Source organism: Marinobacter sediminicola, from assembly GCF_031157525.1.
GTDB lineage: Bacteria > Pseudomonadota > Gammaproteobacteria > Pseudomonadales > Oleiphilaceae > Marinobacter > Marinobacter sediminicola.
The window spans coordinates 1-57,671 of sequence record NZ_JAVIXR010000012.1; the positions used below are offsets into that span (position 1 = coordinate 1).

51 protein-coding genes and 1 tRNA gene (1 of these 52 running past the window's edge) are annotated in these 57,671 nt (G+C 53.9%); 28 read left to right on the forward strand and 24 right to left on the reverse strand.

Annotated features, from left to right (window positions below; translation table 11 throughout):
* Window positions 1-209: hypothetical protein (locus RG807_RS14670; protein WP_309045559.1), on the forward strand; the 209-nt coding region annotated here is incomplete at its 5' end.
* A 201-nt stretch (window positions 210-410) separates the two neighbouring features.
* Here the strand turns inward: RG807_RS14670 and purT are convergent.
* Genes purT through RG807_RS14690 form a run of 4 tightly spaced genes read right to left on the reverse strand, consistent with a single transcriptional unit; the run spans window position 411 to window position 2,979 of the window.
* On the reverse strand, window positions 411-1,607 hold the full coding sequence (purT, locus tag RG807_RS14675; protein WP_309045560.1) for a formate-dependent phosphoribosylglycinamide formyltransferase: 1,197 nt from the start codon (window positions 1,605-1,607) through the stop codon (window positions 411-413).
* Window positions 1,608-1,661: 54 nt separating this feature from the next.
* Window positions 1,662-1,844: a DUF1289 domain-containing protein gene (locus tag RG807_RS14680; protein WP_200204070.1), complete on the reverse strand. Its 183-nt coding sequence runs from the start codon at window positions 1,842-1,844 to the stop codon at window positions 1,662-1,664.
* 12 nt (window positions 1,845-1,856) lie between these two features.
* Window positions 1,857-2,384, reverse strand: a complete 528-nt coding sequence (locus RG807_RS14685) for a gamma carbonic anhydrase family protein (protein WP_309045561.1) — start codon at window positions 2,382-2,384, stop codon at window positions 1,857-1,859.
* Window positions 2,385-2,397: 13 nt separating this feature from the next.
* Window positions 2,398-2,979: an NUDIX hydrolase gene (locus RG807_RS14690; protein WP_309045562.1), complete on the reverse strand. Its 582-nt coding sequence runs from the start codon at window positions 2,977-2,979 to the stop codon at window positions 2,398-2,400.
* Window positions 2,980-3,075: 96 nt separating this feature from the next.
* Here RG807_RS14690 and RG807_RS14695 point away from each other — a divergent pair, with 96 nt between their 5' ends.
* Window positions 3,076-3,639 carry an NUDIX hydrolase gene (locus RG807_RS14695; RefSeq protein WP_309045563.1) on the forward strand — a complete coding sequence of 188 codons (564 nt, stop codon included), beginning with the start codon at window positions 3,076-3,078 and terminating at the stop codon, window positions 3,637-3,639.
* On the opposite strand, the gene RG807_RS14700 is transcribed toward RG807_RS14695, so the two are convergent.
* Both RG807_RS14700 and purL read right to left on the reverse strand, forming a co-directional pair.
* The gene (locus RG807_RS14700; RefSeq protein WP_309045564.1) at window positions 3,634-3,945 is read right to left on the reverse strand and encodes a YqfO family protein; all 312 of its coding nucleotides are present in this window, start codon (window positions 3,943-3,945) and stop codon (window positions 3,634-3,636) included. The genes RG807_RS14695 and RG807_RS14700 overlap by 6 nt on opposite strands.
* Before the next feature lie 422 nt (window positions 3,946-4,367).
* Entirely contained in the window at window positions 4,368-8,273 is a 3,906-nt protein-coding gene (purL, locus tag RG807_RS14705) for a phosphoribosylformylglycinamidine synthase (RefSeq protein WP_309045565.1), read from the reverse strand.
* Window positions 8,274-8,562: 289 nt separating this feature from the next.
* Between purL and mltF the strand changes: the two genes are divergently transcribed.
* Window positions 8,563-10,074, forward strand: a complete 1,512-nt coding sequence (gene mltF, locus RG807_RS14710; protein ID WP_435404682.1) for a membrane-bound lytic murein transglycosylase MltF — start codon at window positions 8,563-8,565, stop codon at window positions 10,072-10,074.
* Window positions 10,075-10,077: 3 nt separating this feature from the next.
* Here mltF and RG807_RS14715 read toward each other — a convergent pair whose 3' ends face one another.
* Window positions 10,078-10,563: a regulatory protein RecX gene (locus RG807_RS14715; RefSeq protein ID WP_309045567.1), complete on the reverse strand. Its 486-nt coding sequence runs from the start codon at window positions 10,561-10,563 to the stop codon at window positions 10,078-10,080.
* 197 nt (window positions 10,564-10,760) lie between these two features.
* On the opposite strand from RG807_RS14715, the gene RG807_RS14720 reads away from it, so the two are divergent.
* Window positions 10,761-13,220 (forward strand): DUF349 domain-containing protein, encoded by a 2,460-nt coding sequence (locus RG807_RS14720; RefSeq protein ID WP_309045568.1) that lies wholly within the window; start codon window positions 10,761-10,763, stop codon window positions 13,218-13,220.
* Window positions 13,221-13,232: 12 nt separating this feature from the next.
* Here the strand turns inward: RG807_RS14720 and RG807_RS14725 are convergent, their stop codons facing one another.
* On the reverse strand, window positions 13,233-13,496 hold the full coding sequence (locus RG807_RS14725; RefSeq protein ID WP_309045569.1) for a late competence development ComFB family protein: 264 nt from the start codon (window positions 13,494-13,496) through the stop codon (window positions 13,233-13,235).
* A 210-nt stretch (window positions 13,497-13,706) separates the two neighbouring features.
* Here RG807_RS14725 and RG807_RS14730 point away from each other — a divergent pair, with 210 nt between their 5' ends.
* The 4 genes from RG807_RS14730 (at window position 13,707) to RG807_RS14745 (ending at window position 20,385) form a co-directional block, all read left to right on the forward strand.
* Window positions 13,707-14,915 (forward strand): acetyl-CoA C-acetyltransferase, encoded by a 1,209-nt coding sequence (locus RG807_RS14730; RefSeq protein ID WP_309045570.1) that lies wholly within the window; start codon window positions 13,707-13,709, stop codon window positions 14,913-14,915.
* A 32-nt stretch (window positions 14,916-14,947) separates the two neighbouring features.
* Complete coding sequence (locus tag RG807_RS14735; RefSeq protein ID WP_309045571.1) at window positions 14,948-17,098, forward strand: 3-hydroxyacyl-CoA dehydrogenase NAD-binding domain-containing protein; 2,151 nt, start codon at window positions 14,948-14,950, stop codon at window positions 17,096-17,098.
* A 321-nt stretch (window positions 17,099-17,419) separates the two neighbouring features.
* Window positions 17,420-19,591 carry a carboxy terminal-processing peptidase gene (locus RG807_RS14740; protein WP_309045572.1) on the forward strand — a complete coding sequence of 724 codons (2,172 nt, stop codon included), beginning with the start codon at window positions 17,420-17,422 and terminating at the stop codon, window positions 19,589-19,591.
* Window positions 19,591-20,385, forward strand: a complete 795-nt coding sequence (locus tag RG807_RS14745; protein WP_309045573.1) for a helix-turn-helix domain-containing protein — start codon at window positions 19,591-19,593, stop codon at window positions 20,383-20,385. The genes RG807_RS14740 and RG807_RS14745 overlap by 1 nt, the downstream gene beginning before the upstream one ends.
* Here the strand turns inward: RG807_RS14745 and mtnA are convergent.
* Window positions 20,374-21,471, reverse strand: a complete 1,098-nt coding sequence (mtnA, locus tag RG807_RS14750) for an S-methyl-5-thioribose-1-phosphate isomerase (protein WP_309045574.1) — start codon at window positions 21,469-21,471, stop codon at window positions 20,374-20,376. The genes RG807_RS14745 and mtnA overlap by 12 nt on opposite strands.
* Window positions 21,472-21,608: 137 nt before the next feature.
* Here mtnA and RG807_RS14755 point away from each other — a divergent pair, with 137 nt between their 5' ends.
* The 8 genes from RG807_RS14755 (at window position 21,609) to rdgC (ending at window position 27,356) form a co-directional block, all read left to right on the forward strand.
* On the forward strand, window positions 21,609-22,949 hold the full coding sequence (locus RG807_RS14755; RefSeq protein WP_309045575.1) for a TRZ/ATZ family hydrolase: 1,341 nt from the start codon (window positions 21,609-21,611) through the stop codon (window positions 22,947-22,949).
* Window positions 22,950-22,984: 35 nt separating this feature from the next.
* A complete protein-coding gene (gene ubiG / locus RG807_RS14760) occupies window positions 22,985-23,701 on the forward strand; it encodes a bifunctional 2-polyprenyl-6-hydroxyphenol methylase/3-demethylubiquinol 3-O-methyltransferase UbiG (protein ID WP_309045576.1) in 717 nt (238 codons plus the stop codon).
* On the forward strand, window positions 23,691-24,353 hold the full coding sequence (locus RG807_RS14765) for an HAD-IA family hydrolase (protein ID WP_309045577.1): 663 nt from the start codon (window positions 23,691-23,693) through the stop codon (window positions 24,351-24,353). The genes ubiG and RG807_RS14765 overlap by 11 nt, the downstream gene beginning before the upstream one ends.
* Before the next feature lie 65 nt (window positions 24,354-24,418).
* Window positions 24,419-25,168, forward strand: coding sequence for a YciK family oxidoreductase (locus RG807_RS14770; RefSeq protein WP_309045578.1), 750 nt, complete (start codon window positions 24,419-24,421; stop codon window positions 25,166-25,168).
* The gene (locus RG807_RS14775; protein ID WP_309045579.1) at window positions 25,168-25,401 is read left to right on the forward strand and encodes a glutaredoxin family protein; all 234 of its coding nucleotides are present in this window, start codon (window positions 25,168-25,170) and stop codon (window positions 25,399-25,401) included. The genes RG807_RS14770 and RG807_RS14775 overlap by 1 nt, the downstream gene beginning before the upstream one ends.
* A 13-nt stretch (window positions 25,402-25,414) precedes the next feature.
* Window positions 25,415-26,185: a peroxide stress protein YaaA gene (gene yaaA / locus RG807_RS14780; protein WP_309045580.1), complete on the forward strand. Its 771-nt coding sequence runs from the start codon at window positions 25,415-25,417 to the stop codon at window positions 26,183-26,185.
* Between the two features lie 24 nt (window positions 26,186-26,209).
* Complete coding sequence (locus RG807_RS14785) at window positions 26,210-26,410, forward strand: DUF2788 domain-containing protein (protein ID WP_298453683.1); 201 nt, start codon at window positions 26,210-26,212, stop codon at window positions 26,408-26,410.
* A gap of 19 nt (window positions 26,411-26,429) precedes the next feature.
* Window positions 26,430-27,356, forward strand: coding sequence for a recombination-associated protein RdgC (gene rdgC, locus RG807_RS14790; protein ID WP_309045581.1), 927 nt, complete (start codon window positions 26,430-26,432; stop codon window positions 27,354-27,356).
* Between the two features lie 43 nt (window positions 27,357-27,399).
* On the opposite strand, the gene RG807_RS14795 is transcribed toward rdgC, so the two are convergent.
* Complete coding sequence (locus RG807_RS14795; RefSeq protein ID WP_309045582.1) at window positions 27,400-30,144, reverse strand: bifunctional acetate--CoA ligase family protein/GNAT family N-acetyltransferase; 2,745 nt, start codon at window positions 30,142-30,144, stop codon at window positions 27,400-27,402.
* A 158-nt stretch (window positions 30,145-30,302) separates the two neighbouring features.
* Between RG807_RS14795 and RG807_RS14800 the strand changes: the two genes are divergently transcribed.
* A complete protein-coding gene (locus RG807_RS14800; protein WP_309045583.1) occupies window positions 30,303-31,226 on the forward strand; it encodes a histone deacetylase family protein in 924 nt (307 codons plus the stop codon).
* A 9-nt stretch (window positions 31,227-31,235) separates the two neighbouring features.
* Here RG807_RS14800 and RG807_RS14805 read toward each other — a convergent pair whose 3' ends face one another.
* Window positions 31,236-32,153: a flagellar protein MotY gene (locus tag RG807_RS14805; protein WP_309045584.1), complete on the reverse strand. Its 918-nt coding sequence runs from the start codon at window positions 32,151-32,153 to the stop codon at window positions 31,236-31,238.
* A 150-nt stretch (window positions 32,154-32,303) separates the two neighbouring features.
* On the opposite strand from RG807_RS14805, the gene pyrC reads away from it, so the two are divergent.
* Complete coding sequence (gene pyrC / locus RG807_RS14810; RefSeq protein ID WP_309045585.1) at window positions 32,304-33,335, forward strand: dihydroorotase; 1,032 nt, start codon at window positions 32,304-32,306, stop codon at window positions 33,333-33,335.
* Between the two features lie 44 nt (window positions 33,336-33,379).
* Window positions 33,380-34,036, forward strand: coding sequence for a ribonuclease T (gene rnt / locus RG807_RS14815; RefSeq protein ID WP_298453667.1), 657 nt, complete (start codon window positions 33,380-33,382; stop codon window positions 34,034-34,036).
* A gap of 67 nt (window positions 34,037-34,103) precedes the next feature.
* Here rnt and RG807_RS14820 read toward each other — a convergent pair whose 3' ends face one another.
* Window positions 34,104-36,089, reverse strand: a complete 1,986-nt coding sequence (locus RG807_RS14820) for an SDR family oxidoreductase (RefSeq protein WP_309045648.1) — start codon at window positions 36,087-36,089, stop codon at window positions 34,104-34,106.
* A gap of 373 nt (window positions 36,090-36,462) precedes the next feature.
* Here RG807_RS14820 and RG807_RS14825 point away from each other — a divergent pair, with 373 nt between their 5' ends.
* Together RG807_RS14825 and RG807_RS14830 are read left to right on the forward strand one after the other, a co-directional pair.
* Window positions 36,463-36,762: a hypothetical protein gene (locus tag RG807_RS14825; RefSeq protein WP_309045586.1), complete on the forward strand. Its 300-nt coding sequence runs from the start codon at window positions 36,463-36,465 to the stop codon at window positions 36,760-36,762.
* Window positions 36,763-36,823: 61 nt separating this feature from the next.
* The gene (locus tag RG807_RS14830) at window positions 36,824-39,676 is read left to right on the forward strand and encodes an insulinase family protein (protein ID WP_435404681.1); all 2,853 of its coding nucleotides are present in this window, start codon (window positions 36,824-36,826) and stop codon (window positions 39,674-39,676) included.
* Here the strand turns inward: RG807_RS14830 and RG807_RS14835 are convergent.
* A complete protein-coding gene (locus RG807_RS14835; RefSeq protein ID WP_309045587.1) occupies window positions 39,663-40,298 on the reverse strand; it encodes a TIGR04282 family arsenosugar biosynthesis glycosyltransferase in 636 nt (211 codons plus the stop codon). The genes RG807_RS14830 and RG807_RS14835 overlap by 14 nt on opposite strands.
* A complete protein-coding gene (locus tag RG807_RS14840) occupies window positions 40,285-40,992 on the reverse strand; it encodes a TIGR04283 family arsenosugar biosynthesis glycosyltransferase (RefSeq protein WP_309045588.1) in 708 nt (235 codons plus the stop codon). Before RG807_RS14840 ends, RG807_RS14835 begins: the two co-directional genes overlap by 14 nt.
* Before the next feature lie 86 nt (window positions 40,993-41,078).
* On the opposite strand from RG807_RS14840, the gene RG807_RS14845 reads away from it, so the two are divergent.
* Window positions 41,079-41,155 (forward strand) — tRNA-Arg (locus RG807_RS14845).
* A gap of 218 nt (window positions 41,156-41,373) precedes the next feature.
* Here RG807_RS14845 and RG807_RS14850 read toward each other — a convergent pair.
* Window positions 41,374-42,117 (reverse strand): hypothetical protein, encoded by a 744-nt coding sequence (locus RG807_RS14850; RefSeq protein WP_309045589.1) that lies wholly within the window; start codon window positions 42,115-42,117, stop codon window positions 41,374-41,376.
* Window positions 42,118-42,232: 115 nt separating this feature from the next.
* Complete coding sequence (locus RG807_RS14855) at window positions 42,233-43,345, reverse strand: SDR family oxidoreductase (protein WP_309045590.1); 1,113 nt, start codon at window positions 43,343-43,345, stop codon at window positions 42,233-42,235.
* Window positions 43,346-43,425: 80 nt separating this feature from the next.
* Here RG807_RS14855 and RG807_RS14860 point away from each other — a divergent pair, with 80 nt between their 5' ends.
* Entirely contained in the window at window positions 43,426-43,887 is a 462-nt protein-coding gene (locus tag RG807_RS14860; protein ID WP_309045591.1) for a MerR family transcriptional regulator, read from the forward strand.
* Here RG807_RS14860 and RG807_RS14865 read toward each other — a convergent pair.
* The 5 genes from RG807_RS14865 to RG807_RS14885 all read right to left on the reverse strand — a co-directional run bounded on the left by RG807_RS14865 (window position 43,785) and on the right by RG807_RS14885 (window position 48,821).
* Complete coding sequence (locus RG807_RS14865) at window positions 43,785-44,516, reverse strand: ABC transporter permease (RefSeq protein ID WP_309045650.1); 732 nt, start codon at window positions 44,514-44,516, stop codon at window positions 43,785-43,787. The two genes, RG807_RS14860 and RG807_RS14865, sit on opposite strands and share 103 nt — an antisense overlap.
* Window positions 44,517-44,521: 5 nt before the next feature.
* A complete protein-coding gene (locus RG807_RS14870; protein WP_309045592.1) occupies window positions 44,522-45,469 on the reverse strand; it encodes an ABC transporter ATP-binding protein in 948 nt (315 codons plus the stop codon).
* The gene (locus RG807_RS14875; RefSeq protein ID WP_309045593.1) at window positions 45,466-46,626 is read right to left on the reverse strand and encodes an ABC transporter permease; all 1,161 of its coding nucleotides are present in this window, start codon (window positions 46,624-46,626) and stop codon (window positions 45,466-45,468) included. Before RG807_RS14875 ends, RG807_RS14870 begins: the two co-directional genes overlap by 4 nt.
* Before the next feature lie 3 nt (window positions 46,627-46,629).
* Window positions 46,630-47,526: a glycine betaine ABC transporter substrate-binding protein OsmF gene (osmF, locus tag RG807_RS14880; protein WP_309045594.1), complete on the reverse strand. Its 897-nt coding sequence runs from the start codon at window positions 47,524-47,526 to the stop codon at window positions 46,630-46,632.
* A gap of 164 nt (window positions 47,527-47,690) precedes the next feature.
* The gene (locus RG807_RS14885; RefSeq protein WP_309045595.1) at window positions 47,691-48,821 is read right to left on the reverse strand and encodes an aminotransferase class V-fold PLP-dependent enzyme; all 1,131 of its coding nucleotides are present in this window, start codon (window positions 48,819-48,821) and stop codon (window positions 47,691-47,693) included.
* Window positions 48,822-49,199: 378 nt separating this feature from the next.
* Here RG807_RS14885 and rnk point away from each other — a divergent pair, with 378 nt between their 5' ends.
* Complete coding sequence (gene rnk, locus RG807_RS14890; RefSeq protein ID WP_298450458.1) at window positions 49,200-49,583, forward strand: nucleoside diphosphate kinase regulator; 384 nt, start codon at window positions 49,200-49,202, stop codon at window positions 49,581-49,583.
* Window positions 49,584-49,628: 45 nt separating this feature from the next.
* Here rnk and RG807_RS14895 read toward each other — a convergent pair whose 3' ends face one another.
* Window positions 49,629-51,251, reverse strand: coding sequence for a methyl-accepting chemotaxis protein (locus RG807_RS14895; RefSeq protein ID WP_309045596.1), 1,623 nt, complete (start codon window positions 51,249-51,251; stop codon window positions 49,629-49,631).
* Between the two features lie 228 nt (window positions 51,252-51,479).
* Here RG807_RS14895 and RG807_RS14900 point away from each other — a divergent pair, with 228 nt between their 5' ends.
* Entirely contained in the window at window positions 51,480-52,145 is a 666-nt protein-coding gene (locus RG807_RS14900) for a hypothetical protein (protein WP_309045597.1), read from the forward strand.
* Window positions 52,146-52,148: 3 nt separating this feature from the next.
* Here the strand turns inward: RG807_RS14900 and RG807_RS14905 are convergent, their stop codons facing one another.
* Together RG807_RS14905 and RG807_RS14910 are read right to left on the reverse strand one after the other, a co-directional pair.
* Window positions 52,149-52,772 carry an L-threonylcarbamoyladenylate synthase gene (locus tag RG807_RS14905; RefSeq protein ID WP_298450451.1) on the reverse strand — a complete coding sequence of 208 codons (624 nt, stop codon included), beginning with the start codon at window positions 52,770-52,772 and terminating at the stop codon, window positions 52,149-52,151.
* Window positions 52,773-52,813: 41 nt separating this feature from the next.
* Window positions 52,814-53,140, reverse strand: a complete 327-nt coding sequence (locus tag RG807_RS14910; protein WP_309045598.1) for a BolA family protein — start codon at window positions 53,138-53,140, stop codon at window positions 52,814-52,816.
* 188 nt (window positions 53,141-53,328) lie between these two features.
* Here RG807_RS14910 and RG807_RS14915 point away from each other — a divergent pair, with 188 nt between their 5' ends.
* From RG807_RS14915 to RG807_RS14925, 3 genes are all read left to right on the forward strand, one after another.
* A complete protein-coding gene (locus RG807_RS14915) occupies window positions 53,329-55,491 on the forward strand; it encodes a DNA topoisomerase III (RefSeq protein ID WP_309045599.1) in 2,163 nt (720 codons plus the stop codon).
* 71 nt (window positions 55,492-55,562) lie between these two features.
* On the forward strand, window positions 55,563-56,267 hold the full coding sequence (locus RG807_RS14920; RefSeq protein ID WP_309045600.1) for a response regulator transcription factor: 705 nt from the start codon (window positions 55,563-55,565) through the stop codon (window positions 56,265-56,267).
* On the forward strand, window positions 56,264-57,671 hold the 5' portion of the coding sequence (locus RG807_RS14925; RefSeq protein WP_309045601.1) for a FecR family protein. The gene runs 230 nt beyond the window's last position; only the first 1,408 of its 1,638 coding nucleotides appear in the window; the start codon lies at window positions 56,264-56,266; its stop codon lies off the right edge, out of view. Before RG807_RS14920 ends, RG807_RS14925 begins: the two co-directional genes overlap by 4 nt.

Below are 57,671 nucleotides of genomic sequence, written 5' to 3' on the forward strand. Positions count from 1 at the left end.
AATTACTTGGTCAATTTGTTAAAGAGCGTTTGAGCCGTTGCTCAATCAAGGTGGCGTATTCTACATCGTCTCGCCGCCTTGTCAACCGTTTAATTCGAGAGAAGTTAAAAATGAACCTTTTCGAATCAAACCGTCACTTCTTAAACCAGATGAGCCATTCTACAGCGTTTACTCATCTTGTCAACCACTTGCTCGAAGAAAGCATTTAAAAATCTTCAATTTATTCAAGTGGTTACTCTTTGCTCGGGAAGCCTCTCAACTGTGCTCTCCTCGAAAGAGATGCGCATTCTACAGAGCTTGGCGCGGGTGTCAACGGTGCAATGCAACTTTTTATGACTTTATCCCTGTCACGCCGATCTCAAGGTCCACTTTAGCACTTTCATAGATGAACCGGGGCCTTATCATCCCGCTTACAGACGAACCTCGACCGCCCTAACTGCAGCGATTGCTTTGGCCTTTGCCTCTTCTATAGTGGCCCCTTGTGCCAGAGCAACACCCATCCGCCGACGCCCCACGAGTTCAGGCTTACCAAAAAGCCTTAACTGCACATCCGGCTCTGCAAGCGCTACGCTCAACCCGCTGAAGGCTACAGGTGAGGAATTCCCTTCTGGCAAAATTACTGCTGACGCAGAAGGACCCTGCTGCCGAATAACCGGAACCGGCAATCCGAGTATGGCTCTTGCATGCAAAGCAAACTCCGACAAATCCTGAGATACCAGCGTAACAAGACCAGTATCATGGGGCCGGGGAGACACCTCTGAGAAATACACGTCGTCCCCGCGTATGAACAACTCCACTCCGTATACCCCATAGCCACCCAGATTCTCGGTGATTTTTAAAGCAACGTCACGCGAACGCTCCAGTGCTTTAGCCGACATGGGCTGCGGCTGCCAGGATTCACGGTAATCGCCCTCTTCCTGGCGGTGCCCTATAGGCTCGCAGAAGCTAACGCCGCCGGAGTGCCTGACGGTCAGCAGGGTTATTTCATAATCAAATGTCACAAAGCCTTCAACAATAACCCTACCCTTTCCCGCACGACCGCCTGTTTGCGCGTACTCCCAAGCGGCGTCAATCTCACTTTCATCGCTAACCGTACTCTGCCCTTTACCAGAGGAACTCATTACCGGCTTAACAACGAGGGGCATTCCTATCGCCTTGACCGCTTCCAGGAATGCCTCTTTTGTGTCAACAAACCGGTAAGGCGACGTTTTCACTCCCAGCTCTTCTGCAGCCAGGCGCCGAATCCCTTCCCTGTTCATAGTCAGGTGGGCTGCCCTTGCGGAAGGTATTACCCTATAACCTTCCTGCTCAAGCTTGATCAATTCAGCTGTCGCAATGGCTTCGATTTCGGGCACAATGAGGTCGGGTTTTTCAATCTCGACTATGTTCCTTAAAGCCTGTGCATCCAACATATCTATTACGTGGCTACGATGAGCCACCTGCATGGCGGGGGCATTCGGGTAACGGTCTGCTGCAATTACCTCAACCCCATACCTCTGCAACTCTATCGCCACTTCTTTGCCAAGCTCACCTGAGCCACACAGCAATACCTTAAAAGCGTTTGCTTTAAGTGGCGTGCCCAGCGTTACATTCCCTACTTCATTCAAACCAGATCCTCCTGCAAGTACCTGAAATCTCTCAGGCATCCTTTTTGCGTTCAGTTAAAGCGCCACTTCCCGCTCCCGCTCAGCGACTTTCACAAGCACAGCTTTACGCTCGCAGTTGGTCATTGATGTCCAGCTCAGGATCTCATCACTGGTGCGCTGACACCCTATACATACATCCCGCTCATCAAGAGCGCATATACTCACGCAGGGCGATCGAACTTTATCCTCAACAGCCATAACAAATTCATCTCAGTTTTTTACAGGCTTCAAGCTTTTCATATAACGGCTTGCATTGTGTACATAGTGCGCGGCACTGAGTTCGAGCATCTTCTTTTGTTGCTCGGCGAGTTCCCTTTTGATTTTTCCCGGCGACCCAACCACCAATGAGCCGTCCGGAACAACCATTCCTTCAGGGATAAGGGTGTTCGCACCAATAAGGCAGTACTTTCCGATCTTGGCACCATTCAAAACAACCGCATTGATACCGATCAGTGAATAGTCCCCAACCTCACAACCGTGAAGCATGGTTTTATGACCAACTGTAACACCCCGCCCTAGCGTCAGCGGGATACCCGGATCTGTGTGGAGAACAGAGCCGTCTTGAACGTTTGTCTCTGGTCCAATCGTAATAAGCTCGTTATCTCCACGGATCACCACGTTGAACCAGACACTGCTTTTATCGTGAAGCTCCACATTGCCAATCACCGTCGCATTCTCTGCGACAAACTGACTACTGCCTTTTAACTCCGGGACACGGCCATCCAACTCATAGAGCATTCTATTTTCCTTATCATGTTCGGGGTTTGAGCAAATCGATATCAGCATCGTACACAGCATTTAAAAAATCGACCAGAACCACAGCAGAGAGCCCCCAAATTTGATATCGCTCCCACCGGTAGCAAGGCACATGAATTGTCTGATCCTGAAAAGGGATTGCATCTGTTCGCTCGCGCTTGTCTTCGAGAAAGAAAGAAAGAGGTACACGAAAGACGCTATCAATTTCACCGGGGTTTGGTTCCAACGGATACTCCACCGGCACAACACCAACGTATGGAGAAACAAGTATCCCGTGAAGTGACATTACCTGGCTCAGCGGTGAAATAATTTCCACCTGATCTGGCGGCAGGCCAATTTCTTCATGGGTTTCCCGCAGCGCTGTCGCGGCCAACGACAAATCTCCGGGATCTCGCTTTCCGCCCGGGTATGCAACCTGCCCGCGATGGGTGCTCAAATTCGCCGAACGCAGCGTAAATATCATTTCCGGATTGCCAGTATCGTCAGTAACCGGCACAAGGATGCCTGCTTCGGTATAGTTCAGATCGAGCTTCCGAGGCGCATAGTCCGTTAAACGCTGTACAAGTAAATCACGCAAACCGGAACTCCTGGAAAAATCTGGTGTTGAATGAGACAGCAGTAGCTACGATCATTAAACTTAACATTCGTTGAATTCAAGTATACGGGGAAAAATATGAAGTACTGCAGCACATGCGGCCATCCGGTTAAACAGCGTATCCCCGAGGGCGACAACCGTCACCGCTATGTGTGCGTTAACTGCAGCACAATACACTATCAGAACCCACGCATCATTGCGGGCACTGTTCCGGTATGGGAAGGGAAGATCCTTCTTTGCCGTCGCGCGATTGAACCTCGTTACGGGTACTGGACGCTTCCTGCGGGATATATGGAAAATGGCGAAACTACGGTTGAAGCGGCCGAGCGCGAAACTCTGGAAGAGGCCCTGGCCGAAGTGAATGTTAAAGGCCTCTATTCGATTATCGATGTTCCGCATATTAACCAGGTGCACATGTTTTATAGGGCGACGCTCAAAAATGAGAAATTTGGCGCTGGCGAGGAGTCCCTTGAAACCCGCCTGTTTGCTCTGGATGAAATCCCCTGGGACGATATTTCTTTCCCTACTGTGCGCAAAACCCTGGAGTTGTTTCTGGAGGATCTGAAAAATGATTCCTTCGGTGTGCACATACGTGATATCCGGCGCCCTATCGCCACGACCCGAAGCAAAGACGATCTATAATACTTCCATGCGATAGATCTCGTAAGCAGGCTCTTCATAGGGGTGAGCCTGCTTGAGCGCCGCAACCGCTTTACGGATTAGTTCGTCGGTGCAGACAAGCTCAACCTTGAATTCTTCCACAACCTCCAGCCCCCCACGCTCTCCCAAAAAAGGGTTGCTACCCTCGAGGGGACGAAACTGTCCCTGCCCACTACATTGCCACGCACAGGAATCGTAATCACCTATGCGCCCCGCACCAATATCAAAGAGTGCTTGTTTGGTTTTTTCCAAATGTGTTCCGGGCACGAAATAGCATATTTTATACATAAAACCCCCTTTGGGCAGGACATTTTTTGTACAGATTAATGACTTAGGCACTTACCCACAGATTCTGTGGATAACTCTGGGGAAAGTTTTGGGGAACACCTCTATAAACCCCGTATTTACTGCACTCTCGTTAAATTGGTGACAAATTCACCTGATAAATTTAATCACTATATTTCAATGAGTTACAGGCCTTGCGCAAACATTGAACGCCAATGCACTACATTGTTCACAGAACGCACAAGACAGAACTCTTAATGTGCATAAACATACTGAGTCAAGGAGTATTTTTCCAATATAGCCGCTTTATTTGCTTGATAAATTCAAAAAACCCGAAAATCAGACACAAAAAAACCGACTCCAGTAAGCTCTCCTTTTGAGGCTCGCCGAAGCCGGTTTTTCCAGTCGTACAATCGTTCAGCTCATCAGCTAAACCAGCGTCTGGCATTACGGAACATGCGAATCCAGGAACCGTCCTCCTGCCAATCCGCGGGGCGCCATGAGTGTTGGACAGCGCGGAACACACGTTCAGGGTGAGGCATCATAATGGTAATACGACCATCCCGAGTAGTTGCCCCAGCTATGCCATCTTGCGAGCCATTTGGATTATAAGGATAACGCATCGTCGCTTGGCCCCGATTATCAACGAAGCGCAGAGCTACTCGCTCGCTTTCTGCGAGCTCTGAAGCAGACGCACTGCCTGAAAACTCTACCCGGCCCTCACCATGAGCGACAGCTATTGGCATGCGGGATCCTGCCATTTCTTCCAGGAATGCTGAAGGTGACGGCATTACCTCAACCATCGCCAACCGTGCCTCGAATTGTTCCGACTGGTTGCGAACAAAGCGTGGCCATCCCTCACTGCCCGGAATTAGCTCGTGCAGGTTGGACAGCATCTGACAGCCATTACATACGCCCAGTGCAAGAGTGTCCTGGCGGTTAAAGAAAGCGGCAAACTGGTCACGAACACGGTCATTGAACAGAATGGATTTCGCCCAACCTTCACCGGCACCCAGCACATCCCCGTATGAGAACCCGCCGCAAGCCACGAGACTGTTAAACGTCTCGAGATTCACTCGTCCGGATAGCAGATCGCTCATGTGCACGTCAACAGACTCGAAACCAGCCCGGTCGAACGCCGCGGCCATCTCAACCTGCCCGTTAACACCCTGCTCACGCAATACAGCAACTTTCGGGCGAATACCCTTGTTGATATAAGGTGCCGCAACATCCTCGTTCACATCGTAGGTAAGTTCAGCATGAAGCCCAGGGTCATCCGCATCAAGCAGGTTATCAAACTCTTCCTGCGCACAATCTGCGTTGTCCCTGAGGGACTGTATGCGATAACTGGTCTCAGACCACAGACGCTGTAGATCGGTTCGCGAATCATCTGCAACCATTTCGCCTTCAAAGGCCAGTCGCAGGCGATCCTGATCATTCAATGTGCCAATAACACTGATGTGGTCCCCCAAGCCAGCAGCTGAAAACTGCTGCAGAACGAAATCCGTGTCACCCCTGCGCACCTGAATAACTGCGCCCAATTCTTCATTGAACAACTCGCGCACTAACTGGCTAGCGTCGTCCGCCAATCCATCGAGTTTGATATCTATGCCGGTATGGCCAGCGAAGCACATCTCTGCAAGCGTCACGAACAGACCACCGTCCGAGCGGTCGTGATAAGCCAGAAGCTTTTCGTCGGCATTCAATCCCTGGATAACCGCAAAAAATGCTTTGATATCTTCCGGATCGTCGAGATCAGGCGCCACGGCACCAACCTGACGGTATACTTGAGCCAAAGCCGATCCACCCAACCGATTCTGCCCAGCGCCCAGATCAATAAGGATCAGATCCGTGTCTCCGGCATCCGTTATCAGCTGGGGCGTGAGGGTGCGTGAAACGTCGGTGACCGGTGCAAACCCACTGACAATCAAAGAAAGTGGCGCAGTAACGCTCCTCTGTTCGCCGTTATCCTCTTCCCAAACCGTCTTCATGGACATGGAGTCCTTGCCCACAGGAATGGTAATTCCCAGCTCCGGACACAACTCCATACCAACGGCGCGCACTGCTTCGTAGAGGTTTTCATCCTCTCCGGGATGGCCGGCTGCCGACATCCAGTTCGCTGACAGGCGAATATCAGATAGCTTGCAAATTGCAGCGGCTGCCAGGTTGGTAATGGCTTCCCCTACTGCCATCCGGCCAGACGCAGGCGCATCAATGGTTGCGATCGGCGTACGCTCGCCCATGGCCATGGCTTCACCAGCCAGGACATCAAAGGAGCTTGCCGTAACAGCAACATCACTGACTGGCACCTGCCATGGACCAACCATCTGATCTCGTGCAACAAGCCCGGTAATTGTGCGGTCACCTATGGTGATCAGGAAATTCTTGGAACCTACCGAGGGCAGCCTCAGAACTCTGCGAATGGCCTCATGGAGACCAATCTGGGTGGAGTCAAACAGCGGCTTGCTAAACGATGTTCTGTTAATACTCCGGTGCATTCGGGGCGGCTTGCCAAAAAGCACATCCATCGGCAGATCAACAGGCTTGTCGTTGAAATAAGAATCGCTCAACTCAAGATGATGGGCTTCAGTTGCCTCACCAATAACGGCATATGGGCAGCGTTCACGACGACACAGAGCATCGAAAAGCTCCAGGTTCTCGGGAGCCACTGCCATGACGTAACGCTCCTGAGATTCGTTGCACCAGATTTCCAGTGGTGACATGCCGGGCTCATCGCTGGGAATATCCCGCAACTCAAACTTTCCGCCACGACCGCCGTCCTTCACCAATTCGGGCATCGCGTTGGACAGACCGCCCGCACCAACGTCATGAATGAAGCACATAGGGTTCTGTTCACCCATCTGCCAGCAGCGGTCGATCACTTCCTGACAGCGACGCTCCATTTCCGGGTTGTCACGCTGCACGGACGCAAAATCGAGGCTCTCATTGCTGGAGCCGGAGTCCATAGAGGAAGCAGCGCTGCCCCCAAGACCGATAAGCATGGAAGGACCACCCAACACGATGAGTTTGGCGCCTACAGGTATCTCGCCTTTTTCAACGTGCTCTGCGCGGATGTTACCAAGACCGCCAGCGATCATGATGGGCTTGTGATAGCCACGAACTTCATCACCCGCGGGGCCGGCAACCTTCTCTTCAAATGTCCGGAAGTAGCCGGCGATATTGGGACGGCCAAACTCATTATTGAATGCGGCGCCGCCAATGGGGCCCTCAATCATAATATCCAGAGCAGAAGCGATCCGCTCAGGCTTGCCGTAATTGATTTCCCAGGGCTGGGGATCATCTGGCATGTTGAGGTTAGAGACAGTAAAGCCTGACAGCCCAGCCTTCGGCTTGGAGCCGCGACCGGTTGCGCCTTCATCACGAATTTCACCGCCGGAGCCAGTTGCAGAACCCGCTGCAGGTGCTATTGCCGTCGGGTGGTTATGGGTCTCCACCTTCATAAGAATGTGGATGTCTTCCTGGTTATAACCGTAAACGCCAGTTACCGGATCCGGGAAGAAGCGGCCGCCACGACTGCCCTGGATAACCGAAGCATTATCCTTATAGGCAGACAGTACGCCTTCGCTGTTCATTTCATAGGTGTTACGGATCATGGCAAACAGGGATTTCTCCTGGCCCTCACCATCAATATCCCAGGATGCATTAAATATTTTGTGGCGGCAGTGTTCGGAGTTTGCTTGGGCAAACATCATCAGCTCTACATCGGTAGGATCCCGCTCGAGACCTACAAACGACTTCACGAGGTAATCGATTTCATCATCCGCCAGAGCCAGCCCAAGGCGCCTGTTTGCCTCTACCAGCGCGGTTCGACCGCCGGCCAACACAGAGATTCGCTCCAGAGGACGCGGCTCATCACGATTGAACAGCAACTGGGCGCCGCCCATTTCATGAAAAACCTTCTGGGTCATGCGGTCGTGGAGCAGCGCGGCAACATTCTCGCGCTGGTCGAGACCTAGCTTTTTGCTTGATTTAATATAGAAGGCCGTACCGCGTTCAATGCGCTGAATCTGACGCAAACCACAATTACGGGCGATATCCGTTGCCTTGCTGGACCAGGGAGACAAAGTTCCCGGGCGCGGCACAACGAGGAAAAGCACGCCATCTGGCTCTTCAACCGGAACGCTGGGACCATAGGTCAGCAGCCGATCAAGGATGGCCTGCTCGGAATCGGAAAACGCGCCCTCCAGATCCACAAAGTGCATAAACTCGGCATAAACATGCTCAACCTCAGGCACAATGGCCTTGATTCTGGCAAACAGCTTATGGGAACGAAATGGTGAAAGCGCGGGAGCGCCGCGAAGTTCAAGCATGATATCAACCTGTATCGCGCGAAACGGGGAAGTCCGGGTGCATTCTGAGAAGGCGCATATCATACTCGAAAGCTCCGCCGGGATACAGCGCTGGAAAGCTTATTCCGATAGCTTACATTTGACATTATTTTGCGCAGCAATTGATCAACTTGATTGACCCCTTTCACTGCAACAGGGATCATTGGGTTGTGGACATGGAGTCCACACGCACCACGACACCGGATGCCGCCAGCCAGTTTGCGCGCATCCTGTTGATCCAGCGGTAACGGAGAACAGGGACTTGCCAAGAATTTTGACTGTATACAATGCAGCAACGGCTTACAGATCGTTCCTCGCCTGTACACTGGCCTTGCTTGCCCTCGCAGGTTGCAGCCAGCCGAGCACCCTTCAGGAAATTCGCAACGAGGGTGTTCTGCACGTGATTACCCGGGTCGCGCCTTCTATCTATTATGAGGGGCGCGAAGGCCCCACAGGCTATGATTACGAACTGGCCAAACTCTTCGCCGACGAACTGGGAGTCGAACTCCGCCTCCGGATTGCGGAAGACAACACCGAAGTTCTTTCCGTCCTTTCCCGTGATTTTGCGCACATAGGGCTGGCGGGTTTGTCTGCGCAACCACTTTTTGAAAACCAGTACAAAACACTTCCCACCGGCATTATGGCGCAGTCGGTCGTTGTTTATAATCGCGATGTTGAGCGGCCCGAAACCCTTGCAGACCTGACGGGGCAAATGCTTCATCTGGTTCCCGACAGCAACCACGAGTATCAGCTTCAAGCTCACACGGACGCAGCTTCAGGTGTTTCCTGGCAAGTTCATCCAGGGCTGGATGCTGCTGGCATTCTCGCACGCGTTGAAACCGGCGAGCTCTCCTACGCGGTCGTTTCGTCCAACGAACTAGAACTGAACCACGTCTTTTTCCCTCAGGTTAAGCAGGCGTTTGCGCTTGGAGACGCCAGCGAACTGGCATGGCTGCTCCCGGCAAGCCAGGACGACTCGTTGGCGGGTGCAGCCAAGGCATTTATTGAAAAAATGCAGATCAATGGCACCATCGCTCAGCTTTCAGAGCGCTTTTACGGGCACCTGGACCACCTGAACTATGTTGGCGCCCGTACCTTCATGCATCATGTGGAAAACCGACTACCAACATATGAGTCTCTTTTCCGGGATAACGCTGCCATATTCAATATGGACTGGCGCCTGCTCGCGGCTATTGGTTATCAAGAGTCGCACTGGCGCCCGAATGCGGTGTCCCCAACTGGGGTTCGTGGGCTGATGATGCTGACGCGCAACACAGCAAACTACATTGGTATCAACAATCGACTGGATGCGGAAGAGAGCATTCAGGGCGGCGCCAAGTATTTCCGCATGGTGCATCGGAGAATTCCCGAGCGCATTGCAGAGCCTGATCGCACCTGGTTTGCTCTGGCCTCTTATAACGTAGGCTACGGACACCTGGAGGATGCTCGAAGGCTCACAGAAAGTGCCGGAAAGAACCCGGACCGCTGGATGGACGTAAAAGAGTTTTTGCCACTACTCGCGCAAAAAGAGTGGTACAAACAGACCCGCTACGGGTACGCCCGTGGCCACGAACCAGTCCTCTACGTCCAGAATATTCGCCGATACTACGACGTACTCGCCCGAATGATGGAGCCAACGGATAATGTAACTGCTTCAACCTCACCGTTTGTCGGCCTGGAGCAGAGCACAGATGCACATTCCTCGGCAGAGCTTACGGGAGATGGCGCTGACATGAGGGCCGGACTGCCCCCCGAGCTTGGAATGATACCGCCAACGCTATAACGCCTAGAAGTCGAGATCAGATTCATCGCTGACGTCCAGAACCCGTTCTACCTGACTAGCGGTAAACCCCCTGCGAGTTAAAAACCGGGCCTGCCGCAGCTTTTCGTCCCAATCATCGTTAAGATCCGACAGCCCGAAGCGCTTTTCCCTCAGCAAAAGGGCATTTCGAATCCAGTCGGCATCACCAAGTTCGTCAACGCAGGCTGGCGCCTGATGAATACCACGTTGCTGCAATTCAGCGAGTACTTTCAACGGGCCATAACCCAGATCAATTCGTTGCCGGGAATAGACATCCGCAAACCGGTTGTCATCCAACCAGCCTTCACTCTCATAGTCGTCCAAAACCAGTGAAATGATTGAGCTATCAAGCTTCCGCTGGCGTAATTTCAGGGCCAACTCCTGTCGGCTGTGCTCTCGACGAGCAAGCAATCTCAGCGCGATCGAGCGCACTTTGTATTCCTGTTCGTCGCTATTTTCCTGTTTTACCATTCAGCCCTTCCCGCAAACGTTCACAAAACGCTAGACTAGCTCCGATTTTATAATGTCGACGCAGGTTTTGACCCTCACACCTGAACCTGCGACAAACGTTTCCGGCACTCTGAGCCTGAATATCCGAGTGCCGATGGCCGGTGCCGGTTTACTTTGCCCGACACCGCAGACTGGTTTCAATCCCTAAGGATAACGTCATGGCTGCATTCCTCCAGAAACTGTTTAAATCCCGCAAACCCGCTCCATCAGGTCGCAAAGCGCCAGATCGCCCTCAACCTCCGGCAGAACCAGTGGAGGACAAACGCGCAGAGTTAAGGGAAGAGCAGCTTCAGATGTTGCAGGGCACCCCAAGTCAGGAAATTGCGGCAAACCTTGCCATTGAGGGCTCAACAGCAGACATCCGGCTTAGAGCTGCTGACTTGGTGCAGGATGGCGATCTCCTGCAGCGCGTACAAAAGCAGGCCAAAAGCCGCGACAAGGGCGTGTATCAACTAGTACGGCAAAAGCTGCAGTCTATCAGGGAAGAACAGGCCATAAAGGATGCCATTTCGGACACTATCACGACACTGATCCGTAATGCCCACGATCAGGCTAAAAGCGACGACACCAGCCTGTTTGAAGCCCGCCTGGAAACACTTCTCAACCAGTGGGCGAAGGTAGAGGGCAGCGCGACACCCGATCAGACAAGCGATTTCCTTAAGTCCGCACACCGCTGCAGAGAGCGGCTAGCCGAGGTAAAAGCAGCTCAGGATGCAGAAAAACTCGAGATTGAGCAGCGACTTCAGCGCGACGAAACCCTCGAACTGATTGCGCAAACCCTGAATGATCTCCGGCAACAACCCACAGACAATCTCGCGTCACTTGCATCACTGGACGCACTCCAGAAAACGCAGGAAAACCGCTGGTTGGAGGCTACCCGTGAGACTCACGTAGACAAGCAGCAACAGAAATCCTATGAAATGTCGATGATGGCGCTCCGCAATTACACCAGCGCGGTCCGCCATATCACCCAGGCAAAAGAATCACTGATTGCCATCTCGGAGACCAATATTCAGGAGGCAACCCCTGAAGACCAGAAGCGCGCGTCAGATATCCTTTCTGAGATTAATTGGCCTCAAGGCTTCCCTGCCCCAGACATGCTGGAACCCGCACGCAAGCTGGCCGGCAAGCCCAAGGCTCCGGCAACGACCAGCAAGGATAACAAGCAGCAACAGGTGTCATCGGAAAACCTGAAAGCCACGCTGGATCAACTGGAAGAAGCCCTGGAAGCCAAACAACTCAAGAGCTCCCGTGAACTCCTGAAAACTGCCCAGCAACATTTGAAATCCCTCGACCATCGCAATAGCAAGGGATTTCAAGCCCGTATACAACTGCTGACCGGCCAGCTCAGGGAACTAACGGACTGGCAAGGGTTTGCCACTGAACCCAAACAAATCGCTCTTTGTGAGCAGATGGAATTTCTCGCCGAACAGTCCATGGAGCCAGAAGCTAAGTCCGAGCGCATAAAAGACCTGCAAAAGGAATGGCGGGAACTGGGTGGATCATCAGATCGCCTCTTGTGGGCACGCTTCAAACAGGCTTCCGACAAAGCGTATGAGCCCTGCAAAGCCTACTTCAAAGCCAAATCCGGCTTGAAACAGGCGAACCTGGATAAGCGCAAAACGATCTGCGCCGAGCTGGAGCTTTTTGTTGACGGCGCAGACTGGAGCAGCATCGACTGGAAAGCTGTCGAACATATTCTTCAAACAGCCCGCCAGGAATGGAAATCTGCCTGGCCGGTGGAATTCCGGGATAACCGGCAGGTGCAGAAGCAGTTCGATGGTTTACTGAAAAAGCTTGAAGAGCCCATTGAGCAAGAGCGTCAAAAGAATGAAGCTCTGAAGCTGGCAATTGTTGAACAAGCACAGGCTTTGACCACCCACGAACCTTTGCAGGAAGCCATGAACAAGGCAAAAGCACTGCAGTCGGACTGGAAGGCGGTTGGTATCACCCGTCACCGCGAAGATCGCAAATTGTGGCAGGCATTCCGCAAGGCCTGCGATGAAATCTTTGCTCGCCGGGAAGCTCAGCGTACGGAACAAGAGCACGCGGCAAAAGAAGCCGATTCGGCAGCAGAAACCTTGCTGCAGCAGGTTGCGAGTGTCGACTCCGATCAAGATGAGCAGTCGCTGGCCAAAGCCATTACTGACCTACGCGGCATTGATGTTGCTCAGACATCAGCAGCAGTAAGAGAGCAAGTTCAGCAAGAAAAACAGCGATTGAGCCAAGCGGTTGCAGCACAGAAACTCAAAGCGGGCATCGCCGAATGGCAGGCACTTGTACTCGCGCGCGCCGAAGGCGACCTAGCTCCGGATATTTTGCCAGATAAGTGGGCGGCCCTTGCTAGAAATGTGGGTGAATTGAACGACCAGGAAATCGTCATTCGCGCAGAGATTCTTGCCGGCATACCCTCTCCTGACGCAGAACAAACAAAGCGTATGGCAATACAGGTTCAACGGCTGGCTGCAGGCATGGGGTCCACGGAGAAAACGGACAATGCTTTGCAGGGCATCGAAGGCCTTGTAGCAGGGTGGTGCCTCAAGGCACCTGATGAAGGAGCCGACCTGTCGTTGGCAAACCGTTTGAACAGGGCACTGGATAGCCTGATTGCAGGCTAAATCTCGGGAGCCTCACTCCCGCTGATGTTCCCTTACAAACTCCCTGGCATTCTTGACTGCTGCCAGGGAGTTGTCTTTCATACCTCTAAGCTCTTCGTCCGCCAAATAAAACATCATATCGATGGTGTGCCGGTAGTATCGGGAAGGCAGCCGGTTCAAGGCCACACACATAACATCAGTTAAAAAATCTGCAGTGTCCCCGGGTTCTCTGGTCGCCTCTATAGCATCCATCACCAAACGTTCGTAAAAATTGTCGATAGCATTATTAAAAGACATGGCGCCGCACCTTTTAAGCCCATTTTTGGGCATCCGCAAAACCTCTCACCCAATCCTAAACATAGAAGTCGCAGGCTCGCCTGTCACTACCTCTGAGCAATTTTGCCAACGCGATTGGCAGGTGGCGTCATTACCCACATGGCCATCAAAGGGCTATGGTGACGTTTCTCGAAAATAAATCCCCAAGCAATAAACACCAGAGGACAAGCAATGACCACCGAGGCGTATATCTTCGATGCGGTCCGCACTCCCAGAGGGCGTGGCAAGAAAGACGGATCACTGCACAGTGTAAAACCCATTACGTTACTGACTACTGTGCTCAATGCGCTGCAGGAGCGGAACAACCTCGATACCTCTCAGGTAGACGATATTGTTCTCGGCTGTGTTACCGCCGTTGGTGATCAAGGTGCAGATATCGCCAAGACAGCCGCACTCGCAGCTGACTGGGACGAGAAAGTCGCCGGCGTTACCCTCAACCGGTTCTGCGCATCAGGCCTTGAGGCCGTTAATCTGGCAGCCATGAAAGTCCGCTCCGGCTGGGAAGACCTGGTTGTTGCTGGTGGCGTGGAGTCTATGTCCCGCATCCCTATGGGTTCTGATGGTGGTGCCTGGGCCATGGACCCGCACACCAACATGCATACCGGCTTCATGCCGCAGGGCATCGGTGCCGACCTTATTGCCACGCTGGATGGCTTCAGCCGTGAAGACGTCGATGGTTTCGCCGTCAAGTCGCAGCAAAAAGCAGCGAATGCCTGGAAGAACGGATACTTTGCCAAGTCCATTGTTCCTGTTACCGACCAAAATGGCGTCGTAATTCTTGATCGCGATGAGCACGTTCGCGGTGACACCACCATTGAGTCTCTTTCTGGCCTCAGACCTTCTTTCCAGATGATGGGAGAAATGGGCTTTAACAGCGTGGCTCGTGAAAAGTATCACTACGTGGAAACAATCAATCACGTGCACCACGCCGGCAATTCCTCTGGCATGGTAGATGGCGCAACCGGCCTTCTGATTGGCAGTGAAGCCAAGGGTAAGGAAATGGGGCTCAAGCCCCGTGCTCGCATCGTAGCCACTGCGGTCACCAGCACCGATCCGACCATCATGCTGACAGGCCCTGCCCCGGCTGCGCTCAAAGCGCTGGAAAAAGCCGGCATGACCGTGGATCAGATCGACCTGTTTGAAGTAAACGAAGCCTTTGCCTCTGTGGTAATGCGCTTCCAGAAGGAACTCTCGGTTCCGGATGAAAAAGTGAACGTCAACGGCGGTGCAATCGCCATGGGCCACCCTCTCGGCGCTACCGGCGCAATGATTGTGGGCACTCTGCTGGACGAGCTGGAGCGCCGTGAGTTGCGCTTTGGTCTGGCGACGCTATGCGTCGGCGGCGGCATGGGCATCGCCACTATCATTGAGCGGGTCTGAACCCCACACTTTTTCTGTAAGGAGAACCGATTATGAGTGCCATCCGTTATGAACTGGGTTCAGATCAGATTCTGACCCTCACCATCGATATGCCCGGCCAGTCTGCGAATACCATGAACATGGCATTCCGTGAAGCCCTCGACGAAACAGTCTCCAAGGTCCAAGGCGACCTGGAAAACATTCGTGGCATTATCATCGCCTCTGCCAAGAAGACTTTTTTCGCTGGTGGCGATCTGAACGAAATCCACAAAGTTACCCGTGACGACGCTCAGGCCTTTGAAGACATGGTCAACGGCATGAAGGCGCAGATGCGTGCGCTGGAAACCTGTGGTAAGCCTGTCGTTGCTGCAATCAACGGTGCTGCGCTGGGGGGTGGATTCGAAATTGCTCTGGCTTGCCATCACCGAATCGTGCTGAACAACAACAGCATTCAGCTGGGTCTTCCGGAAGTCACGCTTGGCCTGCTCCCAGGTGGCGGTGGTACTCAGCGCCTGCCCAGAATGATTGGCCTTGAAGCAGCATTCCCGCTGCTGATGGAAGGCAAGAAGCTACGCCCTGCTGCCGCCCTGAAAGCCGGCATTATTGACGAGTTGGCTGACTCCCCCGAAGACATGATGGCCAAGGCTCGTGCGTTTATCGAAGCCAACCCCAAGTGCCAACAGCCTTGGGACCAGAAAGGCTACAAAATGCCAGGTGGCGCGCCCCACCATCCTGCGATGGCTCAGAAGCTGCCAATCGTGCCGGCCATGCTAAAGCAGAAGACCAAAGGCTGTTACCCGGCGCCTGAGTGCATTCTGGCAGCAGCGGTTGAAGGTGCCCAGGTAGACTTCGATAGCGGCAGCCTGATTGAAACCCGCTATTTCGCTGAACTGGTGATTGGCCAGGTCGCCAAGAACATGACAGGCACCTTCTGGTTCCAGTTGAACGATATTAATGCCGGTGGTAGCCGTCCAGAAGGCGTAGAGAAAGAGACCTTTAAAAAGGTGGGTGTACTGGGCGCGGGAATGATGGGTGCTGGTATCGCATACTCCACCGCTATCCGCGGTATAGATGTAGTGCTAAAAGACGTCACTGTCGAAGGCGCTGAAAAAGGCAAAAGCTACTCCGAAAACCTGCTGTCCAAACAGGTTAGCCGCGGCCGCATGACCGAAGAGAAAAAAGCGGAAATTCTGGGCCGCATCAAGGCTACGGACTCTGCCGCCGACCTGGAAGGCTGCGACATGGTGATCGAAGCCGTGTTTGAAGACAGCGACCTGAAAGCCAAGGTTACTGCAGAGGCCGAGCCGAAGCTTGCAAACAACGGCATTTTTGCCTCTAACACCTCCACGATTCCCATCACCCAACTTGCAGAAGCTTCCGCCAAGCCGGAAAACTTCATCGGGCTGCACTTTTTCTCTCCTGTAGACAAAATGTTGCTAGTGGAAATCATTGTTGGCGAGAAGACTTCAGACGAAACATTGGCAAGAGCGTTCGACTACGTTCAGCAAATCGGCAAAACACCGGTGGTTGTGAACGACAGCCGTGGCTTTTTCACATCCCGCGTTTTCGGCACCTTTGTTAACGAAGGGATCTCCATGCTGGGCGAAGGTATTCACCCCTCAAGTATCGAGAATGCCGGTTTGCTCGCAGGCATGCCTGTCGGCCCACTGACCATTTCCGATGAAGTCAGCATGACTCTTATGCACCTCGTTCGTAGCCAGAGTAAAAAGGATCTGGAAGCAGCCGGCGGCACATGGAAGCCACACCCTGCAGAAGCGATCATCGACCAGATGGTTAACGATCATGGCCGTCCAGGCAAGGCTGCCGGTGCCGGTTTCTATGAATACCCCGCCAAAGGCAAAAAGTACCTGTGGCCAGAACTTGAAACTCTCTATGTGGACAGCGAAAAAGCCCGCAAGGTCGAGTTGCAGGAACTGAAAGACCGGATTCTGTTCATTCAGGCCATTGAAACCGTTCGCTGCCTGGAAGAAGGCGTACTGCGCACCGTGGAAGATGCCAACATTGGTAGTATCTTCGGTATCGGGTACGCACCCTGGACTGGCGGCGCCATACAGTTTATTAACCAGTATGGTGTGAGAGCGTTCACAGAAAGAGCCAAAGAACTGGCTGCAGCCTACGGCGAGCGCTTTACCCCACCCGCGTTGCTGCTTGAGCACGCAGAGCAGGAAAAGCCCTTCGTCTAAAGGTGCTGAGCGGCGGAGGACACTGTCCTCCGCCGCTCGTTATACCTGGAACAATCCATACAACTCTCTCGATGTGCCCATGATCAAGCGGCATCCTGTGCAGCACGCCATTGCTACAATTCTCGGTAAACCTCCTCTACCCTGTTGATTCCTTATCTTTTTATGACTGAAAAACACCGGGTCATGGACAGATTGTCACGAACCGATACGTCATACCTATAGCAACGGGTGTAGCCCTTGCCTACAATAAATCTATCAGCCCACGGGTTAACCGGTTCCAGAACTGTCTGGCAGGTACCCAGCATCGTCAGGTATCTATCTATGACCATCGCGGAAAAAGCATCTGTTCGTCGCGCCCCGCTCAAAGCCGGCCGGATGGGTGTGTGCAAAGCGCTTACCGTCGCCTTGCTGCTGTCAGCACCTTTTGGCGCACAGGCAAAAGCGGTCGAACCGGAAGTCTATACACCGGTTGCGCCAACGATTGACCAGGCGCGCGCCAACATTCTCATTGCCAGGCAACTGCAGTTCACCCATTTCCGCGACCTGGGTATCAGCGACAAGCTTTCCGGCGATGTGTTTGACGCCTACCTGAACTATCTGGATGGCCAGCGAGTCTATTTGACTGGTGGCGACATTCAGGCGATGAACAAAGTCAGAAACCGGTTGGGGTCTGCCCTCAAAACCGGCCAATTGCAGCCGGGGTTTGATATCTACAACCTGGTTCAACAGCGGATCATCGAGCGCCTCCAGTTCGCGCTGGAAACCCTCGACGAGGGCATCGAAAAGCTGGACTTCACCACAAATGAGACCATTCTGCTTGATCGTTCAGAAGCCGATTGGGAGCCGGATCAGCAGGCTCTCGATGCACTTTGGGTTAAGCGCATCAAAAACGCCGTATTGGCTCAGCGCCTTAACGGTGCCGACGACGCTGATATTATCGATACCCTCCAGCGGCGCTACGAAGGCCAGCTTAAGCGCGCCTACCAGGCCCGCAGCGAGGATGCGTTCCAGGCTTATATGAATGCTTTTGCCGGTATGTGGGATCCTCACACCTCTTATTTTTCGCCGCGCACCTCTGAAAACTTTAACATTAATATGAGCCTCTCCCTTGAAGGTATTGGTGCGGTTCTGCAAGCGGACAACGAGTACACGAAAGTTGTCAGGCTGGTCCCCGGTGGCCCTGCGTCCAAGCAAGGACAGCTCAAGCCCGCCGATAGAATTGTTTCGGTTGCTCAAGAAGATGAAAGGCCGGTTAACGTGATCGGATGGCGACTGGATGAAGTGGTCGATCTCATCCGCGGCCCACGCAATTCCTTGGTAACGCTGGAAGTCGTTCCTGCCAGTTCAACTGATGAAACCCTGACCAAGTCCATCTCCATCAACCGTGATGAAGTAAAACTGGAAGAGCAAAGCGCCAGCAAAGACACCATCGAGCTTGACCGCAATGGCGAGAAGTACACCGTTGGCGTGATTACCATTCCGACGTTTTATGCAGATTTCCGTGCTATGCAGGCCGGTGATCCCAACTACAAAAGCACGACACGTGACGTGCGGAAGCTAATTGCAGAGCTTCAACAGGATGGAGTAGACGGTCTTGTAATGGATCTGCGCAACAACGGCGGCGGCGCCTTGCATGAGGCCAATGACCTGGTCGGCCTGTTTATCGATACCGGTCCAACCGTGCAAATTCGTAACTCCAGCAACGAAGTTCAGGTTCTCAATGACGACGATGCATCCGTTGCCTACGACGGGCCTTTGGTCGTGCTTACCAACCGCATGAGCGCATCGGCTTCCGAGATTTTTGCGGGTGCTATTCAGGACTATGGCCGCGGTCTGGTGGTGGGTTCACAAACCTTTGGTAAAGGCACTGTGCAGGCCGTTCGTCCCCTCAACCACGGTCAGCTGAAAATCACCCAATCAAAATTCTATCGGGTATCGGGCGGCTCCACCCAGCACAAAGGTGTGATTCCGGATATTGAGATTCCTTCCCGTATCGACAAAACCCGTATCGGCGAAGATGCTTTGGACCATGCTCTGCCCTGGGATCAGATCGACGCCGTTCCCCATACCCGCTACTTTGATTTCAGCGGCATCATTGAAGAACTTCGCAAGCGTCATGACGATCGTTTTGCGACGAGCCCGGATTTCAGACTCCTACAGCAAGAAATCGACTTTCTGAATGAACAGCGCCAAAGGAAAACCGTAAGCCTTAACCTGGACGAGCGAACTATTCAGCAGGAGCAAATAGAACGTACCCGGTTGACCATTGCCAATGCACGCAGGGAACTGCGTGGTGAGGAGCCTTTTGAAAATCTGGAAGAGCTTGAAGACTGGCAGGATCAGCAAGCAGCAGACCTTGGATCTAGCGATGAGGAGCTCGACTTCGTGATTCGTGAAGGCGGTGACATCATGGCGGATATGCTGGAGCTGGATAAGCGCATGGCCTCCATCCTTACCCCGCAGCAGTTTGCAGCTCAGGCGGAAGCTCTGTAATGAGCCAAAAGGCTGACAAACCGGTAGCCAACGACCAGGAACGTCAGAACAAAGCGCGAGCCATGCAGGACATGCTTCTGGATGCGCTGCACGCCATGCGCTCCCAGGAAGAGGTGGATGTGCTGCGCAAACCGACACCGTCGGCTTCGGAAAAAGCGCCTGAAGGCATTATCGACCGTCTTGCCAGCCTCACCGGATCGGCCTTTCGCTTCGGTGCTCGTGCTACGGATACGTCCTTGCGCGTAGGTCGGGCATTGATCAACTCCCAGGACCAGCTCAGAGCTATGCTGGTAGCCGGGCAGTCTCTCAAGGATATTCGGGAAGTGGCCGGGCTGACGATTTCGGAAATGAGCGAAGCGCTCGATCTTCGTGATAAATCCGTTCTTGAAGCCATCGAGAACGGCACTGCCACCCTATCCTTTGAGCTCATACTCCGCTTTACCGCTCTCATTGCACGGAATGATCCCATCCCGTTTATTATGCGAACCACCCGGAACTACAACCCGGAAGTTTGGCAGATCCTGAATGACTGGGGTGTTGCGCGAGTACCCTTGCAGTTTGAGCGGGAGCGGGAATTTATCAATATCTTCCGCCGACACGATTCGGCCCGAACGCTCTCGGATGAAGGCTTTCGCAAGGTTCTGGATTTCACCCGGCAGAGTTTTGAGATGTCCCTGCACTTTGCTGAGGATCAGGAAAAGCAGGTGGCGGAACTACGGGAAAGCCTTGCAAAACAAAGCGACGAACTCCCCGCCAGCAAGTCCGCCACTGGCAAAAAGCCCTCAGCCAAATAGCCCGTGCATCCCCGAAACACCCGGATTCTGCACCACACCTTTTTCCGTTACGATCAGATCGATCAAGCTTGCTGGCGTTACGTCGAACACCGGGTTGAACACCGGCACGCCCTCCGGGGCTAGCGGAATGCCTCTTATCTCCCGAACCTCTGTGCCACCCCGCTCCTCGATCGGGATTTCTGCACCAGACTTCAGCGCCATATCCACGGTGCTGGAGGGTGCCACAACCATAAATCCAACCTTGTGATACCGCGCCAATACCGCAAGGCCGTAGGTGCCAATTTTGTTGGCAACATCGCCATTGGCTGTAATCCTGTCGGCACCCACGATGATCCACCGCACCTCACCCGCTGCAAGAATCGCTGCCGCTGCGCCATCGGCATTCAGGGTTACCGGGATACCATCCCGCATTAATTCCCAGGCAGTAAGACGGCTGCCCTGCAGCCAGGGCCGGGTTTCATCCGCGTATACTTGTTTCAGCAGGTTTTTCTCATGCAGCCGACGAATAACACCCAACGCGGTGCCGTAACCACCGGTCGCAAGCGCACCTGTGTTGCAGTGGGTAAGGACCGAGACAGGAGCTGGATAGCCGGAAGAAAGCTCCATCGCTTCAAGTGCGTAATCTGCCATTGCGAGGTTCGCGGCAAGATCCTCTTCATGAATGGCAATGGCTTCATCTTCCAGCCGCTGCCGGGCTTCATCCAGCGCTGCACAGCCCTCAAGCACTTGCTCCATTCGCTGTAAGGCCCAGAACAGGTTCACAGCCGTTGGCCTTGATGCAGCCAACTCCCGGACAGCCATTTTGATCTCAGCTTGCCAGTCATCACCTTCAGCTTTCCGGGCAGCCAGTGCGACACCGTATGCAGCACTGATACCAATCGCCGGGGCGCCGCGCACCACCATGTCGTGAATGCTCTGCGCCACGCCGGTAGCGGATTCCAGAGATAGCCAGTGCTCCTTTGCAGGCAGCAAGCGCTGATCCAGCAATTCCAGGCTGCCACCCTGCCACCGAAGGGCAACCGTACCTGCAGATCGCGGATCAGAAGAAGGGGTATGTAAAGGTCGGGATTCTCTGGGATTATTCATCGTCTGGCTCCGCTTTCATAACGCTGAAAACGGCCAGTATAACGGTTATACTTCCGGGCTACATTTTATCGTTCGGCGCGCTTGTGCATTCCTAAGCGCACAATCGCATTTGTCGCCGGCACTGCAAGGTAGGGTTAATGACGGCAGATACTATCACCGCAGCCGATATGCGCATCAACGCTCGATGGCTGATTCCAATAGAGCCTTCCGGAGTGGTGCTTGAGCATCAGGCCGTTATTATTCAGGGCTCGCGGATTGTGGCGGTATTGCCCGTGGCACAGGCAGATCGCGAGTTCCGTACCCGAGAGACCATCAACCTTCCCCACCATGTGGTTATGCCCGGGCTGATCAACATGCATGGGCACGCCGCAATGTCGCTGTTCCGGGGCATGGCAGACGATCTCCCATTGATGACCTGGCTTAATGACCACATCTGGCCTGCGGAAGGCCGCTTTGTCAGTGAACAGTTTATTATCGACGGCACGCAGTTGGCCATGGCAGAAATGCTGCGAACCGGCACAACCACATTTTCAGACATGTATTTTTTCCCGGAGATTGTGGCCCAGTTGGCTCACGATACCGGCATGCGCGCTCAAATCTGCTTTCCCTTGCTGGACTTCCCCACGGCGTGGGGCAGCGGGCCAGATGACTATCTGAACAAAGGCGAGGCGCTGATCAATGAGTGGAAAGACAACACTTACATCATGCCAGCCATTGGCCCCCATGCGCCCTACACTGTATCCGACGAGCCGCTGAGCCGCGCTGCTGCACTCTCCAAGAAAACCGGTGCCCGCATTCAGATTCATCTACATGAAACCGAATTTGAAGTGACAGAAGCTAAAGAAAAACACGGTGAACGCCCAATTGAACGGCTTGCGAAACTTGGTGTTCTAGGTGCTAAAACCCAGTGTGTCCACATGACCCAGGTCAGTGACTCAGACATTACCCTGCTAGCGGACTCTGGCGCGCACGTTATCCACTGCCCCGAATCCAACCTCAAGCTCGCCAGTGGTCTTTGTCCTGTTCATAAACTCCTGGAAAATGGCGTTAATCTGGCCATAGGCACAGACGGTGCCGCCAGCAACAATGACCTGGATCTGTTCGGCGAAATCCAAACAGCCGCTATGGTCGCCAAGGTCGTCGCCAACGAAGCCACCGCACTTTCTGCCCATCAGGCACTGCAGGTGGCAACGATTAATGGCGCGAAAGCGCTGGGGCGGGAGCATGAGCTGGGCTCATTGGTGGCTGGCAAGCTGGCAGACATTATCGCCATCGACCTCAGCGATCCTTTTATTCAGCCGGTTTACGACCCTGCATCCCATCTTGTGTACAGCAATCATGGCCGCGCGGTAAGCCATAGCTGGATTGGCGGCGTACCTCAGGTACAGGATGGCAAATTGACGCGTATAGACGTACCGGATCTCATGCTCCGCGTTAAAGACTGGGCCGAGAAAATCCGCGAACAGCAGGCGGTCTAAACGAATTTCGATAGATAGATCAGGTAGAAGATACGATGACAAACCAGAACGTTGACCGTAATGAGATCGCCAAGTTTGAAGCCTTGGCTAGCCGCTGGTGGGACCCCACCAGCGAGTTCAAGCCTCTGCACGACATTAATCCCCTGCGCCTCAACTACATCGATGAGCGCGTATCCCTGGCAGGCAAGAGGGTAGCGGACATTGGCTGTGGCGGCGGATTGCTGTCTGAAGGCATGGCTTTACGTGGCGCTCATGTAACAGGCATAGACATGGGCGAAGCGCCCTTGGCCGTAGCTCGGTTGCACGGTCTGGAAAGCGGAATCAGGGTGGACTACAAGCAAATCACCGTGGAAGAACTGGCCCGCGATCCGGAGCACGCTGGCCAGTACGATGCCGTTACCTGCCTGGAAATGCTGGAGCATGTGCCTGATCCAGCCTCTGTTATCAAAGCCTGTTCTGCCCTGTTAAAGCCCGGTGGACACCTGTTTGTATCAACCATCAACCGGAATCCAAAATCCTTCCTGTTTGCCATTGTGGGCGCCGAATACGTGCTGAACATGCTACCCAAGGGCACGCACGAGTGGAAGAAGTTCATCCGGCCGTCAGAAATGTCTGACCACCTGCGCCACGCCGGGCTGGATGTGCGCGAGCTCACCGGCATGACCTACAACCCCATTACCCGCTCCTATAAGCTGGGCCGGGGTGTCGATGTAAACTATTTGATGCACGCCCGGGATACCCGTGAAGACTGAACAACTCTCAACCGTTCTGTTTGATCTGGACGGCACTCTGATCGACACAGCGCCGGATTTTATACGCTGCCTGAACGAGCTGCGCCAAATCGACGGGCTCCCGGCGCTTCCAGCGGAGCACATACGCCGATCCGTTTCCAACGGAGCCCGGGCCATGGTGCGTGTGGGCTTTGGGCTGGAGCCTGAGCACCCGGGCTATCTTGCCAAACACACCGCCTTTCTGGATCTATACGAAGCGGGCGTTGCCGTTGAAACTCGCCTGTTTGAAGGCATGGACTCCTTGCTTCAATCACTGGAGCAGCGGGAAATACCCTGGGGAATCGTAACCAATAAGCCAGTACGTTTCGCCGCACCGCTGGTTCAGGCCCTAGGTCTAGCTGAGCGCTGCGCGTCGCTGGTGTGTCCGGACCACGTCACTGATCGCAAGCCTCATCCAGAATCCCTGTTGCTTGCGTGCCAGCAAATCGGCGCAGAACCCGAGCAGGCAATTTATGTGGGCGATCATGAACGGGACATAGTGGCCGGCCGCAACGCCCGCATGAAAACCATCGCCGTGCGCTATGGCTATATCGAAGAGCCGGAAACCGTTGACCTATGGCAAGCCGACATGATCGCTGACACCGTGAACGATCTCGCAAAGCTGTTACAATAGCGCGCTTCTGAAACGGGCCATTTTAAACACACTGATGAACTCCCAGTCTGCTACGGAGACAGGTTATGCAAGATTACCAGGCACCCGCTGATCTTCTGAAAGACCGCATCATACTGGTTACCGGTGCGGGCAGCGGAATCGGCCGTACCGCCGCAAAAACCTATGCCGCTCATGGCGCCACGGTCATCCTTGTGGGCCGAACCCTGAGCAAGCTGGAAACGGTCTACGACGAAATCGAAGCCGCCGGGCACCCCAAGCCGGCTCTTGTGCCTATGAACTTCGAAGGCGCAGCGGTAAAAGATTACGAAGAACTGGCCATGACCCTGGAAGATAACTTCGGCAAGCTCGACGGTATCCTCCACAACGCAGGGATTCTGGGTGACCGCAGCCCGGTGGAAATGTACGACCCGGAAACCTGGAACAAGGTTATGCACGTGAACGCAACAGCGCCGTTCCTGCTTAGCCGTGCGATGATTCCCTTGCTGCGTAAATCTGATGCGGCTTCGGTTATCTTCACCTCGTCTGGGGTCGGACGGCAGGCAAAAGCTTACTGGGGCGCTTATGCCGTTTCCAAGTTTGCCGTTGAAGGCCTTAGCCAGCTTCTGTCTGATGAGCTGGATGACAAACAACATAACGTGCGGGTAAACAGCCTAAACCCCGGCGCCACCAGAACCAATATGCGGGCACATGCCTACCCGGCAGAAAACCCGCAACAGAACCCGGCGCCGGAAGAACTGATGCCTATCTATTTGTATCTGATGGGCACCGACAGCGCCGGTGTAAACGGCCAAAAGCTGGATGCACAGCCGAAGTAATGGAACTGCTTTTTTACACTACGTCCCAATGCCACCTGTGTGATTTGGCCGAAGCTCTGCTGATAAGCACTCCGATGCCAGTACCAATACCGGTGGATGTGGTGGACATTGCGCAATCGGAAGAGTTGGTCGAGCGCTATGGCACGCGAATCCCGGTGCTCCGGCGCAAGGATACTGGGCACGAACTCAACTGGCCATTTACCCGGGAACAGTTACTCACGTTTCTGCAATGAGGAATTATCTGACATGTTGATGGTTATCTCACCCGCTAAAACCCTCGATTATGAGAGCCCGCCGGCAACTGAAACCTATACCCAGCCGGATTTCCTGGACGATGCCTGCGAGCTGATTGATCAGCTCAAAGAGCTGGAGCCCCACCAGGTCAGCAATCTGATGAGCGTCAGCGACAAGCTGGGCCAATTGAATGCTGAGCGCTTCCAGAATTGGCAAGTGCCCTTCTCTCCAAAGAACGCGCGCCAAGCCATATTGGCTTTCAAAGGTGACGTGTACACCGGGCTGGACGCACAAAGTTTCAGTGAGCAGGATTTCAGCTTTGCACAAAAGCATCTGCGCATGTTGTCCGGGCTTTACGGCATTCTTAAACCGCTTGATCTGATGCAGCCCTACCGGCTGGAAATGGGTACAAAGTTTGAGAACAAGCGTGGCAAGGATCTTTACGCATTCTGGGGGGACAGTCTTACCCAGGAAATGAATCGCCTGCTGAAAAGCGACGACGAAGTACTGGTAAACCTGGCCTCGAATGAATACTTCAAAAGCCTGAAGAAGAAAAACCTTGATGGCCGGCTGATTACCCCCCAATTCAAGGATTGGAAGAGCGGTCAGTACAAGATGATCAGCTTCTACGCCAAAAAGGCCCGCGGACTTATGTGCCGCTATGCCATCCTGAATCGCATTACCGATGCCAACGACCTCAAGGGCTTCGACCTTGACGGTTACTATTTCAGCGAAGACCAATCCGACAAAAATAACTGGGTTTTCCTGCGAGATGAACACTAATCCAGATTAAGCTCGGAGCAACTCATGAACGAAGCAGTTTTTTCCCAGATCGCCATGCTGGTGTTTCTGACAGGCCTTATTGGCTGGATGGGTTTCATCGTTTGGGACCTGGCCAAAAAATCCCAGGCCGGAAAGTTTGGCACCATCGCCCTTTTTACAGTACTGGGCGCAGGTGTTTTCGGCTTTATCGTCAAAACAGTACTCGTAGAAATCATCCAAATATGAACGACAAGGATCAAGCCTGATGTGGTTTCGCAATGCCCGCGTTTTCCGTTTTACCAAGCCGTTTGATATTTCTGCTGAAGAGCTGGAAGAAAAGCTCAGCGGCGATGCATTCAAACCGTGCGGTCCACAAGAAACCGCCCGCCAGGGCTGGGTTCCGCCACTGGGTAAACACGGTGAATTACTCGTTCACAGTGCCAATGGCTATCACCTGATCGCGCTGCGCAAAGAAGAGAAAATCCTGCCTGGCCCGGTAATAAAAGATGCGGTGGAAGAAAAAGCCGAAGCCATCGAGATCGAGCAAGGCCGCAAGGTTCGTCGCAAGGAAAAAGAAGAGATCAAAGAGCAGGTCATGCTGGAAATGCTGCCCCATGCATTTTCCAAGAACCGGCGCAGCTTTGCGTACCTTGCACCGAAAGACGGCTTTATGATTGTTGATGCAGGCTCCGCAAAACAGGCGGAAGATTTGGCCTCATCACTGCGCAAAAGCCTGGGATCTCTGCCTGTACGCCCGCCCGCTCTGGAGCAGGCCCCTATCTCTACCTTTACTGGCTGGTTGAACGAGTCCATCGACCTACCCGCCAGAGTGGTTTTAGGCGATGAGTGCGAACTGAAGGATCCTTCCGAAGATGGCGGCGTGGTTCGCTGCAAAGGACTGGATTTGAAGGCAGACGAAATCCGCAACCATCTGAATGCCGGGATGGAAGTGACCAAACTCGCCCTTACCTGGGACGACAATGTCTCTTTCGTTCTGGATGAGGAAATGGGGATTCGCCGGCTGAAGTTTGGCGAAACACTTCAGGACCAACTCGATGATGTCGATGTGGATGACGCTGTCGCGAAATTTGATGCTGCCTTTACACTGATGACTCTTGAGCTGTCCAAACTGATCCCTGGCTTACTGGAAGCCTTGGGCGGGGAAGATCGCTCCGCCCTCGTCGAAGGATAACCCTCCAGGCCCAAAAGTCCCACTGAAGCACTCAGCAAAAGCTTCAGTGGGTATACTTCCCCAACCTTTCTTTCTGCCATTCATTTTCCGGCTCATTCAGTACCAGCCGCAAATCCATCACTTCTTCTTCGACGTTGTACTTGATCTCAAAGCCCAGATGCTCCGCCAGTTGCAGCATCGGTCGGTTGTCTGCCAACACATCACCGACCATCTCTACGGTGCCACGGGCGCGACAGTAATCGATCATTTTCTGCATCAGCGCGATTCCCAGGCCTTCACCCTTCATTTTGTCGTGGACCATCACAGCAAACTCGCATCGCAGGTTATCTGCGTCAGTCCAGGTTCTTACGGTGCCCAGAGTTTCTTCGCCGTCACCATCCTCTTTCGGGGCATTTGCGATGAATACCATCTCCCGGTCGTAGTCGATCTGCACCATCTGAGCTACGTCTTCCCGTGAGAAGTGTTTACGGTACTGGAAAAAACGATAGCGAATGGACTCTGGGGATTGCAGCTCATGAAACTCCCGATGCGACGGTTCATCCTCAGCCAGAGCCGGGCGAATAATCACCCGGCGACCGGACTTGGGCAATACCAGCCATTCCTCGAGCTCTCTTGGATAGGGCTGAATAATCGGCTTTCCAGGTACCTCGGACAGATTGATTGCCACCTTTACCGCAACAGCGCCTTGGTCATTGAACAGGAGAGGCGAAATCTCCAACCCGCGGATCTCAGGTATATCGATCACAATCTGAGAAAGGGTCACCAGTGTTTCAGACACCGCTCGGATATCCGTTTCCGGTTTCAGGCTGTGCTCCCTCAGAAGCTTGTACATATAGGTGCGGCGCAACAACTCCCGTGCCAGAACCATGTTCAGCGGCGGAAGCGCGATTTGTCGATCCGTCATCACGTTCACATGGGCACCGGATGCACCACAGACCACCAGAGGCCCGAACTGGGCATCTCTGGTGATGCCCACGCTGAACTCAATACCGCCAACATGCTGGTAGGAGTGTTGCATTGCAAAACCGAGAAACCCGCTCTCGGGGAAGTATTCCTGATACTGCTCCATTAAAAAGCTACAGGCATCGATGATTGCAGCCTCGCTACTCAGCTTCTGCACCGTCGCCTTATGACGACGTTGCGCCACAGTCAGGTTGGCAAACGGATGGCAGGCCTGTTCGTGCACGACGGTAACGTCTACAGGGCGACGCTCAATAGAGAAGGCTTCTAGCACCTCCTCCACATCGTCACAGTAAATCGTCTCAATGGTATTGATACCGTAATCACGAACCACTTCCCGCGCTTCTTTGCTAGACAGATGCAAGCGTCCTGAACGCAACGCGTTCATGACCACTCGGCGGGTTTTCGTATGATCCGAGAAATGGTCGGTGAAGGATTCGGGGGTTTCTTTCAGCAAGCGCTGGAGCCTCTGGTGCCGCACATGCTGCATGAACGCCACAATGGCCTTTTCCGGGTTGAAGAAGGAAGGCAGACCCGCCCGATAAAACTCATCACGGGCCTCCATTACCGTGCTCTGCCCAAGCCAGCAGGTAAAGATATTCAACCGCGTACCCTTTGCGGCCTGCACGACCGCATCGGCAATTTGCAGACTGTCTTCCGTCAAACTGGGCGCGTAAAGCACAAGCACGTTGGCTACTTCAGGGTCCTTAGCCAGAATCTTGATCGCCTTACCATAAAGCTCGGGGGATGCGTCATAGTTCAGGTCTATAGGGTTTTTGCGTGTCCAGTACGTTGGCAAAAGTTCGGCCAGAGCGCCGACACTGGCTTCAGACAAGCGGGCAAGCTCTCCGCCCAGATCCGCCAGGCGATCCACAGCCAAAACCCCCGGTCCTACGCCATTGGCCATGATGGCGAGTGTCTCTCTACGCAGCGGGCGCATGCGGGTCAGCGTTTCCAGGGCATCAAACATTTGCCCCAACCCATCCACCCGAAGAACACCCGCACGCTGGAGCATGGCGTCGTATATAGGATCGCTGCGCCGGATACCTTCAGGCAGCTCATGGGTCATCCATTCAGACTCCGGCACTCGGCCAGATTTAACGCAAATTACGGGCTTGGTTCTGGAAGCCACCCGCACCGCAGACATAAAGCGCCGCGGATTTGGGATGTGTTCAATGTGCAAGAGAATGGCTTGGGTCTGGGTGTCCTGGGCAAGATAATCGATGAGATCGTCATGATCGATGTCCATACCATCGCCAAGGGTGAGGAAATAGGAAAAACCAACACCTCGGGCAAAGGCCCAATCGATGACTGAACTGGCGATGGTGCCCGACTGCCCTACAAATGCCACGCGGCCGGGCAATGCTCCCATGTGTGCATAGGTGGCATTCAGGCTTCTGGCGGGTACCATCAAGCCGATGGTATTAGGCCCCAGCACTCTGATCCCCGTGTCCTTTGCCGCATCTCGTACCGAATACATAAGTGGTTGGCCGGTTTTACTGTGAGTACGGGACATGCCACCTGTCATCACGATGGCGGTGCGCACGCCGGCTTCACCCAATCGCCTGATGGTTTTTGCTACGGTCTGGGGAGGTGTACAAACAATGGCCAGATCTGGCGAGAACTCCATTTTGGATACTTTTCTAACACAGGGCACGCCGTGAACGTTGTCATAGTCCTTCTGGTTGACAACCAACAGCTTACCCGGATAGCCGCTGCTCATCAGGTTTCGCAACACCATACCACCGAGATTTCCAGCACGCTCAGACGCCCCGATCACTGCGATGGAAGCAGGATTGAACAAACTTTCCAGGTACTGGGTGCTCACGCTCTCTCTCCTTGATAGGTTGTTAACGCTATATTATGCATTGATGAGCCCTTGTGAAATGCCTACTACCCTTATACGGCTAAAGAAACTCGGCGCTATCAGGTTATCCCTGATAAGATCAAAGAAAATACAAGTATAGCTGGGACGTTTCGAGAATTATGACCACCGCATTTTTTTCTCATGATGATTGCATGAAACACGACATGGGGCCGGAGCACCCCGAAAGCCCAGCCCGCCTGGCAGCCATCATCAGCTACATCGCCGACACCGGTATCGCGGAAAAACTAGACTGGGTACGCCCGGAAGAAATTACCCGCGACCAGCTCTTGAGCGTGCACCCGGAAAGCTACCTGCAGCAGCTAGATATGTTGCAGCCCTCACGGGGGCGGGTCTTCACCGATCCGGATACTGCCATGATGCCCGATACTCTGCGCGCCGCAAGGCTTGCGGCCGGTGCAAACATTCAAGCAGTCGACATGGTTATGAGTAGCCAGGTAACCAACGCATTTATCTGCGCACGCCCCCCCGGTCACCATGCTGAACGCACAAAGTCCATGGGCTTTTGTTTTTACAACAACATTGCCTTGGCTGCCATGCGCGCGCTCAATTTCCATCATCTTGACCGAGTTGCCATTGTCGATTTTGATGTGCATCAAGGTAACGGAACTGTGGACATTGTGAGTGGAGATGAGCGGATACTGATGTGCTCCAGTTTCCAGCACCCGCTTTACCCCCACTCCCACGTACATCGTCAAGCTGACAATATCGTGAACATTCCCATAGAGGCAGAGTGCTCTTCCGCGGATTACCGGAAACAGGTAGAAGCAGGCTGGATGAAGCGCCTGAATGCCTTCAAGCCTCAGGTGATTCTGATATCTGCTGGGTTTGATGCCCACCGGCTTGATCCGATGGCGGAACTTAATCTGGAAACCGAGGACTACCGCTGGTTGACCGAAATGCTGACAAGCGTTGCAAGCGAACATAGCAACGACCGTATTATTTCAACGCTGGAAGGTGGTTATCACCTGAAAGCTCTCGCAGAAAGCGTAAACGCCCATCTGGACGTATTGAGTTCGATTTAGCGGGTTTCCTTAGCCTGCGCTGGCGCCACCATAGCCATTAGCTTGTTGTAAGCCCGGGCGCTCGCCCTCCCGCTGCAAACGTATGGTTGTGCGACGGTTTTCGCCATAGTTTCTGGACACCGGATACTGATCACCATGAGCCCGCACGGTAATCAAGTCGGGGTCTATCCCGCGATCTTTCAAATAGTCTGCCACTACATTGGCGCGCTCCTCAGAAAGCGCACGATTGTCGATTCGACTGCCAACTCGGTCGGTATGCCCATCAATAAAGACCCGCTCTACTGTGGAATCCGCCATTAAATAGGCAACAATATCATCCAACAGATCCATGTCTGCACCCGAGAGCGTTGCGCTGCCGCTTGAAAACGCCACCCGTGAACGACCAATCTGATCAATGTTAACCGGCAACAGATTCGCGGCGCATGACCTATAGCGCTGATACTGCCCGTTGAAGTTAATATTCGAGACCTGCACCCGCACCGGGCTGCCGTCATACCAGGAATCCCGGGAAACGGTGGGGCGCATGCCGTCCAGCAGGCTTTGCGCAAGAATTACCGCATGACGGGTTTCAAGCGACACCTGCCGAAGCCCTTCAGACACATCAACCGTGCCTACCGAGCGTGGAGCGACCCCGGGGCGCCACGGTGGCGCCTCAACAAAAAGAGAGCCTCGCCCGGGGCGCATGAGATGGGATTCGGATTCCAGAAAAAATGACAGATCTTCCCCGGCACGGTGGCGAAAAACAGCCCGGCCATAACCTGGAACATCATGCACCAACGAACACTCGAAAACGGACTCGGCAAGATACCACTGGCTGTTCGATATTCCCGCACCATAGCTTGCGGCTTGGCCGGGCCCGGGCAGAAGAATGCCGAGCGCCAGCGTTGCCAACAGATTCTGTGTTCTTTTAGTGAATGCGCGTGCCATAACAGCCATACCGTTGTTTCACGGATGTTTCGTGGTTTCCCTGTTTAACGGCACCCGCCCCGTGTTCTTTAATCGACCAGAGGAAAAACAATCACTGGCACCTTCTGCTATAATCTGCCAACTTTTTTAAGGCATTGCGGAAACCAGACCATGACCGATCAGCTTACTCTTGTGCGCCCTGACGACTGGCACCTTCACGTTCGCGACGGCGACGCCCTGAAGAGCGTTGTGCCTGCAACCGCTGCCTGTTTCGGGCGAGCGATCATCATGCCGAATCTTGCGCCCCCGGTAACCAATGCCGCTGAAGCCTCGGCATACCGGAACCGCATTCTGGCAGCCGCCGAAGGAACCGCCTTCCAGCCGTTGATGACGCTTTATCTGACCGAGTCCACCAGTCGAGAGGACATCCTCGAAGCGAGCGCAGAGGGTATTGTTGCAGCCAAGCTTTACCCTGCGGGGGCCACCACCAACTCCGCGTCCGGCGTGCAGGACATCCGCAACATCTACCCGGTACTGGAAGCCATGTCAGAGTGCGGCATGCTGTTGCTTGTTCATGGTGAGGTTACCGATACAGACATTGATATTTTTGACCGGGAGAAAGTGTTTCTCGAGCGAGTACTAGCCCCCACACTGGAAGCTTTCCCCAGTCTCAAGGTTGTACTTGAGCATATAACCACTGCTGATTCCGCAGAGTTCGTTCGGCATCATCAAGGCAACAATCTGGCTGCAACACTTACGCCTCAGCACCTGATGTACAACCGCAATCACATGTTGGTGGGCGGGATACGCCCTCATCTTTATTGCCTTCCGATTCTCAAGCGCAATCGCCATCAGCAAGCCCTGAGGGATGCGATTGCCAGCGCTGACAAGCGATTCTTTCTGGGAACCGATTCTGCCCCCCATGCAAAAGACAAGAAAGAAGCCGCATGTGGCTGTGCAGGCTGCTATTCCGCGTACGGTGCGATCGGGTTGTATGCAGATATTTTTGAAGAGCTTGGCATTCTTGATCAACTGGAAGCCTTTGCGAGTTTTAACGGTGCGGATTTCTATGGTCTTCCACGAAATACCGATACCATTACGCTGGTGAGGGAACCTTGGACAATGCCCAACGAACTACCCTTGGCGGACGGCACCATCGTTCCGCTAAAAGCGGGCGAAACCATCAACTGGCGCCAGGTATAAACCTGCCCTTAATTTCTTGATAAACGGCCAAGACCGGAGTTTTAGTGACTGACGAAAACAGACAATCGCACCCAATGTCCCGCAGATTCCGTGGTTTCCTGCCCGTCGTTGTCGATGTGGAGACCGGTGGATTCAACCCGGATCGTGATGCTCTGCTGGAAATAGCTGCGGTGATGCTGACCATGGACGAAGACGGCCGCTTGCGCCGTGCTGAAACCCATTTGCAACAGATTGACCCTTTTGAGGGCGCCAACCTGGAGCAATCTGCATTGGATTTCACCGGAATAGACCCTTGGAATCCGGAGCGTGAGGCTGTACCCGAGCGCGAAGGATTGAGTGAAATATTCCGCCCCATCCGCAAAGCGGTAAAAGCACACGATTGCAAACGAGCCGTTTTGGTAGGTCACAACGCGACCTTCGATCATAACTTTGTATTTGCCGCAGCACAGCGGGCAGAAATCAATCGAAACCCGTTCCACCCCTTCTCCACATTCGACACTGCCACTCTGGCCGGTCTGGCCTATGGGCACACAGTGCTTGCGCAAGCCTGCAAATTGGCCGGTATTCCTTTTAGCAACAAGGAAGCCCATTCCGCAGCTTACGATGCAGAAAAAACAGCCGATTTGTTCTGCGGGATAGTCAATCGTTGGCTGGACCTGGGCGGGTTTCCGCCACCTTTTATGATGGACGAAAGCGAATAGAATACAGCAGGCACAAAAAAACCCGCATTGCGGGTTTTTTTGCTTCAGTGCTATGAACGATCTCGGCTTACCAGTGGATGCCCCGCATCACGGCTGCAAATGCCACCTGCTCTGTCGACACCTTGGGCTTCTCAGTCGACTTTCCACCTACTGCCTGAGTTGAGTCCGGGAACATGCGGTAGCCGGTATTCATCACGATCTCGCCCACCTTCGGAGCTAGTGCGTGCAATACCTGCGCAGTGATACCAAGGCGCGTAGCAACTCGCTTGGGGCGATCAATGATTGAATTGGTCACCAGATCAGCAGCCTCTTCCGGCGACAGGGTCGGCACGGAATCGTAGATCTTGGTGGGTGCAATCATTGGCGTTTTCACCAACGGCATATTGATAGTGGTAAAGGTTACGTTGCGATCAGACCATTCAGACGCCGCACAGCGACTGAAAGCGTCCAGTGCCGACTTCGATGCCACATAAGCAGAAAAGCGCGGAGCGTTGGTAAGAACGCCAATGGATGAAATATTCACCACATGCCCACGACGACGCTCAAGCATGGAAGGCGCAAACCCCATGATCAAACGTACTGAGCCGAAATAGTTCAGCTGCATGGTGCGCTCAAAGTCGTGGAAGCGATCGAACGACAGGGACAACGAACGACGGATCGAACGGCCCGCATTGTTCACCAACACATCGACGTGGCCATGGTTATCCAGTACGGTTTTCACAAATCGGTCGCAATCATCCATATCGGAGAAATCACACTGGTAGGCGTGTACGTTGCCGCCTTTGGCTTCCAGAGAAGCAGCCACTTCGTCCAACTTTTCTTTTGTACGGGCTCCAATCACCAGGATAGCGCCGGCTTCTGCCAGCTTTTCAGCCGTTGCCAAGCCAATGCCTGAGGTAGCACCGGTAATCACGCACACCTTGCCACTCACCGTACCTTTCAGCGTACGATCCTTGAACAGATCGGGATCAAGGTTGCGCTCCCAGAAATCCCAAAGCACCGGGGCGTAATCCTCAAGGCGAGGTACTTCGATGCCTGTTCCCTTCAGCGTTCTCTCGGTTTCGCGAGCATCAAAGCGCGTGGGGTAATTAATGAAAGACAGAACGGAGCGTGGGATGCCCAGATCATCAAGTATCGAACTGGTGATCTGCTTAACCGGCGGCAAGTTCTTCAAGCTCTGGCGAATAAAGGGCGGAATAAACCCGAACATGCGGGAATCAATACGCATGCCCATCTTGGGAGCGTGGCCAGCCTCGCAGAAAATATTGAGAATTTCGCCGACTTTATACGGGTCGGTATCCACAAGATGGAAGCATTTGCCGTCCTCGCCTTCCAGGTGCGCAATGTGATCCATTGCATCCACCACAAAGTCCACGGGAACAACGTTCAGCCTGCCACCTTCAACACCAATCGTCGGCACCCACTGAGGCAGTGTGCGGCGAATTTTCTGGATCATTTTGAAGAAATAATAGGGGCCATCGATCTTATCCATTTCGCCCGTTTTCGAATGGCCAACCACCATGCCCGGGCGGTAGATGCGGAATGGCACCTTGCACTCTTCACGCACAACCTTCTCAGATTCGTGCTTGGTCATCAGGTAGGGGTGATCCAGCTTTTCGGCTTCTTCAAACATGTCCTCGCGGAAAATGCCCTTGAACAGGCCCGCGGCAGCAATAGACGACACATGGTGGAAGTGCTTTGCTTTCATTGCGCCAGCAGCATTTACAGCCGCTCGCGTACCTTCAATATTCGTGGCCTGTTGGGCTTCTTCATCGGCCCCCATATCGTAAACGGCCGCGAGGTGGAAAAAGTGATCGACCTTTCCTGCCAGCGCTTTCAGGGTTTTGGCATCTATACCCAGGTTCTTGCTGGTGAGGTCCCCAATAACGGCCTTCACACGGGATTCATCGACACCCCATCCTTCCCTCAATGCATCAAGCTTACCCAGGGACTGCTCTCGCACCAGCAGGTGCACAGTGCCGCCGCGTGCCAATAATTTTTCCACAAGAAAACGGCCAATAAACCCGGTACCACCGGTCAGGAAATAATTCATTGATAATCCACCCTGCTTGTTGCTCTGTTGTTGTCTATCCATGCCAACCGTCTTAGACCAAAGTCTTATAACGAACTTTAACGGTCGGCATTGTACTTAATTGCAACCTTCATGTATCGGTCTATTTTAGAGCCTTTACTCTGTAACCCGTTGTTTTACCTAGAGCCATTACTCTAAAACCAACTTGAGACGAGTGTGCATTTTCCCGACACATTAAAATTTAGACTAGCACAGTAATCGGCGCCCGCCCTCCCCAGCGACGAATTACCGCAAAGCAATGAAACAGCCTGCCAGCAATGCGATAATCTGGAACTTATTGCCTCTTCAGGCGTCAGTCCTTTTCACAGACCAAGCGATATCCGGAAACCAGAGCATGCAGAACGATAACCCGAACACCGAACGTTACATCGCCATTGCCCGCGCCTGCTTGAAAGCCATTAATGATACGGCGAAGAATGCCGGGGACAGGGACCAAAAAATCCAAGCGGTATACCAAGCCATCGATACTGCTTTCCAGGCGGAGTTTGCAGACTACCGCCAGTCCGTCGCTATTATGGCATCGGTTCTGGAGCGTATTGCGTCTGGCGAACTCGACGGTGGGAAAGCAGCAGATCTCGCCCGCAAGACCCTCGATCAACAACCGGATAGCACTCGCAAAACAATGATGCACTGAGCACCATTTACCGGCTTCCGCTCGCATATATTCAGGCCCCCAAACGGATAACAGAGGCTTTATGCATATCAGCTTTCCAACGACTATTCGTATGCAGCTGCTGGCTGCACATGTACTTGCACTGCTTTTGCTATTCTTTGTCAGTTCGCCATCCTTCGCGGAAACATCCCCGGACAAAAGCCCGAACGACAACAACGAATACCGTTTCATTGAGCTGGATAACGGTTTGCGGGCCATCCTGATTTCCGATAAAGCGGCTGAAAAAGCGGCTGCTTCCATGAACGTGGCCGTCGGCAGCGGTGATGACACGAGAGAGCGAGAGGGCATTTCACACTTCCTGGAGCACATGCTGTTTCTGGGTACAGAGAAGTACCCAGAGCCCGGCGAGTATCAGCAGTTCATCAAGAGCCACGGCGGTAGCCATAACGCCTTTACCGCTTTCCGCAACACCAACTACTTTTTTGACATACAGGCCGATTACCTGGAATCAGCCCTTGATCGCTTCGCCCAGCAATTTGCCGCGCCCCTGTTTACTGCCGAGCTTGTCGACCGTGAACGCAATGCCGTGCATTCGGAGTTCAGTGCCAAACAAAAGGAAGATGGTCGGCGCTTCTATTCAGTCAAGAAAGCCGCCAGCAACCCTGAGCACGCATTTCACCAGTTTGCTGTCGGCAATCTGACCACCCTTGAAAATACCGATGCCAATCCTCTTCGGCCGGACCTGATCGAATTCTGGAAAAGCCATTACTCCGCCAACCTGATGACGCTCGCGGTTTACGGCCCGCAGTCTCTCGATACGCTTGAAGCCATGGTGCGAGTGCGTTTTGGCGCCATTGAGAACCGCAACCTCAAGCCTAAGATTCACTCTGCCAGCCTGCTGAATGCCGATGCTCTGCCCGCCAAGATATCTGCGGAAGCCATCAAGGATGTGCGCAGCCTGTCGCTGTCGTTCCCGATTCCATCGCAGCAGGAAAACTACCGAACCAAGCCCGCCAGCTACATTGCCAACCTCTTGGGCCATGAAGGACCGGGAAGCCTATTTGATGTGCTCAAGAAGAATGGCTTGGCAGATAGCTTGTCTGCCGGCATGGGAATGGATACGGGTACAGACGCCACTTTGGACATAAGCATTGCGCTTACCCCCGAAGGCCTTAACCGGCAGGAAGAGATCGTAGCTCTGGCATTCCGATACATCGACGTCATTCGTGATCAAGGCATCAGCCAGAAGCGCTTTGAAGAAATGCAGCAGCTTGCCCAGATAGACTTTCGCTTTCGCGAACAAAGCGAGCCCATGCACGAGGTTATGCGCCTTTCGAGCCAGCTCCAGGACTATCCGGCAGACGACATCCTCAGCGCACCCTGGTTGATGGAACGTTACGCACCCGACCAATATCAGGCCATTCTCTCCCGGCTAACCCCGGAGAACGTGATGGTCTACTTGCTGGCCCCGCAGCTTGAACTGAACAACCCGAACCTAACCCGGTGGTATGAAACACCCTGGCAACTCGAACCTCTGGATGTGCAAGCGCTTAAGTCCGAAGCGCCCAGAGCGCTGGCCAATGCGCTTCGGCTACCACTGCCCAACCCGTTTGTGCCTGAAAACCTGACCATGGTGCCAGGCAAGACCATGGACAAGCCCGAACTCTTGAATAGCCGCGACGGCATGGCTATATGGTTTGCCCGGGATACGCGCTTCAACACGCCCAAAGCCAACGTATTTTTCAGCCTGCGCACCCCTGCGGCCCGTGTGTCTGCCCGTAGCAGTGTGCTTACACACTTGCTGGTAGACAGCATTAACAGCAACTTGAATGCCTGGGCTTATTCCGCACGCCTTGCCGGGCTCGACTACAGCATTTACCCACATTTGCGCGGCGTCACCGTGCGCGTGGGTGGCTACAACGACAAGCTGCACACCTTGATGAATCGCATTCTTATGCAGATTTCAACACCCCATATAACGCAGCAGCGTTTTAATATCGCCAAGCAGAACCTGATAGACAGCTTGCAGAACAAAGCCAAGGACCGGCCGGTGGCCCAGACATCAGAGTTCATCCAGACAGCTCTGCTAGAGGGTGCCTGGAGCACGGAAGAAAAGCTACGCGCAGCTCGGGAAGTCACCCGCGATGAACTCATATCATTCACCGAGGCACTGCTCTCGGAAGTAGACCCGGTGCTACTGGCACACGGCAACATAACGGAAGCCTATGCGCTTAACCTGGCACAGCAGATTGACGCCATTGTGCTGGGAAAGAGTGAATTTGTAGCGGTTGAACGCAGCCGAGTTCGGAAGTTACCGACAACCGAAATGCTTGTTTCGCTGGATGTAGAGCACCCGGACACCGGATACACGCTATACGCACAAGGCAAGAACACCAGCTTTGAAGAACGCGCCCGCTTCCGCCTGCTCGCACAGATTATAAGTAGCCCGTTCTATGAGGAAATCCGCACCACGCGCCAACTCGGCTACATTGTGTATGCCACTCCGTTTGAAATGCTTGAGACACCCGCTCTGGGCTTTGTGGTTCAGTCCCCAAGCGCCAGCCAGAACGACATAGACAAAGCAGTTCACGAATTCGCCGCAGGCTTTGAGGAGACTCTCGGCAATTTGGATGAACAGCGCCTGAAACGCGAAAAACAGGCAGTCATCAGCAGTATTTTGGAACAGGATCGCCAACTGGGTGAGATTTCAGGTCGCTACTGGCGTGAGATTGACCGGGGCTCAGATGGCTTTGATTCCCGCGAACAACTCGCAAAGGCCGTTAATGCTGTCAGCCTTGAAGAGCTGGAGGCTACATTCCGCGACTCAGTACTGAACAGAGACAGCGCTCTGCGTGTCGTGACGGGTGGAGAGGGTTTGGGCGCCAACGAAGCCCGGGACCTTATCCTTCAGCGACCAGCGGTTATTGCAAAGTAAGCTGAAAACGCGCCCAATCCTCGGGCTCATCCACATCCCAACGGGGCTCCAGCAAGCCAACGCTGAGCCCCAGTTTTTTGAGCCGAGCACAGGTTTGCTCGAGCACACCAGCGGTGCCCCACTCAATGCCATCAAGCATGCCGGGAACAATCCGGCGAGCACCAATCAGCACGTAACCACCGTCATCGGACGGCCCCAGGACAACATCGTAGTGTTCAAGGCCAGTCACCGCCTGGTGCACATAGCCCGGTTCGACCGATGGGCAATCGCTGCCCACAATTAATGCGTGGGCGTGTGATTGAAGGCCGTTCTCCAGAGCATTCAACATGCGACTACCCAGGTTAGCGCCCTGCTGTATTCGCTGTCCCAGCCCCCGATGCTCGATAGCGCGAACAACCTTCACCGCATCAACAGGAACAGACTCTACCTCTCTATCCCACCAGAACTGCACTGTAAGGCCTGAGCTATACAGATTTTCGAGCACCGCAAGCGTAAGTGTTAAATGTGCTCTCAAAGCCCCATCAACGCCCAGCGCAGGTATAAGGCGCGTTTTTACCCGGCCCGCTTCCGGCCATTTAGCAAACTGCATCAACACTGCATTGGGGGAGTTAGTCTTTGCCATTACGAACATCCGAACGGTAGGAGTGAGCGAGGGCCTCCGGGGACTCCCCGCGCCAATATCGCCAGCGTAAGCGCCACATAAGAAAAATCGTTTGCCATACACCCCCCTGCTCCCAGCGCCGGCTATCCGTAATGACTGGGTTCTTTATGCAGTAAGGGCGGGAAACAAGCCGAAGCCGGCGGGAAATCTCAATATCTTCCATGATGGGCACAGGCTCGAATCCCCCGAGAGCTTCATAAACATCCCGGCGCACAAACAGCGCCTGATCGCCCGTGCAAAGACCCGTTAAGCGCGAGCGCTGGTTCATAAACCAGGCAATCACCCGGAACATCGCCCCGCGGCCGCTCAAGCGCACATTGAAACGACCCCAGGCTTTTTTGCTTTGAAAAAAACTTGTCAGGGACTCCAGGGCGTTTAGAGGAAGGCGGGTATCCGCATGGAGAAATAGAAGAACATTGCCTTTAGCAACAGAGGCGCCTGCGTTCATCTGCACAGCCCTGCCCCTTTCTGAGTGGATCACCCGGTCTGCAAGCGGGCTTGCCAGTGCGACGGTACCATCAACACTACCAGCATCCACTACAATCAACTCATGCCCTCTGGTACGTAACGGTTGAAGAACCTCAAGCGTCTCTACAATGCCTGCAGCCTCCATCCAGACAGGCACTACGATACTTAGCACGAAAGGGTCAGACACAGCACGCTCCCAAAGCAACAGAAATCACGGTAACACCTTGAGCCATAAGCCTCAGGCCGTTATCATACCGATCTTCTTAACGAAGCGCCTTCGTAGCTCATCTGGATAGAGCGTCCCCCTCCTAAGGGGAAGGTAGCAGGTTCGAGTCCTGCCGAGGGCACCATCCCAACTTCAGAACAACCTCGCAAAATCACACCTGAACTGCCAGTTTTATCGCAATAGAAGGCTGAAGTTATAGTGCTCGGGTCTAACCGTTTAGCAATCAGGCATCGATTTTCGGGACGAAAAATGAGGTATGCCGGCGGGTGCCGGCACGGGTGAAGCTGGATTTCAATGTGTGGTTGCTGCCTGCCACCACACTTTTGAAATAAAACACCTTATCTACTGCGGCACCGTCATTGTAAACGGCGGAGTTACCGCTGACTCCGCAAATGAAGCCGGGTTTGCTGACGTGGCATACTTCAGAGGGAAGCTCAAAAACGCATCCATAAAACTTGAGCCTGGTAGTGGATAATCCGCAATCACCGCATCTCCGAACCCGTCGAGCCAGCGATCATACTCACTGTTGTGATCCGCCTTGAAGATTTCCGTAAAGATATCGAAAGGAACATCACTGCCACCGGACGCTGCTTTTAACGCAACCTTCACATTTCCGGTAGCCGTGCTTAGCTCAGATCCAAAAGCTGCAGGGTCGACCGTATCTACATCCAGTCCCATCAGTGCAGTCTGGCCTGTGTGGTCCATCATAGCTCTATGGAAAGCCAAGGTAGTGAAAGGCGTCAGGTTAACTCTTCCGGGCTGGTTGGTGTAACTCAGCAAATTGCTGCTCTGCAAACCGACCGTGCAGGGAAATTGGGCACCATGTGCATCGAATGTTTCCTGCGGCAAGTAAAACTCTCCTTGTGCGCCGGCATCCACAATCATGGGAATATCGTTGGTTCCCTTGCAGATAATGTGGATGGTATCGCTGCCCGTGTAGGGCGCACCTGTCGCGGCCGTTCCCTCAATAACGCTGGGGCCATTACCACCGCCGCCATTGCCACCTCCGCCTCCGTCGCCACCACTGCTGCCTCCACAGCCAGCAATCAACGCGACAGCAAGACTCACCAATAAGCGCTTTTTCATATCAACACCTCGTTGTGTTGACGTCCGCACATCTGCAGATAGATTCGGCAAAAACAGCGAACGCCGGGCTATTCCTATGCTTCACAACAAGATTATCGGCTGAATTAACAATCTTCTATCCCTCGTTTGAGTGAGGAGTCGGGGTTGCGGATGTATTTTCGCCACAAGGGCGCATGACTGGAGGGTTTGATATTCGCTGCTTCTGATACCAATAAGCGCTGGCCTCTATCGCCGAAACTATATTCGGACGAAGTAGCCCCTGGCGCTCGAGAAACCGCTCCGTATTGGTCGTGTCGAAGCGTTTTGCCTGAATGAAGTGCAGAGCTTCCGGGTAGGTATTCACCAGCTTGGGCACCCCCGGAATAGACAGAATTGCGCGCAGCATAGGTAAGGGAATGAATCGGCGTGGTGCTTCAATACCAAGCGAACCACTGGCCATGGCAAGCACTTGCTGAAGTGTCGGGGTGTCCGGATCCAGACACAACAAACGCTCCGGCACATTTTGCCCAATTGCCGCCGCAGCGATCACAGCAGCCAGGTGATCTACTGTCGTCAGCGGTAGCCAGTGTTCAGGCGTTCCAGGTACCAGTGCAAGGCGCCCCCGGGACAGATTTTCCAGCAATTGATATAAAGGCTGCGCGGCATCCAGTTCGCCTGTTTGGCTTTGGCCCGCAACGGTTGCCGGCTGGACTTCCACCATATCCAGTGAGGTTTGTTCAGCGAACAACCTGACCTTGAGCGCAGCTTCCAATTTGCTGGCTTCGTAGGCGCCCGCTCGCCGATACACCTTTTGCCAGTTGGTTTGTTCTGGGCTAGCCGGGGCAATACCCAGTTGATTCAGGTGTTGCAGATTTTCAAGCATAAACCCACTGATGAACACCAACCGGCAATTCAGTCTTCGGGCCAGTTCTGCAACAGACAGACTGCCTTCGACGTTAGCCATGTAGACGTCTTTGCGCGTCAGCTGCCAGGCAAAACGGGCACCAAGGTGAATCACCGCATCCACATGAGGTAGCGGCTCGGAAATGCCCAATCCGGGTGCAGACAGATCGCCGGGTAGAGCTTGTATCAAATCGCCGTTCCCCCCCAACCTGTCTACCCTTGCACGTAGCTCCGGGAGATCTTCGGGCCGACGCATCAGAGCGACAACGGTGTAATTCCTGGCGGTTAAACAGGCACATAAATGGCGTCCAATAAAGCCAGTGGCACCGGTAATTAACAGGTTCATAGAAAGATCCTTTTGGTTGAGTTCGTGAGAACCCTAAGGTATAGAGTGAACTCTAAGGTCAATAGCCTGGAGGACTTATTATGAAAATTTCCGAGCTGGAACTGCATACCGGCGTAAGCCGCCATACTTTGCGTTACTACGAAAAACAGGGGTTGCTGCGGGAAGTGAGTCGGCGCGACAACAATTACAGGGACTACCCCGAACAGGCAGTTCAGCGCGTCCACATGGTGCGGCAGTTAAAAGACCTGGGATTTTCTCTCAAGGAAATCGGTGATGTTCTGGATGCACTTCGCAAGGACACACTGGACTGCGCGCAAGGCGCCTTGCTGATGGCACAGAAGCGCGCGGTTGTAGATGAAAAGATTGCGGAGCTGAAGTCGCTCAGGCAGATGCTGGAAAATGAACAGAAGCGGCTGGAACGCAGCGCCGCGCAACAGAATCAGATTGAAAATGCCCGGCCCCAAGCCCGCTCTATCGCCTCAAACAAGCTGTCAGTAGCCAATGCCAGCAGGCCGATCAGGATAGCGCCTTGTAAGACGTAAGCGGTATTACCATTCACCAGCCCCGCAATCACCGGGTCACCTAATGTGCGGGCGCCAATGGTAGAGCCAATCGCTGCGGTGGCAATGTTGATGGTAACGGATGTACGTATGCCCGCCAGTATCACTCGCCCAGCCAGCGGAAGCTCCACTTTGAACAGCACTTGTGCGGAAGACATTCCCATCCCTTTAGCAGATTCCAGCACCGTCGGGTTAATGCCGCCGAGCCCCGCCAGGGTATTTCTCAAGATTGGAAGCAAGCCATAAAGCACCAGCGCGAGGAGTGTGGGCTTCTCACCAAACCCCATAACCGGAACGGCCAGCGCCAGCACAGCGACAGGCGGCACGGTCTGGCCGATGGAGGCTATCTGGCTTACCAACGGCAAAAAGTCGCGGCCTGCAGGGCGGGTTACAAAGATGCCAGCTGAGACCGCTACCAGTGAACCAATGGTGGCAGACACCAGAACAAGCCAGATATGGCTCTGCAACAGAAACCAAAAGCTGTCTCTGGTGTAAACAAGATTGTCGTTGCCCGGCTCCACCCACGAAAACAGCGGCGCCATCGAGGGTAGCAATGCAGCCAGAGCACACAGCAAAGCAACCCAGGCAACCGGAGTAATCCACGGGCGCATTTGCATCAGGCCCCTCCCTGTAGAAGTTGTTCGCGTGTTACTGTGCCAACCGCTTCGCCAGCCTCACTGAACACCGGAAGTTCACCAGAGTTTTGCCAAACCATAATGGATAAAGCAATGCGCAGGCTGTCCGTTTCTTTCAGGACCTCGGCTAAAGGTTCTGGCTGACTGGGCAGGGCGTGGCGTGCCATCACGTCACCCACAGTTCGTAAACCCAGAAGCTTGAGGCCGCGATCACCCTTGCCTATCAGGTTTTCCACAAAGGCCGATGCAGGCCGCCGAAGAATCGCCTCTGGCGTATCGTGCTGGATAATCCGCCCCTGGTCCATCACAGCGATACGGGTGGCCAGTTTCAGGGCCTCGTCAATATCATGGGTCACGAACACCGTGGTTTTATTGAGTTGCCGCTGGATGCGCAGCATTTCCTGCTGCAGGTTTTCCCGAGTGATGGCGTCCAGTGCGCCGAACGGCTCATCCATCAGAAGAATATTGGGATCGCCTGCCAGCGCCCGCGCCACTCCTACTCTTTGCGCTTGGCCACCGGAGAGCTGATGAGGGTATTTGATGGCGTCGGCGGCCGGGTCCAGCCCCAGTAAGGTTAATAATTCACTGACCCGCTCATCACGTTTGCGGGCTGGCCATTTAAGCAAGTCGGGGACCACGCCAATATTGCGAGCGACGGTCCAGTGGGGAAACAACCCGGTGCTCTGTATGGCATAGCCCATATTCAGTCGCAGTGCCTCGGGGTCGGCGTTGTTGATGTCTTCGCCGTCCACAAGAATTTCGCCGCTGGTGCGAGGTAGCAAGCGATTAATCATCCGCAGAGTGGTGGATTTTCCGCAACCGGAACTGCCCACCAGTACGCAGACTTCACCCGTTTCTATGGTCAAATCGATATTATCCACCGCTACGGCGTCGCCGAACCGTCGAGTGACGCCTTTCAGCTCAATCATCTGGGTGCCCTCTGGAATTTTAATGCGGACAAAATGGCATCGGCCGCCAGGGCCAGAAACACTGTGGGCAAGGCCCCAAGCAATACCAAATCCATAGCCGCCTGGCCCAAGCCTTGAAAAATGAAGGTGCCAAAGCCACCAGCACCGATCAGCGCGGCAACCGCGGTCAGGCCAATGGCTTGTATTGTGGTTATTCGAACACCCTCAATAATGACCGGCAAAGCCAGTGGCAGCTTCACCTTGAAAAATATCTGCCGTTCATTCATTCCCATGCCACGCCCGGCATCGACCACAGGCTCGGGCACCTCCATCAAAGCGACGTAGGTATTGCGCACCATCGGCAACAGGCTGTAAGCAATGAGCGCCAGCATCGCAGGCGCCCAGCCAATGCCCCGTATGCCGAGTGTTTGAAGAAAGGGATATGCGGCTGATAAAGCGCCCAAAGGTGCGATTAACAGCCCAAACAGCGCGAGGCTAGGAATGGTTTGCATAAAACTGACCAGCCCCAGCAGAGGTCTGCGTAACCGCTCTCGCCTCACCATGGCCAAAGCCAGGCCAAACGCCAGCACCGCACTGATGGCAACGGCCCCGAGAGACAATGATAGATGCGTAGTCAGAGCCTGGGAAAACTGGTCAGCACGATTTGCGTATTCACGGATAAGCGATAGGCTGGACAACCCTTCGCGGCTGGCGCAGAACCACCAACTTACGACAACCAGAAGCACCACTGAAAACTGCAGTCGGCGGGAAGCTTTGAATCGTCCCAGTGTTTCCAGCAGCATCAGCGCCAGAAAAAATGCCAGGCACCAGAACCCTGCACCTAGGCCAATACGGGCATAGGCAGAATCCTCCGGAAGCTTGCGCAGCGCAAACACCTCAAGCAGCAGCGGCTGGGCCATCAGTGCAGTGGTGAGCAATAATATCAGCGCCCCGAAACGCTTCGGGGTAAGCTTTGTTGCGAGCACGATGACAACCGCCAGCAGGGACGACACAACCACCGCCCCAAACCAACCGGTGGCGGCATAAAGGCCGTAGCCGGTGCCAGACACAATGCGATTGGGCTGCACCACGCCAAGATCAAGCAGCCACGTACATGCAAAAGCAGCCAGTGCTAGCACGGGTATTACGCGGTTTGGTGGCTTTGTTGATACGGGCACGAATCAGTCCAGATCAAGGCTCTCGAGATAATCCCGGGCCACCGCCGCGGCAGGGGCACCTTCAACCGCCACTTTTGCATTCAGCGCTTGCAGGGTTTCCAGATCGAGGGATTCAAACACCGGCTTTAGCAGCGGGCGTATTTGCGGGTATTCCTTCAACACGCTCCCACGGATGATGGGCGACGGCTGATAGACCGGCTGCACGCCTTTGGTGTCTTCCATCACTTTCAAGCCCAACGCATTAAGCCCGCCATCTGTGCCATAGGCCATGGCCCCATTAACGTCGTTGGAATCAATCGCCGCTGCACGTAACGTTGCCGCCGTGTTTCCGCCAGACAGAATCAAAAGCTGATCAGACGTCAGGTTGAACCCGTAAGCTTCCTGAAACGCGGGCAATGCGCTGGCTGATTCGACAAACTCAGCACTGGCCGCAAATTTAAAGGGCTTGCCAGCGTTAATATAATCCGCCAAATCATCCAGGGTGTTCAGATTGTGCTTTTCTGCGAGGTCGCCGCGCACACTCATGGCCCAGGTGTTGTTGGCGTTCGCAGGCGTAAGCCAAACAATGTCTTCCGTTTCGAGATCAAGCTCCGCTGCCGTGCTGTAAGCCTTTGCTGCATCTTTCCACACCGGGCTATCCGCCTTGCCGTAAAAGAACGCGGCGTTGCCTGTGTACTCAGGGTACAGATCAATCTCTCCGGCCTTGATTGCACTACGCACAATACTGGTGCTGCCAAGTTGTAGACGATTCTCTACCGCAATGTTCGCACTCTCCAGGCGCTGCAGGATCATCTGGCCGAGAACGCTGCCTTCTGTGTCGATTTTCGATGACACCACCACCGGCTCTTGTGCAGAAACCGCGCCCGTCACAAACACCAAGGCAAGTGCAAGGCAACTCACTATGGATTGTGATATTCCACGGCACCTTCTGTTTGGAACCAGTGCACTACGCAGATGCTTTACTCGATATTTTCTGATAATTGGCAAAGACACAGGCATTCCCCTTGTTCACGGGGCCGCAGTAGGCAGCCCAAAGTTCATTGAGTTCTAAAACGTTTGCACACTCAGCCTTGAACGGCCGCCAAAGCCACTCTCAGGTTTTCTACTGATCGATCTACATTGTTCAGCTTTTCCAACCCAAACAAGCCCATACGGAAGGTACGGAAGCTCTCGGGTTCGCCACACATCATTGGCACACCCGCTGCTATCTGCAGGCCCTGTTCACGGAACAAGCTAGTGTTGTGAATATTGAGGTTGTCGGTATGCAGAACCACCACACTGGGCGATTCAAAGCCCGGGGCCGCAACGCTTTTGAAGCCAGCACTGTAAAACAGTTCGCGCACCTGCCTGCCAAGTTCTTCCTGTCGCTGGTAAAGCAACTCAGGGCCGGCTTTCAGTGTTTCGAGCATGGCATCGCGGAGAACAACCAGGGTGTCTGTCGGCATGGTGGCATGATATGCATGATTACCGGATTCATAGGCCTGCATAATCTGCGACCATTTGCGCAAATCCCCCGCAAAGCTACTGCTGGTGGTTTCTTCCATTCGGGCAATGGCGCGTTCACTCAACGTAATCAACGCGGCGCAGGGTGAAGCGCTCCAGCCTTTTTGAGGCGCAGTGATGAGCACATCCACGCCACAGGCCGTGGTATCAACCCATAGGGCACCAGAGGCTACGCAATCCAGTACAAACAGGCCGTTAACCTCTTTTACGGCTTCACCAATGATGGTCAGGTAGTCGTCGGGCAGCACAATACCGGCGGCAGTTTCCACGTGCGGTACAAACACAACGGCGGGTTTTTCTGCCCGGATACGCTGCGCAACTTCCTCCGCCGGCACTGGCGCGTAGGCGGCCTGAGGCGAATCGTCCAACGGTTGTGCTTGAAGTACGGTAACGCGATCAGTGATTCGGCCTGCTTCCAGTATTTGCGTCCATCGATAGCTGAACCAGCCATTGCGAATTACCAGGCAGCGCTCGTCATTGGCAAACTGGCGAGCCACGGCTTCCATACCAAAACTACCGCCACCAGGCACGATTACAGCGCCCCTGGCGTTATACACTTGCCGCAGAGTGGAGGAAATATCCCGCATTGCTTGCTGGAATGGCGCAGACATATGGTTCAGTGAACGATCATTGAATACCACGGAATATTCCAATAGCCCGTCGGGGTCGATAGAAGGAAACAATTTGGACATGGGGCCTGGGTTCCTTGCCTGATGCAGTTTGTGAATGAATCGTCTATGGTATGAGTCTAACAAATCTGGCGTTATGCGCTTTATTTCTTACGTTTTCTGCAAGCCTACTTGTGGAACCCGACAAAAGCTTATAAATTGACCAAAGCGGCCAAGTTCCCGCTTTTTCTTTATTTATACAGACAACACACTTGGTGAGCCTGTGAGATCATTATTCTCAGAGATCATTCCTTCCTACCATTTAAGCGTCCGCCGTCAGGTTGGCACTGCTGGTGTGTTGCCCGCTTTTCTCTTTTCTCGCTGAATCCGCTTTAGAAACGCCGGGTTCGGCGCCTGAATCCTGAAATTTTGAATTACTAATTATATTTTTTGGAGATAACTATGGCTGATATGCCGGAAGTTCTGGTTGCTGAAGAAGATTTCAACCGCTTGACCACCTTGATCGAAAAACAGGGCGACTCGGATGTGGCAGATGGCCTGGATGATGAGCTGAGCCGCGCCACACTGGTGCCGCTGGCAGACATGCCCGCTCACGTGGTGACCATGAATTCAAGGGTGCGTTTTCAGAATGCAGATAGCGGGCAGGAGCAGGAGCTGACGCTGGTCTATCCTCACGAAGTAGGCACTGGAGAAGGCAAGATCTCTATACTGGCACCGGCTGGCTCAGCTTTGCTTGGACTTGCTGTGGGCGATTCCATCGAGTGGCCAATCCGGGGTCGCAACAACATTCATCTTAAGATCATTGAGGTTACCCGAGAGGGCTAATCGCCGGGTAACCGTTTGCGGGGGCGTCCTGAAAAGCTCGCCCCGTTAGCTGTCTTTCCTCACCAACCGGAACTGCTCAATGGTTTGTCTGAGCGCTTCTGCCATCACCAGCAAATCACCTGCAATACCTGCGGTTTCCTGAACATCGGTTGCTGCCTGCTCGGCTGAACGACTGATTTCAATCACGTTCTGGTTGATAATTTCTGACACATCACTCTGCTCGTTCGCCGCACTTTCCATTTCCTGATTAAGTGACGTAATTTCGCGAACCGCCGACGCAATGCTTTGCAGCTCAGATTCCACCTTCAGAATCGCATCCACCTGATGCCCTGCCATATCCGAGGCGTCGCTCATGGTCTCCACACATTCCGTCACTTCGCTTTGCAGGGAGTGAATCGTTTTGCGAATTTCCTCTGTGGAAACCTGGGTCCGTGAGGCAAGTGCCCGAACCTCATCTGCAACCACTGAGAAACCACGGCCCTGCTCACCCGCTCTGGCAGCTTCAATGGCGGCATTCAGCGCCAGCAGGTTGGTCTGCTCAGCTATGTTGGAGATTTCTTCCAGCATCTTCGCCATCTGGCTGGTACGTTGATTCAGGTCCCCGATTCGTTTTGCACCACTCTGGACTTCCGTATTCAACGCCTCAATGCCTTCTACCGCAGTGCGTGCGAGCTGCTCACCGCTGTTCGCAGACTCCGCCGTTTCTGCCGACTTTCGAGCTGTATGGTTGGCATTTTCCCGCACCTGAATTGCAGATGACGCCATCTCGGTGGTTGCGCTGGCAACCTGATCCGTATTGTCTTTTTGAGCTGTGACTTCACGGCCCGTAGTTTGTGCTTTTTCAGCAATGCTTCGCGCTGCCTGCTCAACCTGCTCGGCGTTATCCATAACCGTATTCATGCTTTCACGGATTTTTGCCATCATACGATTAAACGCAAGGGAGACCGTCCCGATTTCATCATTTCGTGATACATCAAGTGCAATGGTGAGATCGGAATTTCGGGAAATCTCATCCATACTCATCTGAAGTCGGCGCAAGCGCGAGAAGACCAGTCGATTCAATGCCAGCCCGGTCAGGAAAAACACGACAACAAAGATCACAACCTGCATGCCACCACTGGTTAGCAACTGCTGCCGCAAACTGTCGTCACTCTCAGCAAGAGAATAATCCACACGAATCGCACCCAGTACGTCGCCTTCTTGGGCCTGATGACAACCCAGGCAGTCCACACCCTGGTAGTCTGACTGCGCAATCACCGGATCAATTAGCGTGTAAACACGCCCGTTTTCATTGCTTGAGTAGAGCTCAATCCGTTGGCCAGCCAGCGCTTTTCTGTCATCGGGGTCACGCTTCTGCTCGGCCTGAGTACCCTTACCGAACATCCGATTGAGTTGGTCACTACGAATCACCCTCACGTCCAGCACATCCTCGGGCGCCATCACTTTGTCCCGAAGCACCTCGCGGTTGCTGATCGTGCCAGTCACCATCATGGTGTTCAGCCCGTCAAAATAGGACTTGGCAAGGCCATCCACATATTTGTGACTGAACTCTTCCATATGGTCGCGCTGGGCATTGGCGCTATAGAGCACAGTAAAAACGAGGATAAGTGAAAAAGCGACTGCCAGCGCAGCGAGCAGCAGAAATCGAATGGAATATTGGTTTTTCATAGTGACCCGATCGAAAGAACAATGAACACCAGGCTTTATCTGGCGCTTTCAAACATTCTATGTGGTTGACGGCTAAAGGACGGTTAACTTTATAGATATACGTCAAATAGTTACTGACTCAGATCAGAATCGCTCATATTTCATTGGCTGGCCCGAAATGTGCATCCGATATAAAACAGACGATAATTTTCTGGCGCGCTTGTGCGAGCCAGTGGAGGAATAGATGCCATGTCACTGCTGACATCACTTATCCAGGCAAGCACCCGCTTTCAGCAAACACTGGAAAACCGCCCTGCGGCAAACGGGGCCGCTGAACAGAACGCCAAGGGCGCAGCCAGCGCTGAGGCATTACAACCTTCCGGCCCTGGGGACGACCGTTTCACGCCTTCAGGAGACCTATTGGCTGATGCGGGCAAGCTTAAATCACAGAAGTTGCCACTGTCGGACTACAAGCAGACAGTAGGGCAGGATCTTGCCTTCGTCAGGGAAACCCTGCGGCACAAACTTGCCGAATACAACTTGAATCCGTCGTTGGCAATCAGCGTCAACAAAAACGATAGCGGTAAAATTGAGGTAGGCGGAAACCTGACAGAGGAAACCCGCAGCCAAATTGAGAAGGATTTGAACGTTAACAAAAACTTTGCGGATGCCTTCAGCCGGCTAAGCCAAAACGAGCCGACGCTGCACTTTATGGACAATGCTTTGAAGCTCAACCAGGCCTACGGCGTTAATAATTCACTGCTGGATACGCTGATCAGCGAAAACCAGCAGTTCAACGGCTTGCAGGATCTCGTACACCGTTACGACACCCTTCGGCGCTCCGCTCCCACTGACCAATTTAACGTTGCAGCCAACCGGGGCGCTTACGCCTTCAACCTGAACACCCGAGCCTGAGCCCTACTGTTCAAACGGCGCCGGATCGCCCTTGCCCACCCGGGTAACCTCCGGCACTTCACCGGTAAAGTTCACCACGGTGGTTGGCTCCATGCCACAGAAGCCGCCATCGATAATCAAATCAAGCTCGTGCTGCAGCGTATCCCGTATATCGTAGGGGTCTGTCATGGGGTCAGACTCACCCGGTAAAATCAGCGTGCTGCTCATAATAGGCTCGCCAAGCTCACCCAACAGATCCCGGACAATCGCATTATCAGGAACCCGCACACCAATCGTGCGACGCTTCGGGTTCAGCAGGCGCCTTGGCACCTCACTCGTTGCATCCAAAATAAAGGTATAAGGACCGGGCGTGAAGGTTTTCAGCAACCGGTACTGGGTGTTATCCACCTTGGCATACACACCGATATCCGACAGATCCCGGCACACCAATGTGAAGTTATGCTTATCGTCCAGCTTTCGAATGCGCTTTATCTTGTCTGCCGCCGGTTTCTCACCCAAATGGCACCCAAGGGCATACCCGGAGTCGGTAGGGTACACAATCACACCCCCACCACGAAGAATCTCAACCGCCTGCTTGATCAACCGCTTTTGAGGATTTTCCGGATGAATCTGAAAAAACTGGCTCATGAAAGCCCTCCATTGTGATATTTAGCGCCTGAAGCCGCCGATTAAGAATCCGCCTTGGAACCGCCCATACAATTTGGCGAACTGGGCGCAACCTGCCCGGATGCATCCCACTCTTCAGGAGAGTATAGATGCAACGCCAGCGCATGCACGCCACCGGCCATTTTCAGCTCTTCAGAAAGCAGCTGATAAATAGCCTGATGCCGCTTAACCTTCATCTGCCCTGCAAACGTTGGCGACACCATGGTCACCTTGAAGTGCGTCTCCGAATTAGGCGGCACGCTGTGCTTGTGACTCTCGTTCTCCACCTGAAGAATGCTGGCGCTAAACGCCTCATTCAGCTTGGCTTCAATTGCATTCTGCATTTTCATTACTTATTAACTCCACAGTTCGCTCTGTATGTAGTGGCGATATCTCTGAGCCTGAAGCCGACGCCCGCAGCCGCCACCTCCAAAGCAAACAGTCTACTACAGAAGACGAGGCGCCCGAACCTTGACACCCAACACCCAAACCGCCACATTCCCCACCACCCCAAATCCAGACAAAACCATACCCGAACATGCTTCTCTACATAGCTGAAAAACCCAGCCTCGGCAGAGCCATTGCCGCCGCCCTCCCCGGCCCCTACCAAAAAGGCCAGGGCTGGATTCGCTGTGGCAAAGGCAATGAGGCTGCGACCGTGAGCTGGTGCATCGGCCACCTGTTGGAACCCGCCGAGCCGGCAAGTTACAACCCGGCGTGGAAAACGTGGCGCCAGCACGACCTCCCCATGTTCCCGGACAAATGGCAGCTAACCCCAAAAGACAGCGTGCGCCAGCAACTCAACGTACTGGAGTCCCTGATTCGGCAAGCGAAATCGATCGTTCATGCCGGAGACCCTGACAGAGAAGGCCAACTGCTGGTTGATGAGGTCATACGCTATTTCGGAACCCAGGCCCCCGTAAAACGCATACTCATCAACGATCTGACACCTGCAGCAGTGGCCAAAGCCATACAGCACCCCAGAGACAACCTGGAATTTCGCAGGCTGTCCCACTCGGCCCTCGCCCGGCAGCGAGCCGACTGGCTCTACGGCATCAACCTTACCCGTTTTTACACCCTGAACTACCAGCAGCAGGGCCAAAAAGGCGTCTACTCCGTGGGCCGGGTACAAACTCCGGTGCTGGGTCTGGTGGTGGAGCGCGATAACACCATCGAGAACTTCGAACCCAAGCCCTACTTCCCCATTGAGGCACGATTCAAAGCCCAGGAAGAAGAGGCAGACCAACGGCCGTTCACCGCCAAATGGCTGCCGGACGAACAATTCCAGGATCATCTGGACGAAGAAAACCGCCTATTGGATCGCGCCACCGCCGAGCAGATTGCCGCCAGTATTCACAACCGGCCAGGCTCCATATTGGAATCCCGCTTCCGCGACCGTTCAGAAACACCGCCCCTGCCCTTATCTCTCTCGGCTCTGCAAATTGAGGCGGGGCGCCTGTTCCGCATGGGGGCCAAGGATGTGCTGGACACGGCGCAGAGTCTTTACGAGCGGCACCAGTTGATCACCTACCCCCGATCAGACTCCCGATACCTGCCAGAAGGCCACTTTGCCCAGCGCGAGCAAGTCACCGGTGCTATTGACCGAATCTCGCCTGATCTTGCAGATGCCTGTACCAAAGCCGACTTCAGCCGCAGAACAGCCGCGTGGAACGATAAAAAGGTTGATGCCCACCACGCCATTATTCCAACCAGTCGCACGGCACCCAACGGCAAACTTAGTGACGGCGAACAGAAGATCTATGGGCTTATCAGCCGCTACTATTTGATGCAGTTCTTTGCCGATACCATACACCGCGAAGGCCAACTTACTGTGCGAGTATCAGAACACCGATTCCGCGCATCAGAAACAGCCGTGCTTGAACCCGGCTGGAAAGTTCTGGAGCTAAAACTCCGGGAGAATAAAAAGGACCCCGCCAAAGCACCGCTGCCACGCCTGAGCAAAGGCGAACCCGTATTCTGCGAAGACAGCACCGTACTCCAGCGGAAGACCAAGCCCCCCCAGTATTTTACCGATGCCACGTTGCTCTCGGCGATGACGAACATTGCTCGATTTGTAACCGACCCCGAACTCCGCAAAACCCTGCGAGAAACTGACGGATTGGGCACTGAAGCAACTCGAGCGAACATAATCGACACTCTGTTCAAACGGGACTACCTGTGTCGGGATAGCCGACATATTCGCGCCACCGACAAAGGTAAAACGCTGATCAGCGCACTGCCACAATCGGTCAGCACACCGGACAGAACTGCTGTCTGGGAAGCAACACTGGAAAGTATCCGCAGGGGCGAGGACGACCCCCGAAAGTTCCTGGACACGCTGAAGGCCGAGATACGCCGCTTCATTGGCACCACGGTGGATGCGCCTGGTTCAGACTCCAAATCCAAAGCACCCAACTGCCCAAAATGTCGCACGCCAATGGCCGAGAGAGATGGAAAATTTGGTCGCTTCTTTGCCTGCACTCGGTACCCGGACTGCCGAGGTACGCGCCCGATTGAAGATGCGACTCCGCAAGACGGTACCGGGCAGAAACCCATACCCTGCCCGCACTGCTTTTCCCCCCTGGTCAGAAGGAAAGGGAAAAAAGGCTGGTTCTGGGGCTGCAGTAATTTTCCTGCCTGCCGACAAACGGTAGATGACAACAACGGAAAGCCTGCAATTCCTTTACGCAAGGCTACATAACGACACTGAATACATTGCTGCAATTTGTGATAATTGACTGATACAACACCACTTATCCCGGGAGAAGCGTAATGCGCATCGCTCTGCTTGAAGACCAACAAGAACAGGCGCAGCACATACAGTCCATTTTGTCTGAGCACGGGCACGACTGCGACAGCTTTCCTACAGGCCAAAGCTTTATCAGCGCAGCGCTGCACCGCAGCTATGACCTGATGATTCTGGACTGGCAGATTCCCGACATGACCGGCATCGACGTGCTCAAGAGCGTAAGAGCACAGATTAACTGGCCAATTCCCGTGGTGTTTCTCACCCAGCGCGACAGCGAAGCCGATATTGTTGAAGCTCTGGATGCTGGCGCAGACGATTTTATTGCAAAGCCCGCACGGGCTGCGGAATTAGTGGCTCGCATTAACGCCTTGGCACGCCGCGCCAATCCAGACAGTGAAAAGGAAGTGCTGGTATATGGGCCTTTTAACGTCAATACGCAGCACAGAACCATTGCCCTTCATGGTGAAGAGCTGACCCTGACCGACAAAGATTTCGACCTGACACTGTTCCTTTTTCAGAACCAGGGCCGCCTGCTCACCCGTGAAGTTCTTCTGGAGCGTGTTTGGGGCTTGGCGCGAGACATCAATACGCGAACGGTAGACACTCACATGAGCCGTCTAAGGCGCAGATTGGGTTTGAATCCGGAAAACGGGTTCCGCATCAAAACAATTTACCAACGCGGTTATCGCCTTGAAGCTATGAAAGCTGAGGCAACCACTGAAGAATGATTGAATACCCTGTGCCTTTTCTCACTAAAGCATTTCTGGTGCTGGCTTTACTGGCATTAGGCGCCCCTGTGAGCGCAGAACTTTCACTCACACGTGGCTCAGCAACAACCATCGCGAATTCCTCCAGCCAAACCGTACCTGAGTGGCTTTATACTCTGAAAGCAGGCGAGAGTTTTACAGAAGTAGCCAGCGATCTTCTGATTAAAAGCCACAGTGCAGGCCGACTGCTTCAATACAACGCTATCGAGAACGCCGCCATGCTTGGAGAGGGCGACCGCATACGCATTCCCTTATCCTGGCTGAAAAGACAACCTAATCCCGCTCGTGTCACCTCGGTTTCTGGCAGCGTTCAGCTGATATCCGGCATTGATGGCCGTAAAAAGCCGCTGACAAAAGACGCGCTTATACGGGTAGGCGATGAAGTTCTTTCCGCGGCTGGCGCCGCAACCATTGCACTGGCAGATGGCTCAGAAGTGCGCATCTCCCCGGATTCCAGGCTGATATTCAACCAGTTAACCCAGTACGGTAAATCCGGCATGGTTGATACACGGCTTAGATTAAACCATGGAGAAGTGCACACTCGGGTAAAGCCGGTCATTGAAGGTGGCGCTCGCTTCGAAATCGAAACGCCTTCTGCCGTAGCGGCCGTACGTGGTACCGCATTTTCGCTACAAACCGGACCGGAAGGCACCCGTTTGCAGGTAACCGAGGGCGTTGTTGAGTTTGGGGCCCCTAATCGGTCTCATCAAATTCCTGCAGGCTACAGCGCAACGGTTGCCAGCAATAGCAGCAGCAAACTGAACATACGGAGGATGCCAGCAGCCCCCGAAATTAACCCGCTTCCATCGGTACTCAAACAACTCCCGGCTGAAATGACTTGGAAATCAGGCCAAACTGCCAAGTATCGCCTGGATATATTCGAAACAGAAAGCGGACGCTGGGTCGAAAGCCGTGAAGTCGGCGGAAACCGTTTCGACATCAGCCGCCTGGATAACGGTCAGTATGTTGTGCATTTAGCGGCACTTGATCCGCAAGGCATGGCCGGCATGCCCGGAATCGTCCCCTTAGAGGTCGATTTGCAAGCTCGCACCGCCAGTCTGATCACGCCTGAAAACGGCGGCAGTGTGAACGATGACATGCCGGAGTTCCGCTGGGCACTAAACGGTGAGAACGAGGTGGCACGGGTTGAAATCGCTGAGGATGACGCGTTCCGCAACCTGGTCGCAAGCAGCGAATGGGCACCAGGAACCGCTGCGTTGCCCTCCCGCCCATTAAGCCCCGGCCAGTATTATTGGCGCGTAGTAACAGAGGCCGGCGGAAACTCAGTCGCAACCACCCAACCAAGAAAACTAATCGTAAACGGCACGCTCCCACCGGTGCGAATCATCAGCATAAATTACATCG

Bases quoted from the DNA above. Each gene is read 5' to 3' on its own strand.
- RG807_RS14680 (WP_200204070.1), bottom strand. From the start codon at position 1,844: ATGGCTGTTGAGGATAAAGTTCGATCGCCCTGCGTGAGTATATGCGCT.
- RG807_RS14685 (WP_309045561.1), bottom strand. From the start codon at position 2,384: ATGCTCTATGAGTTGGATGGCCGTGTCCCGGAGTTAAAAGGCAGTAGT.
- RG807_RS14695 (WP_309045563.1), top strand. From the start codon at position 3,076: ATGAAGTACTGCAGCACATGCGGCCATCCGGTTAAACAGCGTATCCCC.
- RG807_RS14700 (WP_309045564.1), bottom strand. From the start codon at position 3,945: ATGTATAAAATATGCTATTTCGTGCCCGGAACACATTTGGAAAAAACC.
- purL (WP_309045565.1), bottom strand. From the start codon at position 8,273: ATGCTTGAACTTCGCGGCGCTCCCGCGCTTTCACCATTTCGTTCCCAT.
- RG807_RS14715 (WP_309045567.1), bottom strand. From the start codon at position 10,563: ATGGTAAAACAGGAAAATAGCGACGAACAGGAATACAAAGTGCGCTCG.
- RG807_RS14720 (WP_309045568.1), top strand. From the start codon at position 10,761: ATGGCTGCATTCCTCCAGAAACTGTTTAAATCCCGCAAACCCGCTCCA.
- RG807_RS14725 (WP_309045569.1), bottom strand. From the start codon at position 13,496: ATGTCTTTTAATAATGCTATCGACAATTTTTACGAACGTTTGGTGATG.
- RG807_RS14730 (WP_309045570.1), top strand. From the start codon at position 13,707: ATGACCACCGAGGCGTATATCTTCGATGCGGTCCGCACTCCCAGAGGG.
- RG807_RS14735 (WP_309045571.1), top strand. From the start codon at position 14,948: ATGAGTGCCATCCGTTATGAACTGGGTTCAGATCAGATTCTGACCCTC.
- RG807_RS14740 (WP_309045572.1), top strand. From the start codon at position 17,420: ATGACCATCGCGGAAAAAGCATCTGTTCGTCGCGCCCCGCTCAAAGCC.
- RG807_RS14745 (WP_309045573.1), top strand. From the start codon at position 19,591: ATGAGCCAAAAGGCTGACAAACCGGTAGCCAACGACCAGGAACGTCAG.
- mtnA (WP_309045574.1), bottom strand. From the start codon at position 21,471: ATGAATAATCCCAGAGAATCCCGACCTTTACATACCCCTTCTTCTGAT.
- RG807_RS14755 (WP_309045575.1), top strand. From the start codon at position 21,609: ATGACGGCAGATACTATCACCGCAGCCGATATGCGCATCAACGCTCGA.
- ubiG (WP_309045576.1), top strand. From the start codon at position 22,985: ATGACAAACCAGAACGTTGACCGTAATGAGATCGCCAAGTTTGAAGCC.
- RG807_RS14770 (WP_309045578.1), top strand. From the start codon at position 24,419: ATGCAAGATTACCAGGCACCCGCTGATCTTCTGAAAGACCGCATCATA.
- RG807_RS14775 (WP_309045579.1), top strand. From the start codon at position 25,168: ATGGAACTGCTTTTTTACACTACGTCCCAATGCCACCTGTGTGATTTG.
- yaaA (WP_309045580.1), top strand. From the start codon at position 25,415: ATGTTGATGGTTATCTCACCCGCTAAAACCCTCGATTATGAGAGCCCG.
- RG807_RS14785 (WP_298453683.1), top strand. From the start codon at position 26,210: ATGAACGAAGCAGTTTTTTCCCAGATCGCCATGCTGGTGTTTCTGACA.
- rdgC (WP_309045581.1), top strand. From the start codon at position 26,430: ATGTGGTTTCGCAATGCCCGCGTTTTCCGTTTTACCAAGCCGTTTGAT.
- RG807_RS14800 (WP_309045583.1), top strand. From the start codon at position 30,303: ATGACCACCGCATTTTTTTCTCATGATGATTGCATGAAACACGACATG.
- RG807_RS14805 (WP_309045584.1), bottom strand. From the start codon at position 32,153: ATGGCACGCGCATTCACTAAAAGAACACAGAATCTGTTGGCAACGCTG.
- pyrC (WP_309045585.1), top strand. From the start codon at position 32,304: ATGACCGATCAGCTTACTCTTGTGCGCCCTGACGACTGGCACCTTCAC.
- RG807_RS14820 (WP_309045648.1), bottom strand. From the start codon at position 36,089: ATGAATTATTTCCTGACCGGTGGTACCGGGTTTATTGGCCGTTTTCTT.
- RG807_RS14825 (WP_309045586.1), top strand. From the start codon at position 36,463: ATGCAGAACGATAACCCGAACACCGAACGTTACATCGCCATTGCCCGC.
- RG807_RS14830 (WP_435404681.1), top strand. From the start codon at position 36,824: ATGCATATCAGCTTTCCAACGACTATTCGTATGCAGCTGCTGGCTGCA.
- RG807_RS14835 (WP_309045587.1), bottom strand. From the start codon at position 40,298: ATGGCAAAGACTAACTCCCCCAATGCAGTGTTGATGCAGTTTGCTAAA.
- RG807_RS14850 (WP_309045589.1), bottom strand. From the start codon at position 42,117: ATGAAAAAGCGCTTATTGGTGAGTCTTGCTGTCGCGTTGATTGCTGGC.
- RG807_RS14855 (WP_309045590.1), bottom strand. From the start codon at position 43,345: ATGAACCTGTTAATTACCGGTGCCACTGGCTTTATTGGACGCCATTTA.
- RG807_RS14860 (WP_309045591.1), top strand. From the start codon at position 43,426: ATGAAAATTTCCGAGCTGGAACTGCATACCGGCGTAAGCCGCCATACT.
- RG807_RS14865 (WP_309045650.1), bottom strand. From the start codon at position 44,516: ATGCGCCCGTGGATTACTCCGGTTGCCTGGGTTGCTTTGCTGTGTGCT.
- RG807_RS14870 (WP_309045592.1), bottom strand. From the start codon at position 45,469: ATGATTGAGCTGAAAGGCGTCACTCGACGGTTCGGCGACGCCGTAGCG.
- RG807_RS14885 (WP_309045595.1), bottom strand. From the start codon at position 48,821: ATGTCCAAATTGTTTCCTTCTATCGACCCCGACGGGCTATTGGAATAT.
- rnk (WP_298450458.1), top strand. From the start codon at position 49,200: ATGGCTGATATGCCGGAAGTTCTGGTTGCTGAAGAAGATTTCAACCGC.
- RG807_RS14895 (WP_309045596.1), bottom strand. From the start codon at position 51,251: ATGAAAAACCAATATTCCATTCGATTTCTGCTGCTCGCTGCGCTGGCA.
- RG807_RS14900 (WP_309045597.1), top strand. From the start codon at position 51,480: ATGTCACTGCTGACATCACTTATCCAGGCAAGCACCCGCTTTCAGCAA.
- RG807_RS14905 (WP_298450451.1), bottom strand. From the start codon at position 52,772: ATGAGCCAGTTTTTTCAGATTCATCCGGAAAATCCTCAAAAGCGGTTG.
- RG807_RS14910 (WP_309045598.1), bottom strand. From the start codon at position 53,140: ATGAAAATGCAGAATGCAATTGAAGCCAAGCTGAATGAGGCGTTTAGC.
- RG807_RS14915 (WP_309045599.1), top strand. From the start codon at position 53,329: ATGCTTCTCTACATAGCTGAAAAACCCAGCCTCGGCAGAGCCATTGCC.
- RG807_RS14920 (WP_309045600.1), top strand. From the start codon at position 55,563: ATGCGCATCGCTCTGCTTGAAGACCAACAAGAACAGGCGCAGCACATA.